General features: G+C 66.0%; 55 protein-coding genes and 6 pseudogenes (2 of these 61 only partly in view). 32 read left to right on the forward strand and 29 right to left on the reverse strand.

Annotation, left to right across the window (positions count from 1 at the left end; all coding sequences use genetic code 11):
- The 3 genes from GLP40_RS28910 to GLP40_RS28920 form a co-directional block, all read left to right on the forward strand.
- On the forward strand, nt 1-661 hold the final stretch of the coding sequence (locus GLP40_RS28910) for a flavin-containing monooxygenase (RefSeq protein ID WP_154791180.1). 869 nt of this gene lie to the left of the window's left edge; 661 of the gene's 1,530 nt are visible here — the last part of the coding sequence; its start codon lies off the left edge, out of view; its stop codon occupies nt 659-661.
- A gap of 34 nt (nt 662-695) precedes the next feature.
- Entirely contained in the window at nt 696-1,559 is an 864-nt protein-coding gene (locus GLP40_RS28915; RefSeq protein ID WP_154791181.1) for an SDR family oxidoreductase, read from the forward strand.
- Between the two features lie 141 nt (nt 1,560-1,700).
- Nucleotides 1,701-4,757, forward strand: coding sequence for an MMPL family transporter (locus tag GLP40_RS28920; RefSeq protein ID WP_230330034.1), 3,057 nt, complete (start codon nt 1,701-1,703; stop codon nt 4,755-4,757).
- A gap of 127 nt (nt 4,758-4,884) precedes the next feature.
- Here the strand turns inward: GLP40_RS28920 and GLP40_RS34155 are convergent.
- Nucleotides 4,885-5,862: pseudogene (locus GLP40_RS34155) on the reverse strand (hypothetical protein); the annotation flags it as partial.
- A gap of 81 nt (nt 5,863-5,943) precedes the next feature.
- Between GLP40_RS34155 and GLP40_RS28925 the strand changes: the two are divergent.
- Together GLP40_RS28925 and GLP40_RS28930 are read left to right on the forward strand one after the other, a co-directional pair.
- A pseudogene (locus GLP40_RS28925) lies at nt 5,944-6,237 on the forward strand (IS30 family transposase); the annotation flags it as partial.
- A 256-nt stretch (nt 6,238-6,493) separates the two neighbouring features.
- On the forward strand, nt 6,494-7,579 hold the full coding sequence (locus GLP40_RS28930; RefSeq protein WP_196054833.1) for an Rpn family recombination-promoting nuclease/putative transposase: 1,086 nt from the start codon (nt 6,494-6,496) through the stop codon (nt 7,577-7,579).
- A 90-nt stretch (nt 7,580-7,669) separates the two neighbouring features.
- On the opposite strand, the gene GLP40_RS35160 is transcribed toward GLP40_RS28930, so the two are convergent.
- The 5 genes and pseudogenes from GLP40_RS35160 to GLP40_RS28950 form a co-directional block, all read right to left on the reverse strand.
- Nucleotides 7,670-7,810 carry a hypothetical protein gene (locus GLP40_RS35160; protein WP_407671698.1) on the reverse strand — a complete coding sequence of 47 codons (141 nt, stop codon included), beginning with the start codon at nt 7,808-7,810 and terminating at the stop codon, nt 7,670-7,672.
- Nucleotides 7,811-7,822: 12 nt separating this feature from the next.
- The gene (locus tag GLP40_RS28935; RefSeq protein WP_407671711.1) at nt 7,823-8,440 is read right to left on the reverse strand and encodes an ABC transporter substrate-binding protein; all 618 of its coding nucleotides are present in this window, start codon (nt 8,438-8,440) and stop codon (nt 7,823-7,825) included.
- 131 nt (nt 8,441-8,571) lie between these two features.
- A pseudogene (locus tag GLP40_RS28940) lies at nt 8,572-8,811 on the reverse strand (LLM class flavin-dependent oxidoreductase); the annotation flags it as partial.
- A gap of 32 nt (nt 8,812-8,843) precedes the next feature.
- Nucleotides 8,844-9,062, reverse strand: coding sequence for an acyl-CoA dehydrogenase family protein (locus GLP40_RS34160; protein WP_230330036.1), 219 nt, complete (start codon nt 9,060-9,062; stop codon nt 8,844-8,846).
- A 178-nt stretch (nt 9,063-9,240) separates the two neighbouring features.
- Complete coding sequence (locus tag GLP40_RS28950; protein WP_230330037.1) at nt 9,241-9,657, reverse strand: winged helix-turn-helix transcriptional regulator; 417 nt, start codon at nt 9,655-9,657, stop codon at nt 9,241-9,243.
- A gap of 104 nt (nt 9,658-9,761) precedes the next feature.
- Between GLP40_RS28950 and GLP40_RS28955 the strand changes: the two genes are divergently transcribed.
- Entirely contained in the window at nt 9,762-10,511 is a 750-nt protein-coding gene (locus GLP40_RS28955; RefSeq protein ID WP_154791184.1) for an SDR family NAD(P)-dependent oxidoreductase, read from the forward strand.
- Nucleotides 10,512-10,856: 345 nt separating this feature from the next.
- A complete protein-coding gene (locus tag GLP40_RS28960; RefSeq protein ID WP_154791185.1) occupies nt 10,857-11,090 on the forward strand; it encodes a class I SAM-dependent methyltransferase in 234 nt (77 codons plus the stop codon).
- 18 nt (nt 11,091-11,108) lie between these two features.
- Here the strand turns inward: GLP40_RS28960 and GLP40_RS28965 are convergent, their stop codons facing one another.
- From GLP40_RS28965 to GLP40_RS28990, 6 genes are all read right to left on the reverse strand, one after another.
- Nucleotides 11,109-11,309 (reverse strand): DUF6186 family protein, encoded by a 201-nt coding sequence (locus GLP40_RS28965; protein ID WP_154791186.1) that lies wholly within the window; start codon nt 11,307-11,309, stop codon nt 11,109-11,111.
- On the reverse strand, nt 11,306-11,719 hold the full coding sequence (locus GLP40_RS28970) for a hypothetical protein (protein ID WP_154791187.1): 414 nt from the start codon (nt 11,717-11,719) through the stop codon (nt 11,306-11,308). Before GLP40_RS28970 ends, GLP40_RS28965 begins: the two co-directional genes overlap by 4 nt.
- 99 nt (nt 11,720-11,818) lie before the next feature.
- Nucleotides 11,819-12,154: a hypothetical protein gene (locus tag GLP40_RS28975; protein WP_154791188.1), complete on the reverse strand. Its 336-nt coding sequence runs from the start codon at nt 12,152-12,154 to the stop codon at nt 11,819-11,821.
- Between the two features lie 27 nt (nt 12,155-12,181).
- The gene (locus GLP40_RS28980) at nt 12,182-12,985 is read right to left on the reverse strand and encodes an alpha/beta fold hydrolase (RefSeq protein WP_154791189.1); all 804 of its coding nucleotides are present in this window, start codon (nt 12,983-12,985) and stop codon (nt 12,182-12,184) included.
- A 110-nt stretch (nt 12,986-13,095) separates the two neighbouring features.
- Nucleotides 13,096-13,209 (reverse strand): hypothetical protein, encoded by a 114-nt coding sequence (locus GLP40_RS35165; RefSeq protein ID WP_154791190.1) that lies wholly within the window; start codon nt 13,207-13,209, stop codon nt 13,096-13,098.
- Between the two features lie 326 nt (nt 13,210-13,535).
- Complete coding sequence (locus GLP40_RS28990) at nt 13,536-13,922, reverse strand: 1-acyl-sn-glycerol-3-phosphate acyltransferase (RefSeq protein WP_407671700.1); 387 nt, start codon at nt 13,920-13,922, stop codon at nt 13,536-13,538.
- Between the two features lie 439 nt (nt 13,923-14,361).
- On the opposite strand from GLP40_RS28990, the gene GLP40_RS28995 reads away from it, so the two are divergent.
- On the forward strand, nt 14,362-15,072 hold the full coding sequence (locus GLP40_RS28995; protein WP_230330049.1) for a succinate dehydrogenase iron-sulfur subunit: 711 nt from the start codon (nt 14,362-14,364) through the stop codon (nt 15,070-15,072).
- Between the two features lie 241 nt (nt 15,073-15,313).
- A complete protein-coding gene (locus tag GLP40_RS29000) occupies nt 15,314-16,135 on the forward strand; it encodes a class I SAM-dependent methyltransferase (protein ID WP_407671702.1) in 822 nt (273 codons plus the stop codon).
- Between the two features lie 333 nt (nt 16,136-16,468).
- Here the strand turns inward: GLP40_RS29000 and GLP40_RS29005 are convergent, their stop codons facing one another.
- Nucleotides 16,469-16,873 (reverse strand): tautomerase family protein, encoded by a 405-nt coding sequence (locus tag GLP40_RS29005; RefSeq protein WP_154791192.1) that lies wholly within the window; start codon nt 16,871-16,873, stop codon nt 16,469-16,471.
- 87 nt (nt 16,874-16,960) lie between these two features.
- On the opposite strand from GLP40_RS29005, the gene GLP40_RS29010 reads away from it, so the two are divergent.
- The 5 genes from GLP40_RS29010 (at nt 16,961) to GLP40_RS29030 (ending at nt 23,124) form a co-directional block, all read left to right on the forward strand.
- Entirely contained in the window at nt 16,961-17,503 is a 543-nt protein-coding gene (locus GLP40_RS29010; protein ID WP_196054834.1) for a CGNR zinc finger domain-containing protein, read from the forward strand.
- A 287-nt stretch (nt 17,504-17,790) separates the two neighbouring features.
- A complete protein-coding gene (locus GLP40_RS29015; RefSeq protein ID WP_154791194.1) occupies nt 17,791-19,032 on the forward strand; it encodes a cytochrome P450 family protein in 1,242 nt (413 codons plus the stop codon).
- An 870-nt stretch (nt 19,033-19,902) separates the two neighbouring features.
- Nucleotides 19,903-20,754 carry an alkaline phosphatase family protein gene (locus GLP40_RS29020; protein WP_328290790.1) on the forward strand — a complete coding sequence of 284 codons (852 nt, stop codon included), beginning with the start codon at nt 19,903-19,905 and terminating at the stop codon, nt 20,752-20,754.
- A gap of 106 nt (nt 20,755-20,860) precedes the next feature.
- Nucleotides 20,861-22,153, forward strand: coding sequence for an MFS transporter (locus GLP40_RS29025; RefSeq protein ID WP_328290791.1), 1,293 nt, complete (start codon nt 20,861-20,863; stop codon nt 22,151-22,153).
- A complete protein-coding gene (locus GLP40_RS29030) occupies nt 22,150-23,124 on the forward strand; it encodes a TolB family protein (RefSeq protein WP_154791196.1) in 975 nt (324 codons plus the stop codon). Before GLP40_RS29025 ends, GLP40_RS29030 begins: the two co-directional genes overlap by 4 nt.
- A gap of 585 nt (nt 23,125-23,709) precedes the next feature.
- Here GLP40_RS29030 and GLP40_RS29035 read toward each other — a convergent pair.
- A complete protein-coding gene (locus GLP40_RS29035; RefSeq protein ID WP_154791197.1) occupies nt 23,710-24,123 on the reverse strand; it encodes a hypothetical protein in 414 nt (137 codons plus the stop codon).
- Between the two features lie 350 nt (nt 24,124-24,473).
- Between GLP40_RS29035 and GLP40_RS29040 the strand changes: the two genes are divergently transcribed.
- A complete protein-coding gene (locus tag GLP40_RS29040) occupies nt 24,474-25,019 on the forward strand; it encodes a lysozyme family protein (protein ID WP_230330038.1) in 546 nt (181 codons plus the stop codon).
- Between the two features lie 218 nt (nt 25,020-25,237).
- Here GLP40_RS29040 and GLP40_RS29045 read toward each other — a convergent pair whose 3' ends face one another.
- Entirely contained in the window at nt 25,238-25,645 is a 408-nt protein-coding gene (locus GLP40_RS29045; RefSeq protein ID WP_154791199.1) for an STAS domain-containing protein, read from the reverse strand.
- Between the two features lie 332 nt (nt 25,646-25,977).
- Entirely contained in the window at nt 25,978-26,556 is a 579-nt protein-coding gene (locus GLP40_RS29050) for a hypothetical protein (protein ID WP_154791200.1), read from the reverse strand.
- A 440-nt stretch (nt 26,557-26,996) separates the two neighbouring features.
- On the opposite strand from GLP40_RS29050, the gene GLP40_RS34165 reads away from it, so the two are divergent.
- Together GLP40_RS34165 and GLP40_RS29055 are read left to right on the forward strand one after the other, a co-directional pair.
- Complete coding sequence (locus GLP40_RS34165) at nt 26,997-27,248, forward strand: hypothetical protein (protein ID WP_230330039.1); 252 nt, start codon at nt 26,997-26,999, stop codon at nt 27,246-27,248.
- Between the two features lie 353 nt (nt 27,249-27,601).
- Nucleotides 27,602-27,775, forward strand: a complete 174-nt coding sequence (locus GLP40_RS29055; RefSeq protein ID WP_154791201.1) for a hypothetical protein — start codon at nt 27,602-27,604, stop codon at nt 27,773-27,775.
- An 89-nt stretch (nt 27,776-27,864) separates the two neighbouring features.
- Here the strand turns inward: GLP40_RS29055 and GLP40_RS29060 are convergent, their stop codons facing one another.
- From GLP40_RS29060 to GLP40_RS29075, 4 genes are all read right to left on the reverse strand, one after another.
- A complete protein-coding gene (locus GLP40_RS29060; RefSeq protein WP_154791202.1) occupies nt 27,865-28,167 on the reverse strand; it encodes a hypothetical protein in 303 nt (100 codons plus the stop codon).
- A gap of 65 nt (nt 28,168-28,232) precedes the next feature.
- Nucleotides 28,233-29,429, reverse strand: coding sequence for an alcohol dehydrogenase catalytic domain-containing protein (locus tag GLP40_RS29065; RefSeq protein WP_154791203.1), 1,197 nt, complete (start codon nt 29,427-29,429; stop codon nt 28,233-28,235).
- 229 nt (nt 29,430-29,658) lie between these two features.
- Nucleotides 29,659-30,129: a nitroreductase family deazaflavin-dependent oxidoreductase gene (locus tag GLP40_RS29070; protein ID WP_154791204.1), complete on the reverse strand. Its 471-nt coding sequence runs from the start codon at nt 30,127-30,129 to the stop codon at nt 29,659-29,661.
- A gap of 24 nt (nt 30,130-30,153) precedes the next feature.
- Nucleotides 30,154-30,303: a hypothetical protein gene (locus GLP40_RS29075; protein ID WP_154791205.1), complete on the reverse strand. Its 150-nt coding sequence runs from the start codon at nt 30,301-30,303 to the stop codon at nt 30,154-30,156.
- A gap of 809 nt (nt 30,304-31,112) precedes the next feature.
- On the opposite strand from GLP40_RS29075, the gene GLP40_RS29080 reads away from it, so the two are divergent.
- The 3 genes from GLP40_RS29080 to GLP40_RS29090 all read left to right on the forward strand — a co-directional run bounded on the left by GLP40_RS29080 (nt 31,113) and on the right by GLP40_RS29090 (nt 36,448).
- The gene (locus GLP40_RS29080; protein WP_154791206.1) at nt 31,113-34,550 is read left to right on the forward strand and encodes a serine/threonine-protein kinase; all 3,438 of its coding nucleotides are present in this window, start codon (nt 31,113-31,115) and stop codon (nt 34,548-34,550) included.
- Between the two features lie 151 nt (nt 34,551-34,701).
- Nucleotides 34,702-35,637, forward strand: a complete 936-nt coding sequence (locus GLP40_RS29085) for an oxygenase MpaB family protein (RefSeq protein WP_196054835.1) — start codon at nt 34,702-34,704, stop codon at nt 35,635-35,637.
- Between the two features lie 178 nt (nt 35,638-35,815).
- A complete protein-coding gene (locus tag GLP40_RS29090; protein WP_196054836.1) occupies nt 35,816-36,448 on the forward strand; it encodes a TetR/AcrR family transcriptional regulator in 633 nt (210 codons plus the stop codon).
- Between the two features lie 234 nt (nt 36,449-36,682).
- Here the strand turns inward: GLP40_RS29090 and GLP40_RS29095 are convergent.
- A pseudogene (locus GLP40_RS29095) lies at nt 36,683-36,943 on the reverse strand (DoxX family protein); the annotation flags it as partial.
- A gap of 106 nt (nt 36,944-37,049) precedes the next feature.
- Between GLP40_RS29095 and GLP40_RS29100 the strand changes: the two are divergent.
- The 3 genes from GLP40_RS29100 (at nt 37,050) to GLP40_RS29110 (ending at nt 40,681) form a co-directional block, all read left to right on the forward strand.
- Entirely contained in the window at nt 37,050-37,697 is a 648-nt protein-coding gene (locus GLP40_RS29100) for a sulfocyanin-like copper-binding protein (protein ID WP_154791209.1), read from the forward strand.
- A gap of 233 nt (nt 37,698-37,930) precedes the next feature.
- The gene (locus GLP40_RS29105) at nt 37,931-38,779 is read left to right on the forward strand and encodes a slipin family protein (protein WP_407671714.1); all 849 of its coding nucleotides are present in this window, start codon (nt 37,931-37,933) and stop codon (nt 38,777-38,779) included.
- Nucleotides 38,780-39,256: 477 nt separating this feature from the next.
- Nucleotides 39,257-40,681 carry a wax ester/triacylglycerol synthase family O-acyltransferase gene (locus GLP40_RS29110; RefSeq protein ID WP_154791210.1) on the forward strand — a complete coding sequence of 475 codons (1,425 nt, stop codon included), beginning with the start codon at nt 39,257-39,259 and terminating at the stop codon, nt 40,679-40,681.
- Nucleotides 40,682-40,807: 126 nt separating this feature from the next.
- On the opposite strand, the gene GLP40_RS29115 is transcribed toward GLP40_RS29110, so the two are convergent.
- Both GLP40_RS29115 and GLP40_RS29120 read right to left on the reverse strand, forming a co-directional pair.
- Nucleotides 40,808-41,668 (reverse strand): alpha/beta fold hydrolase, encoded by an 861-nt coding sequence (locus GLP40_RS29115; RefSeq protein ID WP_154791211.1) that lies wholly within the window; start codon nt 41,666-41,668, stop codon nt 40,808-40,810.
- A 198-nt stretch (nt 41,669-41,866) separates the two neighbouring features.
- Nucleotides 41,867-42,187 (reverse strand): hypothetical protein, encoded by a 321-nt coding sequence (locus GLP40_RS29120; protein ID WP_154791212.1) that lies wholly within the window; start codon nt 42,185-42,187, stop codon nt 41,867-41,869.
- Between the two features lie 405 nt (nt 42,188-42,592).
- On the opposite strand from GLP40_RS29120, the gene GLP40_RS29125 reads away from it, so the two are divergent.
- Nucleotides 42,593-42,985, forward strand: a complete 393-nt coding sequence (locus tag GLP40_RS29125; protein WP_196054837.1) for a helix-turn-helix domain-containing protein — start codon at nt 42,593-42,595, stop codon at nt 42,983-42,985.
- Nucleotides 42,986-43,086: 101 nt separating this feature from the next.
- Here the strand turns inward: GLP40_RS29125 and GLP40_RS29130 are convergent, their stop codons facing one another.
- Complete coding sequence (locus GLP40_RS29130; RefSeq protein WP_154791214.1) at nt 43,087-43,869, reverse strand: SDR family NAD(P)-dependent oxidoreductase; 783 nt, start codon at nt 43,867-43,869, stop codon at nt 43,087-43,089.
- Nucleotides 43,870-43,972: 103 nt separating this feature from the next.
- On the opposite strand from GLP40_RS29130, the gene GLP40_RS29135 reads away from it, so the two are divergent.
- From GLP40_RS29135 to GLP40_RS29145, 3 genes are all read left to right on the forward strand, one after another.
- Nucleotides 43,973-44,596 carry a TetR family transcriptional regulator gene (locus GLP40_RS29135; RefSeq protein WP_154791215.1) on the forward strand — a complete coding sequence of 208 codons (624 nt, stop codon included), beginning with the start codon at nt 43,973-43,975 and terminating at the stop codon, nt 44,594-44,596.
- A gap of 174 nt (nt 44,597-44,770) precedes the next feature.
- Nucleotides 44,771-45,574 (forward strand): class I SAM-dependent methyltransferase, encoded by an 804-nt coding sequence (locus GLP40_RS29140; protein WP_328290792.1) that lies wholly within the window; start codon nt 44,771-44,773, stop codon nt 45,572-45,574.
- 87 nt (nt 45,575-45,661) lie between these two features.
- Nucleotides 45,662-45,859 carry a hypothetical protein gene (locus GLP40_RS29145; RefSeq protein WP_154791217.1) on the forward strand — a complete coding sequence of 66 codons (198 nt, stop codon included), beginning with the start codon at nt 45,662-45,664 and terminating at the stop codon, nt 45,857-45,859.
- On the opposite strand, the gene GLP40_RS29150 is transcribed toward GLP40_RS29145, so the two are convergent.
- Nucleotides 45,847-46,431: a TetR/AcrR family transcriptional regulator gene (locus tag GLP40_RS29150; RefSeq protein WP_154791218.1), complete on the reverse strand. Its 585-nt coding sequence runs from the start codon at nt 46,429-46,431 to the stop codon at nt 45,847-45,849. The two genes, GLP40_RS29145 and GLP40_RS29150, sit on opposite strands and share 13 nt — an antisense overlap.
- A 126-nt stretch (nt 46,432-46,557) precedes the next feature.
- Between GLP40_RS29150 and GLP40_RS29155 the strand changes: the two genes are divergently transcribed.
- From GLP40_RS29155 to ligA, 4 genes are all read left to right on the forward strand, one after another.
- Complete coding sequence (locus GLP40_RS29155) at nt 46,558-48,051, forward strand: MFS transporter (protein WP_230330040.1); 1,494 nt, start codon at nt 46,558-46,560, stop codon at nt 48,049-48,051.
- Between the two features lie 114 nt (nt 48,052-48,165).
- Nucleotides 48,166-48,579: a DUF1707 SHOCT-like domain-containing protein gene (locus GLP40_RS29160; RefSeq protein WP_196054838.1), complete on the forward strand. Its 414-nt coding sequence runs from the start codon at nt 48,166-48,168 to the stop codon at nt 48,577-48,579.
- Between the two features lie 268 nt (nt 48,580-48,847).
- On the forward strand, nt 48,848-49,000 hold the full coding sequence (locus GLP40_RS29165; protein ID WP_154791221.1) for a hypothetical protein: 153 nt from the start codon (nt 48,848-48,850) through the stop codon (nt 48,998-49,000).
- A 289-nt stretch (nt 49,001-49,289) separates the two neighbouring features.
- A complete protein-coding gene (gene ligA / locus GLP40_RS29170; RefSeq protein ID WP_328290793.1) occupies nt 49,290-51,281 on the forward strand; it encodes an NAD-dependent DNA ligase LigA in 1,992 nt (663 codons plus the stop codon).
- Between the two features lie 621 nt (nt 51,282-51,902).
- Here the strand turns inward: ligA and GLP40_RS29175 are convergent.
- Nucleotides 51,903-52,538, reverse strand: a complete 636-nt coding sequence (locus GLP40_RS29175) for a LysE family translocator (protein ID WP_154791222.1) — start codon at nt 52,536-52,538, stop codon at nt 51,903-51,905.
- 1,243 nt (nt 52,539-53,781) lie between these two features.
- On the opposite strand from GLP40_RS29175, the gene GLP40_RS29180 reads away from it, so the two are divergent.
- Nucleotides 53,782-54,534: an ArgP/LysG family DNA-binding transcriptional regulator gene (locus GLP40_RS29180; RefSeq protein WP_268867190.1), complete on the forward strand. Its 753-nt coding sequence runs from the start codon at nt 53,782-53,784 to the stop codon at nt 54,532-54,534.
- Nucleotides 54,535-54,674: 140 nt separating this feature from the next.
- Here GLP40_RS29180 and GLP40_RS34170 read toward each other — a convergent pair.
- The 3 genes and pseudogenes from GLP40_RS34170 to uppS form a co-directional block, all read right to left on the reverse strand.
- Nucleotides 54,675-55,891: pseudogene (locus tag GLP40_RS34170) on the reverse strand (ISL3 family transposase); the annotation flags it as partial.
- A gap of 69 nt (nt 55,892-55,960) precedes the next feature.
- Nucleotides 55,961-56,104, reverse strand: a pseudogene (locus GLP40_RS29195) (IS256 family transposase); the annotation flags it as partial.
- A gap of 652 nt (nt 56,105-56,756) precedes the next feature.
- Nucleotides 56,757-56,944 carry the 3' portion of a polyprenyl diphosphate synthase gene (gene uppS, locus GLP40_RS29200; protein ID WP_154791226.1) on the reverse strand. Its footprint extends 589 nt past the window's final position, so 188 of the gene's 777 nt are visible here — the last part of the coding sequence; its start codon lies beyond the right edge, outside the window; the stop codon is at nt 56,757-56,759.

Raw genomic sequence — 56,944 nt, forward strand, 5'->3', positions numbered from 1 at the left:
GTTGACACCGCGGTACCGGCTCGGCTGTAAGCGGCCGACCTTCTCCAACACCTACTACCCGGCCTTGGCCGCGGCGAACGCGGAGGTGGTCACCTCGGGCATAGAGCGCATCGACGCCACCGGGATCATCACCAAGGACGGTGAACACCATCCTGTCGATACGATCATCTACGGCACCGGATTCCGGATCAACGACCACCCGATCGCGGAGCGGCTCATCGGCCGCAACGGCGTGAGCATGGCGCAGCTGTGGGCCGAAGATCCCAAAGCTTATCTGGGCACGACGGTGAGCGGGTTGCCGAATATGTTCATCGTTCTCGGTCCCAACTCCGCTCCCTATACCTCGGCGGTGGTGACGATCGAGGCGCAACTGGCGTACATCATCGATGCACTGCGAACGGCCGAAAAAGCTGGTATCAGCAGCATCGACGTCCAGCCGGGGGTCCAGCGGGAATTCAATGATCGACTCGATCGACAATTGAGCAGATCGGTGTGGGCCACCGGCGGGTGCGACAGCTACTACATCGGTCAGGGCGGCCGCATCGTCGCGTTCTGGCCCGGCTTCGCAGCGCAGTTCGCGCACCGGACTCGAAAGCTGAATCTCGACGACTACCAAGTGGTTTCGCGCCCAGCGGCGATGACCACCGGGGCGTCGCAGTGAGCGCGTCCGCATCGACCAGTTCCCAGGAGCTCGCATGATCTCGTTCCCGCCTCGCTCGAATGGCTTCGCGCTGAGCGGAAAGTCGGCCCTCGTCACCGGTGCGGCGCAGGGCATCGGCCTGGAAGTGGCACGCCTGCTGCACCAACGCGGCGCATCGGTGGTGCTGGTGGACATCGACGCCGAGAAGACACGGGCGGCGGCCGAATCGGTCGGCTCCCGCGCACTGGGTGTGGCCGCAGACGTGCGTGATCGCGCGGCATTGCGCGCGGCGGTCGACCACGGGCTGGACCGATTCGGCGGATTGGATGTCGTGGTCGCGAACGCCGGTGTCGCTCCGGCCCCGGCGACCATCCGGACGATGGACGACGCGGATTTCGACCGCGTGCTCGGCATCAATCTGACCGGGGTCTACAACACCGTCCGCGCCGGCATCGCACCGATCGTCGCCAGCAAGGGGCACATCGTCGTGGTGTCGTCGGCCGCGGCCTTCTCGCCAGGAGCGGGCGGCTCTCCATACATGATCAGCAAGGCCGGTGTCGAACAGCTCGGGCGTGCGTTGCGCATCGAATTGGCGCTGCACGGCGCCACGGCGCAGATCGCCTACTTCGGTGTGGTGCAGACCGCCATGACGCACGACACCCTCGACGCTGACGAACTCGGACGCGGCCTGGACGCGAAACTGCCGTGGCCGCTCAACCGCCGGATCACTCCGCAAAAGGCCGCGCGCTCGCTCGTCGACGGCATCGTCTCCCGGGCTCCGGCGACGATCGCCCCCGCCGGCTGGCAGCAGTACGGATGGTTACGGGGAGCCGTCAACCCCCTTTTGGACTCACAGCTGTTGCGCGACCGGGGCCTACAGCGGCTGTTGCGTGACCTGGAGAAGCGCGGCGAACAGTAGGCCACGGCCGAAGTTACTGAACTGTGTGCGAAACAAGCTGTGCACATGACGCATTCATCTCAGCGGGGGTGACGGGTCGCTGCGTGCCACCTGAGCTTTCCGCTCACACTGACAATTCATCGAAAGGCGGAGGTGATCGGCTTGGGACAGAACACCACGGGTACCGCGGTGGCGCGACTCGCGCGGCGCCTTGCCGAATCGCGCGGTAAACGCCACGGCGAATACAGTCGGCGTCTCGCCGCATTGGGCCGATTCGCCATGCGACACCGACTGCTGGTGATCGGCGGGTGGCTCGGCGTCGCGGTGGTGCTCGCCGTCGTGTTCCCACAGCTGGAAACCGTTGTGCGGCAACAATCGGTACACCTGGTGCCCAGCGATGTGCCGTCGTTCCAGGCCTCCGATCAGATGGCGACGGCGTTCGACGAACAGGGCGCCAAGACCTCGATCGTTGTCGCCATGGAAGACGGGTCCGGGCTGACCCCTTCCGCGAGGCAACATTACGACGCGCTCGTCGCCGCGCTGCGCGCCGACAAGACTCACGTCTTGCTCGTGCAAGACCTGCTGGCCGACGCCGCGACGAGCGCGCAGACAGTCAGCCGGGACGGTAAGGCATGGTTCCTGCCGGTCGGAATCGTCGGCACGTTCGGCGATCCCACAGCGGCACAATCCGTCGATGCCGTTCGTGCGACCGTCGAGTCAGTGTTCGAGGGGTCGTCGACCACCGCCTATGTCACCGGTCCGACCGCGACCTACGCCGACGGTGTCGCCACCGGTGATCACGACCTGGTCCTCATCACGGTGGCGACCTCCGCACTCATCGGCATCATCTTGCTCCTGGTCTACCGATCGGTGTTCACCGCACTGCTGCCCGTGGTGGTCGTCGGCGTGAGTGTCGCGGTCGGCCGCGGCGTACTGTCAGCGCTGGGGGAGATCGGGCTGCCGGTCTCCCAGTTCACCATCGCGTTCATGACTGCCGTCCTCTTGGGTGCGGGCACGGACTACACGGTCTTCCTGGTCAGCCGGTATCACGAACAAAGGCGGCGGGGCGTCGCTCCGGAGCTGGCCATCGTGCATGCCACCGGCAGCATCGGACGCGTCATCCTCGCCTCGGCCGCCACGGTCGCCTTGGCCTTCGCGGCGATGGTGTTCGCTCGCCTCGTCACGTTCGCCGCGCTGGGGCCCGCCTGCGCCATCTCGGTGCTGATCGGATTCCTGGCCACCATCACACTGCTACCGCCGATTCTCGCGATGGCCGCCCGGCGCGGCATCGCCGAGCCCCGTGCCGATATGTCCCGCAAGCATTGGAACCGAGTCGCGGTGGCCGTGGTGCGACGACCGGTGCCATTGCTGGTCGCGAGCCTCGTTGTCCTGCTCGCTCTCGCCGGGGTCTCGGCCACCATGACGATCAGCTACGACGACCGCACGAGCCAACCCGCCGACACATCGAGCAACCAGGGTTATCAACTGCTGGATCGCCACTTTCCCAAGGACAGCGTTCTCGGCGAATTCCTGCTCATCCGATCCCGCACCGACATGCGCACCGCCCAAGGACTCGCGGACCTCGACGAAGCGGCGTCCCGCATCGCCCAGCTGCCCGGCGTCACAAGCGTTTCCGGTGTCACCCGTCCCTCCGGCAAGCGGCTCGATCAAGCCCAGCTGTCCTGGCAGAACGGGCAGGTCGGCGACAAAATGTCGGACGCTGTCGACCAAGGCCAGAGTCACGAAGCGGACCTCACCAGGCTCACGGAGGGGGCCGATCAACTGTCCGGTGCCCTCGGTCAGCTCGACGCCGACCTGCACGGCGCGCTCGCCCCGTTGATCGGCCTGCTGGATCGGGCACAAACCACGGGTCGGCAATTGCAGAATTCCCAGCCGCTGCTGCAACAGCTCGAAGACGCCGCCCCCACCGTGGACGAAATCCTGCGCTCCGATTCGGGACTGCGCCCCTTGGCGCAACAAGCCGCGACCGCCATCGCCGTCATATCGCCACTCACTGACGCGCTCACCAGCTCATCGTGGTGCGCCTCGACACCGCAGTGTGCTCAGTTGCGCGATGAGATCCAGGTGCTGGTCACGTTGCACAAGGGCGGCTTCTTCGACAAGATCGCCGATCTCGGCGATCAGGTCGGTCACGATGCCTCTTTGTCCGCGATGCTCGCCGCCATCCACAACGCGGCCACCAACATGCAGCAGGCGATCGGTGCGATCGGTGATCCCGCAGATCTCGTCGGGGACATCCAACGCCTGCAGGATGGCGTCCGCCGAATGGCCTCCGGTGCACAATCATTGGCCGCGGGCGTGCATGCTCTCGCCGACAGCAATCTCCAATTGCTCAGTGGCATGGGCCGAATCGCGGCCCAGCTGAAAGACTCCGCACGAGCCACCGCCGGATCCGACGCCGCCACCGGCTTCTTCCTGCCGCCCAGCGCATTCGACGATCGCCAATTCGGTGAGCTCGCACGGCGGTTCATCTCACCCGACGGACTCACCGCCCGGTTCGCCATCACAACCTCCTACGACCCCTATTCCGCTGACGCGCTGGCCCTCGACCGCATGATCATCGCGACGGCTGACGCCGCCCGGCCCAACACCTCGCTGGCCGATGCCACCATGTCCATCGTCGGCTTCTCGGCCGTTCAATCCGATCTGCAGCACCTGATGTCGGCCGACTTCACCCACCTGGCGATTGCCACATTCGCCATCGTCGGCATCATCCTGATCCTGATGTTGCGTGCCGTGGTCGCTCCGCTCTACCTGCTGGGCACCGTCGCGTTGAACTATTTCGCCGCGCTCGGTCTGGGAGTCCTGGTGTTCCAGTACGGATTCGGCGTCGGCATCGCGTGGGGAGGTCCACTCGTGGTCCTCATCATTCTGGTCGCAGTCGGAGCCGACTACAACATGCTGCTGGTATCACGATTGCGCGAGGAATCGACACGCAATAGTCGTGTCGGCGTCCTGCGGACCGTCGCCAGCACGGGCTCGGTCATCACCTCGGCCGGCATCGTGTTCGCCGCCAGCATGTTCGGCCTGATGGTCGGATCGCTCGCCTTGATGGTCCAAACCGGGTTCATCGCCGGATGCGGATTGCTGCTCGACACCTTCGTCGTCCGAACCCTGACCGTTCCCGCCATCGCGACTCTGCTGGGGCACAAGAGCTGGTGGCCGATGCCCCCGCCCAGCCGGCGCCGAATGATGTGAGGACGCGGAAGGTGGCTGAATCGCCCGAACACGTGGATGTACTGATAGTCGGAAACGGACGAGCCTCTCGATCCCGGTTTCCGCGGCCGTCCGCCGGAGGTATTCGAGCACGGATCAGGAGGCAACGCGCGTAGAGCAACTGTGCTCGGACCAGCGCGCGAGGATGGCGCTCGGTCTCGAGTTCAGTGACCAGTTTCTCCGCACGGACGAGGGCTAGCTCATGCGCGGCGGGAGAGCCCTCACCGAGCAGCAGGCGAATCGCCGAATCCTGCTCGAGTTCGGCGATCTGGCCGTCGATCTTGTTGTCCTGCTTGCGATATGGAGATAGTCCGAGCAGCTGCTCACGGAGGCTGTCCGCGATCGGGAGACCGAGACGGATCCGCTCGTTGGCGATCCGGGTCGCCAGCCGCGGGAGGGACCGCTGTTCGGCCAGTCGCTGGCCGCGGGCGAGCCGCTCCTCGGCGGCCGCGACATTACCGCGGAGAGCGAGTACCCGCGCCCACGTGCAGTAGGTTTCGAGCGCGAAGTCCATGGGGCCACCGTTGTGTGTCAGCCCGGCCGCGGCGTCGAGAAGTTCCTGGGCCTCGGCGAGGCGTCCCTGCTCGTAGCGCAGCCCGCCCAGCATCGAACCGGCCAATTTCGATGAGTACGTGGGCTTTCCGGAACGCTGCGCAACAGTGATCGCGGCGGTGAAGTACTCTTCGGCGCGGCCGATGTCGAGCCGGTCCCAGGCGGCCAATCCAGCGAGGCAATGGCTGAATGTGACCGTGAACGGGCCGTGATGACGGCTGTGGCTCGCGGCGACAGTGGACCACCGCTCGGCCGCGTCGAAATACGGTGCAGGGCGTCGATCATCGCCAAGTTGGTCCGGCCCATGGCGAACGATGTCGGCGCATTCTCTAAATGACCGGTCACCAGATCGGGTATTCCGGTGAAACGGTCGTCCAAATAGTCCTGGATGGCAGTGACCACAGCTGATTCGACCTGTAACTGTGTGGCGTCCGGCTCGGAGAGCCTCTCGGCTTCCACCGCGGTGGCGACTTTGAGCACGGCGGTATTCATCGCTTCCCGGCGCTGCAGTCCGACGTTCGCCCAGGCGACACACCGGTACCTGACGATCGTGCAGCTCGCCGACCGGCGCGCCGAGACCCTCGCCGCTGCCCTGACCCAGCGCTACACCTTCATGCCCGCCGCGATGAAACGCACCCTGACCTGAGACCGGGGCATGGAAATGGCCGAGCATCAGAAGTTCGCCACAGCGGTCGGCGTCGAGGTCTTTTTCGCCGCCCCGCGCAGTCCCTGGCAATGGGGAACGAACGAGAACACCAACAAGTTGTTACGCCAATACCTTCCCAAGAAGACTGATCTCGCGACCTTCACGCAGGCCGAGCTCGACGCCATCGCCGAGCGACTCAACAACCGCCCGCGCAAATGCCTCGGCTACCGCACCCCCGCCGAATGCGTTGCCTTGACCCGTTGAATCTAAGACCGATTTTCCCAAGAAGCGATTCTCCTCTTCCAGCTCCCGAACCCGCCGCTCCAATTCCTTCAATCGGGCACGTTCCGGCATCGACAAACCGGTATCCGCTGCAGAGTTCATTCGCTGGAACTGTTTGACCCAGTCGCCGCAGGTCATCGACCTGCGGCTCCTTTGCTGTCTGTGATCGGCCGTACGCGGTGGGGATGGGGGCGGCTTGTTCGAAATGCCGCTGAACGGGGTGCGCGGGTGCGGATCAGTGGCCGTAGTGATCTCGGGTATCGGCGACCTTAACCCATTGCGGGAGTGGCGAATCGGGCATAGTACGTGGGATCGATGGATCGGTCCTCGGCGAGGGATGCCGGTAGTAGATTGCTCGAATATGGCTGAGCAGCCGAAGAATCCACACGATGCCTACTTTCGGCATGTCATGTCGGAGGCGACCGCCGCGGCGGGTGAGTTGCGGACGGTGCTACCGGAAGCCGCTGCGGCGCATCTGGATTGGGATGGCATGGAGTTGCAGTCGTGCAGTTTCGTGCCGAAGGAGTTGCGGTCACGCTACACCGACGTGCTGTTTCGGACCCGCTGGGATGATCGTGATGCCCTCGTGTTCATGTTGATCGAGCATCAGAGCAGCATGGACGAGTTGATGGCGTTCCGGATGCTCGAATACATGGTGGCGATCTGGAACCGTTACCTGCGGCACAACCCACACGCGCGGCGGCTGCCGGTGGTGATTCCGGTAGTGGTGCACTGCGATCCACGCGGGCATCGCTGGAGCGCGCCCACCGAGCTGTCCGATCTGCTCGATATCGACCCGGCCATGCGGTTGGCCTTGGGTGAGTGTCTGCCGCGGCTCCGGTTCCTGCTCGACGACTTGAGCGCGGCTGACGTGGCGGCCCTGCGGGCGCGGAAGCTGAGCGTGATGGCGAAGGTGCTGTTCGTGTCGCTGAAGATCGGGCCCGGCAATTCCCGGCTGGGGCAGGATCTGTTGCCGCTCGAGGGTGAGTTGCGTGTGTTGATCGAGGATTACCCAGGCGAGTTCGACCAGGTGATGGCGTATCTTTGGAGTGTCGGTAAGACCGATGTCGCTGGCTTTGCACCGTTGATCGACCGGCTCGGTCCGCGAGCGAAGGAGATCATGATGACAACCGCTGAACAGTTCCGCACCGAAGGACGTACCGAAGGGCGGGCGGAGGCTTTGCTCGACCAGTTGGTGGTCAAGTTCGGGGCGGTGCCCGATCGAATCGTCGGTGCGGTGCGTGAGGCCGAGGCGGCGCGCTTACGGATATGGGGTGCGCGTGTACTCACCGCCGATACCCTCGACGAGGTATTCGCCGAGTAAGCGTCGCCGGTTCGATCCCAGCTAGAACCACTCCGAACGGCCGGTCCGCCGCAATGTGGCGGACCGGCCGTTTTCGGTTTCAGGGCGAGATTACTTTGGGGGCAAGGCTCGGACGATCTCGTCGATTTCGGGCACGATCGCGTCGGCGACCGGGATCTGCCGGTCGATGAGGCCGTTGGTGAAGAACAGGTCGGCGGCGTGCTGTTGCTCGGCGGTGAAATCGTCGTCCACGGGTAGCAGGCCTCAGGGGCGTGTCGCGAGAGCGTGTTCCCACTCCGCGATCGGGCGGCCGTCGTCGGCGGTGAACAGGGCGGCGGCCTCGGAGAGGTGGCAGCGAATCCAGGAGTCGGCGGCGTTCAGGGCGGTGAGGATCGCGGCGAGTTCGGTGGGGTGGTTGGTGGCGAAGGCGCGGCTGGTGAACCAGAGCGAGCGGTGGCTGAACAGGCCGTCGGTGGGGATCAGTTCGCGTAGTTCGGTTTGTTGTTCCATTGCGGTGAGGAAGGGGTAGGAGCCCACCCAGGCGTCGAATTCGCGGGCCAGAAAGCGGTCGGCGGCGTCGTTGTAGACGTCGACCGGGATGATGTCGCTCCAGGTCAGACCTGCTTTCTCGAGGGCCGGCAGCAACAGGGTGGTCTGCCAGGAACCGTGGCCGAGGCCAACCCGCTTGCCCTTCAGATCGGCGGGCTCGTGAATGCCGGAGTCGGCGTGCACGACCAGTCGGCCGTTCTCGACGCGGGGCCCGGAGGCCGCGAGGTAGACGATGTCGTGCCCCTTGGCCTGCGCTGTCACCGGCGGCGTCGAGCCGGTGCCGATGAAGTCGTAGCCGCCGTCGAACAGGTGATCGCCGTGCGCCGAGGGCAGTGTCCGACGCGGGGACTGGTGAGGGTGCGCAGATCAACCCACTCGACCTCGGGCAGCGACTGCTCGAGGATGCCGAGGTGGCGCCAGCACCCACAGGGTGTTGTTCTGTGGGAAGTATCCGACGCGAATGGTCATGCGGTGTAAGCCTTTCCGGAACGATCGTGCAGTAGTGGCAGGACGTGGCGGCCGACTCGGCGCGCCTCCTCGAGATGCGGGACGCCGGCCAGGATGAACGCGTCCACGCCGAGTTCGATCAATTCGTTGAGCCGGTCGGCGACCTGGCGATAGGACCTGACCAGCCCGAAGGGCGGCCCGGGGCGCAGCCGATGGAATCCACCCCACACGTTGGATTGCACCTCCAGCGCCCGGAAGTCGGCACCGCCGACCTGGGATGATCCAGCGGTCAGGGCAGCAGACCGAGGGCGAAGCGGCCGATGACGTCGAGGACCGCGTCGGTGTTGGGTGGATACAGCTGGCCGGTGCGCACATCGCGATAGAGGCGCTCGAGTTCGGTGCTGCGGCTCACCGCCGAGGCGCTCGCCACCTGCACGGCGGTGTCGACCACCGACTTGGCGGTCGCGGTGGTGAATTCCTTGGCCGCGAACAGGCGCGTACGGCCCAATTCCCGTGCTCGACAACGGCATCGGCGTCGCGGGCTTGGCGGCGTGGCCGTCCAGCCCCGGGTGTCGACTCCAATCGGGTTGGGCCGGAAGGGACAGTGGTGTCGGCATCTGGTCGGCAGCCGACCTGACCACCAGCATTATCGATGGTCTCGACGTCGATGTGACCGACACAGTGGGTCAGGTGTTCCTGCTGTGGGCTGATTCGGTTGTGCCGGTGCGGTTTCGGTGAATCTCCTCGTGATGGTTGGAAGCCCAGGCGATCAGGGTGGTGACGGGGTCGAGAAGTCCTCGTGACAGGGGTGTCAGGGCGTATTCGACGCGGGGTGGGACCTCCGGGTAAGAGGTTCTGGTGACCAGACCGTCGTGGGTGAGCTGGCGGAGGGTGACTGTCAGCATGCGCTGGGAGATTCCGGCGACCGCGTGTTGCAGGTCCGTGTAACGAAGAGGTCCGTCGTCGAGGACCGCTATCACCAGCAAGCTCCATTTGTCACCGATGCGGTCGAGGATCTGGCGGATGGAGGCCGTGTGCTCGGCCGGGATACCGGCGCATGGGCCGAAACCCGTGCTGGGCAGCGATTCCGGGTTGTCCTGCATAGCGCACATTTCCCTCCGGTACGGACATGGATGTGCCTTTTGTACGGCCTTCGATCTTGGCTGATCCTGGGGTTTCGCACAAACGGTAGGAAGTGGAGAAGCTCATGTCGAAGGTGATCGCGGTGTTCGGGGCAGGCACCGGACTGGGTGCGTCGGTCGCGCATCGTTTCGGGAGAGAAGGCTTCAGGGTCGCCCTGGTGGCGCGGCGCGAGAATCGGCTGAACGCGCTGGCCGAACAGTTGGCGGCGGCGGGAATCGAGGCGGCTGTTTTCGCCACTGATCTGTCCGAACCCGAACGGATGCCGGAGCTGATCACCGCGATCCGAAACCGTTTCGGCCGCATCGATATCGCCGAGTACGGACCCATAGGAGGTGATCAAACCTTCATTCCGGCAGCTGAACTCGATGCTGCCACCGTCGTCGGTCTGGTTCCGCTGTTGTTGCTCAGTCCCATCGAGATAGTCCGAGCGTTGCTTCCCGAGTGGACAGCGCGTGGTGATGGCGCTTTTCTGCTGTCTCTCGGCCAACTGGCCGTGCAACCACGCCCGTACGTCAGCGGAGTCGGGCCGATCATGGCTGCGGCGCGAAATTATGCGCACTCACTGCACGGTGAACTACGCGACTCCGGGATTTACATCGGCACCCTTGCCGTAGCCGCGTACATCGCGCGCAGCGAAATCGCTGAATCGGCCTCCGCCACCAATGAATCAGACCTACCGGTGGTCGACCCTGATGTACTGGCCGATCTCTATTGGACCATGTACACCACCCGCGACCGGGTCGAACGGATCCACCCCGAGAATCCGGGCCCGCATCCGCTTGCCCGGGGCGCCGATTTCGACATGGCACGATAATCGCCGATCCATGGTGCGAGGCGCCGTGCCGGGGACTCCGCGCGACGTAGCTGGGCCGTGCGCTAGTGGTTCTCGTTGAGTTGATGTTCATACAGTCCTGCCGGGTTTGCGCGTGCCGACCATATTGATCAGGAGCTTCGGCCCCTCCAATGTCGGGTGGTTCGGGTTGATCAGCGTTAGGACCACGGAACGGCAAACCCGCAGGTCATCGACCTGCGGGTTTGTTGCGTCCGTGTAGTTGCCCGAACCATTTCGGCCGCAGAGTCGGCCGATCGGACTGGGGCACCCTAGGTTCAGGCACTGGGTGCTGGTTGCCGTCGGCGGCGGCCCGAAACTCGAATCGGGGTGGGCAGTGGCCGGTTCGCCGCGGCGCTGGATATCTGGGTGGACCCCGCCCCTGGAATGTTGAATATCGCACGAGCGCACGGGATTACGGTTGTCCGCGGCGTCGGGGAGCGGCTGCCGTTCCCGTCGGAGGTCTTCGGCGCGGTGCTGACGGTGCTCACCTCGGTTTCGCCCGACGATCCGGCCGCCGGTTTCGTCGCCTGGCGGTGCGTGCCCGTGCCCAGCGCGCGTTGATGAGGCGGCGTGGCGGCTTCAGCGGGCGAGGAAATGCCAGCCCAGCCAGGCCCAGACGAGGATCGCGACGACCCGCAGGGTTCGTGAGGACAGCAGCAGGCGAAGGGTCTCTCCGAGCGGGGTGAGGCGGTCGCGATGGTATCGGGAGACCAACTCGGCCACGAGAGCGACCGTGGCGAGCACGGCATACCCGGCGATGATGAGTGCGCGGTCGGTCATCGCAGCCACCGCCAGGCGACGGCCAGCCACGCCAGCCAGCCCACGAAACGTCCCGGGCCGTGTTCGAGGACGGGGGAGAGCAGTGTGGAGATCGTGGGGTGGTTCGGATCGGGCACACTCCAGATCGCTTGGCGCGACAGGGCGAACAACTCCCAGCCCACGACGGCCAGCGCGCACGCCGACCACAACAGCACGCCGTTGCGCAGCCGCGCGCTCGCCGGGATCGGTTCGGAAGGGCGGCGCACCGCGCGCACGAGGACCGCAACGGTCAGCCCGGCCACCACGGCTGTCGAGGTCCAGCCGAACGGGTGGGTAGCGGTCCCGATAGCGGCAGCCCCGACCAGAGCGACCAGTCGAATGCCGCGCTGGAAGTGCGGGGTTCGGGCGATACGGACCGGCGCACCTGTCACATCCGTACCGTACCGGAGCCGGTGTCGGCGATCACCGGACCGTATGCCGTGTTTGTATCCGGTGATGTTCTGCCCTGGACGCGGCCGCGGGGTGAACACTCACCCTTGTCGATGCCGGATGGGGAATCTCCCATCGGGACAACGGATCCCTGAGAGGGCCACGAACACGAAACCGCTGTCGCCCTCGCCGCCTACTTCCTCGACACCGCCGAATGGGCCGTCGTGCGAGCGGGTCTGCTCGCGGCGGCGCGCGTGCGCGGCGAACAATCCGAAGCCGGGCCGACCGGCAAGGCGTGACGTAAGCCTTTCCCGCCTCGGGTCGAGCCGATCGGCCTCCTGCGGGTTCAGGCAGTCAGCGCGGAAGGTGTTGGGCGTGGCGACCTCGTTGTGGCACAACAGCTCTAGGGCTTTCTCGCCCTCGACCCACATCGTCACGCAGGTACATGAGTACCGTGCGCCTGCTCAGCCGAAGAAGTCGAGCAGCAACGGTTCGAGCAGTTCGGGCTGGTGGAGGATTTCGTGATCGGCGCCGGGCAGGACTACCCGGCGTGCGTTCGGGATGGCGGTGGCCAGGGCTTGGTTCGCGGTCTGGATCCACGGCCAGGTCTGATCGCCGTTGACGACCAGCGCCGGGATGGTGATCGTGGCGTAGCGGTCGGATTGCAGACGCATCTGGGAACCGGATACGGCGACGTCATAGGGCAGGCTGTTGGCCTGGGCGCATAGGAATTCCCACACCGGTGCGTGACGCATATCGGCAACTATCGACGCCGGAACCCCGACCTGCTCGGTGAGGAACAGTTCGGCCGCGCCGTCGTAGTCGCCGCAACCAAGGCGGGCGACGAGCCGATCGAAGACGTCGGTGGGCGGCTCGGCGCGGTTGCCGTCGACCACCGCGGGCATCTCGTACACGGCGACCTTGTCGATCGGCAGCCCGTGTAGCACGCCTTCCAAAGCCAGAGCGGCACCGGACGAATGACCGAACACGTGCGCAACGCCGCCTACATGCTCGATCACGGCTGCTAGATCGTCGATTTCGGATTGGACGGCATAGTCGCCACGGACATCGCTGCTACCGCCACGGCCGCGGCGGTCGTAGCTGACGGCGGTGACGTGCGGGGCCAGGGTCGAGGCGAGCGCGGCAACGGTCGAGCGGTCGTTGAATGCTCCGCCGATGAGGATCACCGGTGTGCCGGAGCCGATGGTTTCGACGGCGATCGTGCTGCCGTCGGGGGAGTGGACGGCGGTCAGGACGGGACTGGTCATGGAACTCGTGCCTTTCGATGGTTGCGGTCGCGGTCAGGCGGCGGTGGGGAACCAGCAGCCGAGGTGGGTGACTGCGGGTGAATCGAGGACGTGGAATCGGTCCAATTCGATCAGGGTGTCAGGCGGTTGCTCGAACAGCCGGGTGCCTGCCCGAGCAAGACCGGTGCAATGTGCACGTGCATCTCCTTGAATAGTCCCTCGGCGATGGCCTGCTGCATCATCATCGCGCCGCCGTATGTACATTCCGATCACCACAGGCGGCCTTCGCGCGCTTGATCGCGTCCGCCAGGCCGTCGGTGAGACTGTCATATCGGTGCGAACGTTGGGCATGTCATCTCCTCGATGTCTTCCGGGATGCCGCTCGAGTACTCCTCGAACGGGCTGCGCAGGTTTCGACATCGGGACTGACGCAGGCAGCGAATTGTGACTCAGCTCATACCGACTCGGTCCGCTGTCCGGGTCCTCGGCAGCTCGAGTACGAATTGTTCACGTTCGGGAAACGAGGCCCTGAGGAGCCCGCGGATCATTCACGGCCAGCGGCCTCGCGCCGCTATATCGGCTCCCCAGCTCGGTAGGTCGAAGACGAGTCAGCGGCCAGCAGGCGCAGCGCCCGCTGCTTGGGATGGCGATCGTGCACGGCCGGTTGCAGCATCAAACCGTCCACCGCCACCACGCCCGCATGGTTGGCCACGGTCAGCGCGGCGTCGGACTCCGGGAGATTCTCGATGCCGTGGACCTGCACCCGGAACCACAGCTGCGACAGCGGTCGCAGCGCCGGCAGCAGGACGAATTCGAGCAGGTGCTCGTCGAGGCCGAACTCGTCGAGCTGATAGTTCCCGGTGAGGCGGCGGCGCGCGAAACCGGCGGTGGCGCCGATACCGTCGGCGATAGTGCCGCGGACCAGATCGCCCAGGCTGCGCGGCCGGCGCGGGGTCACCTGCGCGGCTCGCTCGGTCAGGCGACGTCACCGGGCGTAGCGCCGGCCGGCTCGGCCAGGGCGCTGCCGCGCCTCGAAGTCGCTATCGTGCAGTGGAATCACCTCGGCCACATCGCTCGCTTCGTCTCCACCCAGTTGCCGACCATGCGGTGGTGGTGTGCCCGAGTCGATCGCCGGCCACGCCGTACATGCCGAGAGGCCGCGTAGGTCCTTGCCGTTGCTCTGCGACGGAGCGACGATGGGTGCGCACAGTCATCCGTGTGCACAGGAGCGCACCACCGGTACCGCCGCTGCACCTGCCTCAGCGCGGCCCCGCGAGTAGATGGGAGCGTGATTTCATCCGATGACCCAGCCCCCTGGCGAGCCTGACACGGTCGGTTCCCTCACCGCAGCGACTCGACCGCACACCAAGCCGGCGCCGGTGCCCGAGGGCGCGGTGATGGTGATCGTCAAGATCGCAAGGTTCAATCCCGACAACGACCGCGGCTCGTACTGGGAGAGCTTCCGGGTGCCGGCGCTGCCGACCGACCGGATGCTGAACCTGCTCATCTACATCAAGAGCTACCTCGACGGCACCCTGACGTTCCGTCGTTCCTGCGCGCACGGCATCTGCGGATCGGATGCGATGCAGATCAACGGCATCAACCGGCTGGCCTGCAAGATCCTGCTCAAGGATCTCCTACCGCGCGACGGGGCCCCGACCACGATCACGATCGCGCCACTGCGCAGCCTGCCCGTGGAGAAGGATCTGATTGTAAACATGGAGCCGTTCTTCAACCTGTACCGCGAGATCAAGCCCTATCTGATCACTTATGGCCCCGCGCCGGAACGTGAACGATTGCAGTCCCCGGCGGATCGGGCGCGTTTCGATGACACCACCAAGTGCATCTTGTGCGCGTGCTGCACCAGCAGTTGTCCGGTCTATTGGGCGGAGAAGACGTATTACGGGCCGGCCGCGTTCGTCAACGCGCACCGGTTCATCTTCGACAGCCGTGACCACGGTGCGGCCGAGCGCCTCGAGATACTCAACGATATCGATGGGGTGTGGCGCTGCCGCACCACCTTCAACTGCACCCAGGCATGTCCACGCGGCATTCAGGTGACCAAGGCGATCACCGAGGTCAAGCGGGCTCTCATGTTCACCCGCTGACCACTACGACGAACGACCGGCCAAATCCTGTGTGCCCGTGCGTCGTTGGTCATCTCGGAGGTTCCGCAGGAGGATACGACTACCGCACCACCGTCGCGCTGTAGTTTCGCGGACTGTTCGGCGGCAGCCCCGAGGTGAGCTCGATGGTCGGGGCGCCGGTCAGGGACCGCAGTCACTCGGGATGGTGAGCGTAGGCTACACATAGCTGCTGGATGGTATTGATCATCGGGAGGAGCGCGTGGTGTCCGATGCCGCAGGGTCGCCGTCGGAGTTGCCGCTTGCCCACCGGTCGACGGCTGATATGCCCGGTCACTGGCTCCTGGCCCGGCTGGGTAAACGGGTGCTGCGGCCCGGTGGCCGGGAGTTGACCGAGCATCTGTTGGATGACGCCGATCTCGCGGGCGCCGATGTGCTGGAGATCGCGCCGGGGTTGGGCCGGACCGCGGTGCGGATCCTCGAGCATGACCCGCGCAGCTACATCGGTATCGAATCCGACCCAGCGGCGGCGGCACTGACCGCGACAGCGATCGGTGCGCGGGGGCGGGTGGTCGCGGGCACGGCGGAGGATACCGGGCTGGCCGATGCGAGTGTGGAAGTCGTGATCGGTGAAGCGATGCTGACATTGCAGTCCGACCGGGCCAAGACGAACATCGTCGCCGAGGTGTCACGTCTGCTGGGTCCGGGCGGCCGGTACGCGATTCACGAATTGGCGCTGCAGCCGGACACCATGCCCGACGAGGACAAAGCCGAGATCCGCAAGGCATTGGCGCAGTCGATCCGGGTGAACGCGCGACCGCTCACCGCCTCGGAGTGGAAACATCTGGTCGAACAGGCGGGCTTCACCGTGCGGATGGTTCGTTTCGCGCCGATGACGCTGCTGCGGCTGCGTCGGCTGATCTCGGACGAGGGGTTGTGGCGCACGGTGCGGTTCGTCGGCAACGTGGCGCGAGATCGCGGTGCCCGGTCCCGGATCCTGTCCATGCGCTCGACATTCCGCAAGTACCGCGAGCACCTGGTCGCGATCGAACTGGTGGCAGTGAAAGGCGCCGGCGATCGTCCCTGAGCCAGTCCGGCGGGCAGTGCCTGGTCGTGCAGGGTTGGCGGGCGATGCCGTCGTGCGGTGGCTCGAGGGTCACAGGGTTTGGCGGTAAGACCGGCTACCGCAGATGATTTCCCGAGTCGGTACCGCCCATGCGGTGCATTCGCCCAGGTCGGCACTCGAGTTACCACAGATAAGGGGGCGCTTATCTGCGGTAACTCCTCGGAGCGACCTTTCGTGGAAGTGGGCATGCCCGTCACTAAATCCGTTTGAGCGCAATGTGTTTGGTGTTCACTGCCTGCTTGGAGTGACTTTCGGGCCGCGACCCTCGGGTGCCGAGGCGGGTCGCTCTGCGGCTCAGTCCTTTTCGGCCGGGTCGAGGCGGCGGCGGGCGAGCTGCGTGACCCCGTTGTAGCCGTAGCTTTCGCCGTCGAGTTCATAGAGAGCGACGTATGCGGCCGCCGGCATCGGACCGAGGCGACTTGACAGCAGATCGTAGGCGTGGCCGATGAAGGCCGCCTTTTCCTGGGCGGTGTTGGTGCCGGCGGTGATACTGACCTCCAAGTGCACGCCGGTGGCCTCCACCGGGTGGGCCGCAGCGACGAACCAGCGCTCCGCGGGGACCAGGTTGATCTGCACGACGGTGACCTCCGGTTCCTTCAGCAGATCCTGCTCGAGAAGTTCTGTGATATCGGCAGCGAGAGCGGTCTGTGTGTCCGCGGCACAGTCGAGATCGGCGATGGTCAGGCGAGCGAAAGGCATCGGTATCGATCCAATCCATAGCTGTAATGGTTCAAACCATTACTACTCCGGCACGGAGTAATGTGTCAAACCATTACAGGAGGTGTGATGCCGGGTTCGAAGATCGAGCGCATCAGTCTGGCGCTGGTGGCGACCATAGGAGGCCGCTTCACCGACACCCCGGTCGAGCGGCTACCCGACCCCGGGGCACTGCGGGATTGGCTGGCCAGGTATGGCCTGGATGTCGCCGGTTGCAGCGATGCGGATCTGTCTGCGGCACGGGAGCTTCGAGAAGCCGTATACGATCTGGTCGAGGCCGCCGCCACAGGACGCCCACCCCGGTCGGCTGCACTGGCCACGGTCGACACCGCCGCCAACCAGTGCGACATCCCTCGAAAGCTGGTCTGGGATGAGCGAACCGGCTTCCATCTCTCCCACGGCCGGTTCTCGACCGATCAGGCGCTGACATCCATCGCTCGCGATGCGGTCGATCTGGTGACCGGACCCGAGCGAGACCGGCTGCACCAATGTGAAGCCGAAACCTGCGGCACCGTATTCATCGCGCCGGCCGGCGGCCGTCCGCGTCGCTGGTGCTCCTCGACCACCTGCGGCAACCGCGAACGCGTACGAGCCTTCCGCACACGCCGGTGACCCCTTTTCTGCTATCTGTGCGATGGGGACTGGTTCTGCCCAGCGGCGGCGTGACGCCCGGGTCCTCGGTGACGAGGCCCGCGTGATGGTCGACTGGGCGACGGGTCGCGTTCGGCGTGACCGACGATCGTCGCCGCGCTGGCACCGTTGTGTTCGGGGCCGGAATTGGGGAAAGGAAGCGAGAGTCGCGCGGCGGAGCGCTCGGGTGGGTAGGGTGGTCCTTCTGCATCCGGGATGGGCGGTGCCCGGTGGCGGTGGAGTGTTGCGCACCGCATGAAGTGGATTCGATGTCGGAATCAGTGCAGTCCGCCCGTGGCCCGCAGGCCGGGCAGGTCGAAGCCGCCGGTCGGCGGGTGCCGATCTACACCCCGGAGTTCGCGGCCGACCCGCATCGGGTATATCGGGAGTTGCGAAAGAGATTCGGGGCGCTGGCTCCGGTGGAGTTGGCGCCGGGGGTGCCCGCCACGTTGGTGGTCGGATATCGTACGGCGGTAAGGATTCTCAACGATCCGGATCGTTTCCCGGCCGATCCGAGGGTGTGGCAGACCGGGGTGCGGGCCGACTGCCCGGTGCTGCCGATGATGCAGTGGCGGCCGAACGCTCTGCGGAGCGCGGGGATCGAGCATGCGCGGTATCGGCAGACCAATACCGCGGGACTGGCCGGGATCGATCGGTACGGTCTGCAGGGCACCGTGGAACGGGTCGCGGTGTCGCTGATCAATTCGTTCTGTGCGTCCGGAACAGCGGATCTGGTGCGCGACTACGCGTTTCCACTGGCCTTCCGGGTGCTCAACCAGCTGCTCGGCTGTCCGGTCGACATCGCGGGGCAGGCGGCGGAAGGGTTCCGCGCCATCTTCGAGGGCGTCGGCGCGGAACAGGGCAACAAACTGCTCTTGGACGCCCTGCTGCGGCTGACTCTGCACAAACGAGCGCAGCCCGGCGACGACGTCACCACCCGCATGCTTCATCACCCCGCCGGGCTGAGCGACACCGAGATGGTGCACCAACTGGCCACTCTCTACGGCGCGGGCATCGAACCGCAGCAGAATCTGATCGTCAATACGCTGCTGCTGCTCCTCGTGGACGACCGGTTCGGCAGCAGCGCGCTGGGCGGGAGCCTGTCCACCCGGGACGCTCTCGACGAGGTGCTCTTCGACGATCCCCCGATGGCCAACTTCTGCATCAGCTTTCCGCCCCGGGCGGTGCTCGTCGACGACTGTTGGCTGCCCGCGCACCAGCCGGTCGTCATCAGCATGGCGGCCTGCAATACCGATCCGGCGATCCGCGCCGGCGTGTTCACCGGTAACCGCTCGCATCTCGCCTGGGGCGTGGGCCCGCACGCCTGCCCGGCCAGTTCGCTGGCCTACCTCATCGCCCAGGAGGCCGTCGATCAATTGCTCGACGCCCTCCCGGAAGTCCGATTGGCGGTCCCGGCGCCGGAATTGTCTTGGCGGCCAGGGCCGTTTCATCGCGCCCTGACCGGGCTGCCGGTCGTCTTCACGCCCTCGCCGCCGCTGCCCGAGATGTGAGGTCTGCTCGGTCAGCGTCCCCGGCGAACTCGCAACCACCGGACACCGCGGGACAGGCCAGTGTTCTGGCACACCGGGGCGTCCAGGTCGGTGCACAGCGTGGCCGTTATTGGTGAAAGTCCCTCGCGCAGAATCTGTTTAGCGGCCATCGTGGTGTGACCGTATGACACGCCCTGTTTCTGATGGCCGTAGTCCCGGCCGCGGCGGTGAGTCGGTAACGACAAAGCGGCACGTGTGGACCCGGGCAGCAGATCCACTGCGAGCAGCCAGCGCTGCACAGGTGTCCATCCATCACCGGCCACAGCTGTTCGGCGTGACCGAAGGTGAACTCCCGCAACAGCGTTGCCACCGTCGAGCGCATACAACCATCGAACAACTCCTGACAGTCGGCCGCTAGGTAACAGGCCGACATCATGGGATCTGGTCGGCGAGCTGTCAGGAGACAGGGGATGGGATGTGGTCGTCGCGACCGGAGCGAGTGTGCTGTGGCGGGTGCGGTTCCGGATTGAAACCACTTGTGGTGCAAGAGGTTTCGAACGGAATGCTTCGGGCGCAAGGGATCTGGGCCGAGTCGGTACGCATGGACTGACGAACATCGGGAAGCCGCAAACAAATTCGCATGGAACGCAGATTGAATACTCGACCATCTATTTCGGATTATTTGTCCATCTATTATTTGAATATTTAACCAGTTGAACCTTTCCCATCGATTGGCCGAAAAAATACTTTCCAGAGAATGGCTTACGCCCTTCATTTGTTCACTTCGTGAACATCCACTGGCTTCGAAACATTGGGCTCGGCGCCACAGGTTTCCTCCAGGATTTCCCGAACCTGGCAGCGCCAGGGTTGGTTAATCCTTCAGGAGGATTCGTGTTCAGGAAGCGCATTGTGCCCGCACTCCTTGCGGCCGCAGCTTTCATCGGCGTGACGACGGCGGCCGTTGTCACCTCACCCACCGCGCAGGCGGCGTCGACGGTGCCGACGTTCGATCACATCGTGCTGGTGATGTTCGAGAACCATGCCTACTCGCAGATCAACGGCAGTTCCAGCGCCCCGTACTTCAATAGCCTGGCCGGTCAGGGTGCGAAATTCACCCAGTCCTTCGGGGTTACCCACCCGAGTGAGCCCAACTACCTGGCGATGTTCTCCGGCTCGACCCAGGGCATCACCGACGACAGCTGCCCGCACACCTTCAGCGGCAACAACATTGCCAACCAGCTGATCACCGCGGGGAAGACCTACACGAGCTACTCCGAGGCGATGCCCTCGGACGGTTACACCGGCTGCTCGAGCGGCACGTACGCGCGCAAGCACAATGCCGCGCCGAACTTCAGCAATGTGCCCGCGACCAGCAACCTGCGGTTCAGCCAGTTCCCGAGCTCGGCCAATTACGCGAGCCTGCCTGCTGTCTCGTATGTGGCGCCCGACCTGTGCAACGACATGCACGACTGTTCGATCACCACGGGTGACAACTGGCTGAAGAACAACATGGACGCGTACGCCCAGTGGGCGAAGACGCACAACAGCCTGCTCATCGTCACCTTCGACGAGGACAACGGCAGTTCGTCCAACCACATCTTCACCACGTTCGTGGGGGCGCACACCCAGGTCGGCAGCTTCTCCAACCAGATCAACCACTACAACGTCCTGAGCACCATCGAAAGCTCCAACGGATTGTCTCACCTGAACCCCGCCGCCGAGATCACCAATGTGTGGAACTGACCGCCTCGCGGACAACCGCAACTGATCGGTAGCTGGAAACCCGCTCGCGGACATGCCGGCAGCGTGTCCGCGAGCGTCTCGCGCAACTCACGAAGGTGGCACACCCGTGTACCTGTCCACGATCGACCATCCGCACGCCGGGGATGACACCCCGACACCGTCGCGAAGGAAGGCGCTCTTCCTGTTGACCGGCAATGTGTTCGCGCTCGGCGCGGTCAGCCTGGTCACCGACATCTCCTCGGAAATGATGACCGCGATACTACCGGTGTACCTGGTCGTCGGGTTGCATCTGAGTCCCGCCGTCTACGGGGTCGTCGACGGCACATACACGGGCGCGACAGCGCTGCTGCGGCTGGTCGGTGGATATATCGCCGACTCGACGCGCCGCCGCAAGTTGATCGCGGGGCTCGGTTACGGGTTGTCGGCGGTGGCCAAGCTCGGGCTGCTGGCCGCGGGCAGCGCCGTCGGCGCGATCGGCGCGGTTATCGCGATCGACCGCACAGGCAAGGGCCTGCGCACTGCGCCGCGTGACGCTCTGATCACCCTGTCCACCCCACAGCAGCTGTACGGCCGCGCGTTCGGCGTGCACCGGACAATGGACACGATCGGGGCGTTCACCGGGCCACTGGTCGCGCTCGGCATCCTCGCCGCAACTGCGCAATCCTACGACGCGGTGTTCGTCGCCAGTTTCTGCATCGCCGCGTTCGGTGTACTCATACTGGTGCTTTTCGTTCGGGACCACCACGACGAACAGCCACCCACGGGCACGATCTCGCCCTCGGCGCTGGGGGGTCTGATCGCGATGGCGCCGGTGCGGCGGCTGGTACTCGCCGCGTGCCTGGCCGGGATGGTGACCATCGGCGACGGCTTCGTCTACCTGCTGCTGCAACACCGGGAACACCTCAGCGTCAGCTGGTTCCCGTTGCTGGCCGTCGGGACGAACCTGTCCTATCTGCTGCTGGCCACGCCGCTGGGCATGCTCGCCGATAAGATCGGCCGACTGAAAGTGGTGCTCGTAGGCTACACCGCGCTGGTGCTGGTGTATCTGTTGCTGTTCGGGCCGTTCGGCGGCACTGCTCTCCTCCTGATGGTGCTCGCGCTCTACGGCCTGTTCTACGCGGCCACCGACGGCATACTCATGGCGCTGGCGGGCCCGGTCCTGCCCGAATCCCTGCGTACCACGGGAATTGCGCTGATCCAGACCGGACAGGCGCTGTCCTACCTGGTGTCCTCGGTGATGTTCGGGCTGGCCTGGACGGTGTGGGGGCCGGCCGACGCGAGCCGCGTCGCCGCGGTTCTGGTCGCGGTGGCCGTGCTCGTTATCGGCCTCCTGCTGCGCGGCATCCCGGCCACGAACACCGCCGGTTCCGCCGGGGACGTCGCCGAGGAGCACGCATGACTCGGCGAATGCTCCTCGCACTGCTCGGGTTCGTGCTGCTGACCGCCGTCGCGGTCGGTTACGGCATGTTCGTGGTGACCCGCGTGCCGCCCGCGGTATCCGCGTCCGACGCCCTGAGTCTCACGGGCGGGCGGATTCTGTTCCGCAGCACCGCACCCGACAGCAAGGGCCACCTGGCGATGGTGCCCGCGGAGAATCCGGGCGGGCCACGCTCGGTATCCGCGCTCGACTGCCTGCGGGTCCACGCGGCGGGCGGCACCGGCGTCTGTCTGCGACAGGATGGCGCTCTCTCCACCTTCCAGGCCGCCATCCTCGACAGCACACTCACTGTGAAGCGGGAGATCCCGCTGGTCGGCGTGCCGAACCGCGCCCGGGTATCCGGGGACGGGCGGCTGGTGGCCTGGACGGTTTTCGTGGCGGGCGACTCGTACAACAACGGACGGTTCTCCACCCGCGCGGGACTGATCGACATCGAAACCGGGGACATGATCGACTCACTGGAATTCCTCCCAGTGACCCTGGACGGCCGTCCCTACACCGCGGCCGACCTCAATTTCTGGGGTATCACGTTCGCCGCCGACGACAACACTTTCTACGCCACGATGTCCACCGACGGACGCCGGTTCCTCGTGCAAGGTGACATCGCGGCGAAGAGCATTCGCACCATCGCGCAGAACGTGGAGTGCCCATCGCTGTCCCCGGATGGCAGGCGTATCGCCTTCAAATCGGCGATCGACGGAGACCCCGGGAAGGGCTGGCGGCTGACCGTACTGGATCTGGCCTCGGGCGTGCGGACCCCCCTGGCCGAAACCCGCAGCGTGGACGACCAGCCGGCCTGGCTGGATTCGAACACCATCGGTTACGCCATTGCGCGGGGCACCGACTCGGATGTCTGGGCTGTCCCGGCGGACGGCTCGGGCGGTTCACGTCTGCTCATCCCGCACGCCGAATCCCCGGCGGCACTCGGCTGATTTGAATACGGAAATTCTGACAGGCAGAACTCGCTTCGGAGAAGAAAAATAATTCCTGATGCAATCATCGGCTAATAACGAACCCGGTCGAAAAAATTCCACCGAATTCCTCGACAGTCACCAGAAATCGCCGCGGCTCGCGGTCCGCGACCTGCCCCGTGCCGGGGCTGTCGCCGCGCTGATCGCACTCGTTATCGGAGGATCCGTGTTGGCAACCGATTCGCGGCGAACCGAAAAGGCGAGCAATGTTCTGGCATCGTCGGACGTTTCCGAGACGTCGAACGGGGCGGATTCGAGTACCGAGGTCGGGGCGATCAGCGACGTCGCCAGCATTTCGGAGACCCCGGATGATGGAACCGTTCCGGATGACACCACGGAGGCGGATACCCCGGGCGACGCGGACACCCCCGGTACCGACACGCCCACCAGCGAGTCGCCCGCGAACACCATGAGCGATTCGCCCACGACGAGCACCGATACCCTGACCCCCACCCCGTCCTCCGGTCCATCCTTCAGCGTGAGTGTGAGTGCGAGCATGGGCTTTTCGGTGCAGGTCGCCCCTCCATCGGACACGAGCCAGGCCGCTCAGGTCGGCGTCAGCACCAGCCCGGATCCGATCACCACAACCACTGTTCCGGTCACCAGCACCACTCTTCCGGCGAGCACCTCGCCGATCGAGACAACGACGACAACGACGACAACGACCAGCGTCCCGACAAGCTCGACGTCCGGCGGTACGACGACGCCGCCGACCGGGGTCCCGACGACAACATCGTCCGGGGTCCCGACGACGACACCGACTGTCATCCCGACAACGACACCGACTGTGACCTCGACAACGACACCGACCGGCAAGCCGACACCCACATCGCCCCGGCGCACTCCGTCGACCCCCACAACCACCAGGACAACCGACCGGAAGCCGGTACCGCCACCGTCCCGGCCGACGATCGCACACCCACCGACCACGACTCCACCACGGCCGGTGCCGCCGGCCACGCACAAGCCCACGAAGCCGAATCCCGCGACGTCCGCGCCCCTCCCGGCCAAGTAGCCCGGATGGGAAGACCTACTGCGACAATGTATTTCGAGGGCCGATGACGAAACCCTATTCACCCGGCCCGCGCGGTCGGCGTGTGCTGACAGCGCGCCCGGCGCTGTTGGTGGCCGCGGTTGCGGCCGTCCTCGCGGGATGCGGTGACGCGTCGGATCGAAGTCTCGATCCGGCGCCGCCTCATGCAGGTGAGCCGGTCCCGGCGATTCGCCTGGGCGCGGTCGAACAGCCGCTCGACCAGCTTCGTGAATGGGCTCGAGCGCGGTCCGCAGAAAACGGGGTGCCCGTGCGCGCGATGCAGGCTTACGCATACGCGACGGTGGCCATGTCGAAGGCACAGCCCGGATGCCATCTCGGGTGGGTCACCCTGGCCGGAATCGCCCGTGTGGAAAGCGATCACGCCCGATTCGGCGGTGCCACCATCGCCGCCGACGGTCTGGTGCGGCCACCGATCCGCGGAATCGCCTTGGACGGCACGGGCGGCAACGCGCGGATAGTCGACCCTGACGCCACGGCTCGAGCCGGGCACACGGTGTACGCCCGCGCGATGGGTCCGTTCCAGTTCATCCCCGACACCTGGAAACGCTGGGGTGTGCGCGCCGGCACCGACTACAACACTCTCGCCAACACCTTGGGGACCGGCAAACAAGCGGCCACCAGCGATCTTTCGGGGAGCCCGGACAATATCGACGATGCGGCCCTGGCCGCCGGCCGGTATCTGTGCGCGGCCGGCGGCGACCTGGCCACCGCTCACGGCTGGCGACAAGCGATCCTGGCCTACAACCACTCCGCCGCCTACGTGAACCAAGTGCGCAACGCCGCAATCGGATATCAGAAGTAGCGGGGCCGATGGCTGTGTCCGATGGGAATCCGCCAGACCGCCCTGGTCTTCCACGTGCTGATGATCCAGGACATTCTCGCCCGACCTGGCCGGTGGCCTGATGAGGATCGCGAACCAAGAGGCGGGTCTCGTTGCGGGTCGGCGCCCCCTCACCAGCGGTGGACGAGCACGTGCCGCGACACAAATCGTTCCCCGATCATCGCGAGGCGGATCGACGGTTATTGTTGGGCCGTTTCGGTGGGCCGAGGAGCGCAAAGGTCGAAATTGCCTGCCAGACCGAGTACTTCCAGTACCCGTATGACGCAGTAAGACCCCTCGATACACATCCCACAATGGCACCGGTCGGCGTAGTCCTGGACCGCGATCAGGGCCCGAACCCCGGCCACACCGAAGAACGTGACCTCTCTCAGATCGATGACGGTCGATTCGCCGATGCCGACGCAGTCGAACAGCGCCTTCTGGAACGTGGGAGCTGTCAGAGCGTCGATCTCGCCGCGGATGGTGCAGAGGTGTGTGTGGTCGGCCGTGGTCGAGGCCGTGATGCTCAGCAGGCCGGGAGAAGGGAGGTAACTCATTACGATCACCTGGTTTCGGGCGCGCAGACTTTTTCCCAGATCCCTGCACATAGCGTACCCCGCCGCGGACGCCGGCCAAGCCGACCGGGACAGTCCCGGGTTGCCTGTACCGAGCGCCGACCGCGGGGCTCTCTACACGGCAGAGCGGTCCCGTCGTCCACCCTCAGTTCTCCTGGGCCGGAGCCAGTTATGCGATACGTGCCAGGAACGGGTATCTCGTTCGGGCGCGTCCTTGTGTGGACGGATTCCCCCTCGCGATCTCACCCTCGATGGTGAGGACCGCACGCCACGCCACACCGGACTTGCCCGAATGTGCCCCCGCTCGGCGCGCGGCCGCCGCGAGCGCACCCTGAACGGGCTCTCGGATCTGGTATCTGTCGGTATCACACGGTCGGAATTCGGCCCACACGCTCAGCCAACCGAGTACGGGCGAGTGGGAAGGAGATCGGGGTCGGGTCTGCGGGTCGGTAGGCCTCGATGACGCGCAGATGAGTGGTGAGTCCGGACAGGCCGGTGAGGTGGGCTTGCCAGCGTGGGGCGCCGACCAGCAGGATTTCGACCTCGCAGGCTGCGACGGCGTCTGTCGCCAGCGAGCGATCCAGGACAACCAGGACCTTGGTGACCGGTTCGAGGCCTTGGTTCGAGTAGTCGAAGCCGACCTCGGAGGGCGCGTAGCGGAAGGTGAGCAGTTGAGGGCCGGAGCATTCCCTGATGAAACTCCAGCCGCGGGCGCGCATCAGGATATCCAACCCGGCGAAGACCCGCATGTCAGCGCCGGACACCGGATGGCCGCATTCGGTGCCCAATGCCTGCATGACGCTGGACGGCGGGTATCGGCGATGCCAGAGCTCGGCTTGTACCGGCGTGATGGACTCGTCCTCCTGGCCCTTGGTGCCGGGGCGGCTGTCGCGCGCGGTTTGCCAGACCCGCCAGAGCGTCTTCTTCTCCTTCGGCTTGGACATGACACCCATGCTCGCAGTCGCGGCGCAGACCCCGCGCTGACACGCCCGCCGGGCCCCGCACTGCCTGATCCGCGGTGAACTATCGCGCGTATGTCGCGAGGCTGCGCACCGACGTGGGGCCGGGCAGCTTCATCGGTACCGGTGCCGACGCGCCTCCAGCCGTCTCAAATGGTGCGGGCAGGGGCCACTGTCATCGGCGTGGGCCTCGAACAGTTCGACCGCGCGCCGACCGACCGCACCCGCCGGGTCGATGGGTCGAGGCGCCGGCCGACGATGAATTGGCCTGATGAGTCGGCGGACCACACGCCCACGTCATGTCCTGTCCGACGTGCTCGAGCACGGTCGGATCAATGCCGGTTTGGCCGCGGGCTCGGCGGGTATCGCGCCTATCGACCGGGCGAATGTTCCACTTCCCTGGCGTAGATAACGGGAGTCGAGCAATGATCTACCGAGATAGCAGGTTACGAGCAGGCGGCACCCGTCTGGGCGGTATCGTGGCGGTGCTTGTGGTGGTTTGGCTGATCGTCGGTGTTGTCGCCGCGGGGCAGCGTCACTACTTCGATAGCGCCCCCCGCAACTGTGCCAGTGGAGGGACCATCGCACTGACAATCATCGCCGGCCCACTCAATTACTCCGGTGCGAACCCCAGGGTGAACAACTGCGATGTCAAGCTGCCGCAGCCCAGCCAATAGAGCGGCGGTGCGACCAGGAGCCAGCCGCCGCTGTGTGGGAGCGCGTCCGGGAACTCCGATCCGCTGCTGTAACTCGGTGTACATTGCAGCGGCCCCTGCCGGTGGACGCAGCCCCTTGACGGCAGCCGGTCGTGGGGCTTCTTCCGCGCTGTCGCCTCGGTTCGGCGACTGTTGGCGCGGCAGCGCTGGCTGTCGGTAGCGTTGAGTTGACTCGTCTTGCGGCACAACCTGATTCGCGCGCATGTGCGCTGGCGATTATCCCGCTTGTGCGCGTTGGCGACCGTTTCTCGAACAGTGTCCGGCGCCGGGGTATAGCGATGGTCCAATCGCGAACCGTCGACGGAGGAGGAGATATGGGCAGCACGACAGGCGATCCGCGTGAGCGGGCGGATCTCGACGACGACGGCCGCGAGCCGGATTTCGCCAGCGAGCACGAGACAGTGACGACCGATCCGGACCCGAACGGAGAGACCGAATCGCCGCGGGGACTGGGCGGTATGGATCCCGAGAGCGGTGGCGTTGTCTGACGTCGCGCCGCGTCGGGTCGTCATGGGACTCGGTTCGGAGACCACGGTCGGTGAACTATCGCGGCGGCGAACGGCGTCACCACTGGTACTCAGCCGCGCGGGGGTCCTGTCGCGCCGGTGCGATATTCGGCGGTGATGAGGTCGCTCAGCCGTATCAGCGATTCCTTGTTACGCGGTTTCAGCAGTATGGCTTGCACCGCGTCGGGAAGGAGACGCCCGATTCCATGGGTAAAGGTCTCGAACATCCGGATTTCGGTGTGATCGGCATCAATGCTGGTGAGTTCCAGCCGGATCGGGCCCGACCGAACGGCCACATGCCGGCCTGCAACTCGAGCAGGCGCGGCGGATCCGCGGCGGTCACTGTCGTGGCGTCCTGCACCATCAGTGGCCATGCGCCCACGCTGTGCTCGATGCGTGCGCCGACTTGCGGCCAGTTGCCGTCCACATCCGTTCATGGTCACACCGGCTCCGCGGTGGGATCGAGCAGGATCTTCACCGCGCCGTCGGACTTGCGCTGGAACATCCGGTAGGCGTCGTCGGCGGCGGTCAGCGGAAGCCGATGTGTGGCAAAGCTTTCGACGCCGAGAGGATCGCCGTCATCGAGCAGCGGCAGCAGGTCGGGCACCCAGCGTTTGACGTTGGCCTGACCCATGCGCAACTGGATCTGTTTGTCGAACAAGATCCGCATCGGAATGGGATCGACCATGCCGCCGTACACGCCGGCCAAGGAGATCGTTCCTCCTCGCCGGACCACATCGATCGCGGTCTGCAACGCCGCCAGCCGATCGATGCCGGCGGTGTCACTCACCTTCCGCGCCAACGAATCCGGCAGGAGCGCCGCCGATCGCTGCGTCAGCGCCGCCAGCGGCGACCCGTGCGCCTCCATGCCGACCGCGTCGATCACCGAGTCGGTGCCGCGGCCGTCGGTGAGATCGCGGACGATCGCGCCCACGGACCGATCCGCGGTCGAGAGATCGACGCATTCGATGCCGCGCTCAGTGACCCGGCGCAACCGCTCGGGCACACGGTCGACGCCGATCACTCGATACCCCCGGTGCGCGGCGATGCGGCAAGCCATGTCACCGATGGGCCCCAGCCCCAGCACTGTGACCGAGCCGCCGTCGGGCACCGCGGCGTATTCCACCGCCTGCCACGCGGTCGGCAGCACATCGGACAGATACAGGTACCGAGAATCGTCGGGCCCATGTGGCACCGTGATGTGGGTGAACGCGGCGTGCGGCACCCGCAGATACTCGGCCTGTCCGCCGGGAACCCGGCCGTAGAGCTTCGAGTATCCGAACAGCGCCGCGCCGCACCCATATTCACGAACCTGCGTGGTCTCACACTGCGTGGACAAGCCTTGACCACACATGAAGCAGTGACCACAGCTGATCTGGAAAGGAACCACCACCCGGTCACCAGCGGCCAGATTCGTGACCGCCGGACCGACCTCCTCCACAATGCCGATCGACTCGTGCCCGAGAACGTCACCGGTGCTCATATAGCTGCCGAGCACCTCGTACAGGTGCAGATCCGACCCGCAAATACCAGTCGACGTCACCCGGATGACGGCATCGGTCGGTTCCTCGATGCGCGGATCGGGCACATTCTCGACCGACACCTTGCGAAATCCCTGCCATGTCACGGCCTTCATTCGTCCTCCTCGACCCGACGCCGCACATCACGCATGACGTCACCGGAACCGGCGCGGAACCCGCCGGCCTGACTTGGCCCGCATACCCGGTGTCCATCCGGCTATTCACATCACGACCGATCGAGGGCGGAAAAGCGATGGCAGACCGCGCGGGCGCACCTGTTCGCGATATCTCGGCCGTGGGGCCAGACCGGGGTCGCGCTGGTCGCCAGCGACGCCCGCGCGGGTTTCATGACGGACTCAATCGCAGCCGGACCATCGGCAGCGTGTCGACCGGCCTTCCCGTGGCTTGTTCGATGGTGGCGCGTAGTCGTTTCCACGCGACGGGGTGGTGGTCGATGTAGTGGCCGAGTGCGGTGGCCGACTCCTCGGTGCTCATCGGGGTCGCGGTGGCCGGGATTCGGCGCCGGGCCCCGATCCAGACGCGGACACGGGGGTCGGCCTCGATATTGCGGTACCACTGGGCGCGTGTGCCGAATCCTGAAACGATGACGATCTGGTCCGGGGCCGGGCGGTCGACGACCTCGAGTACGACGAATCGTTCTGCGCCACTGCGTCGTCCGGTGTGTTGCAGCATCAGCATGCGGGTGCCGAAGAGGAAGCCGAGGCCGGATCGGTAGAGCGCGATCGGCGCGCGTACGAGTCCGCGGGTGCGCAGGGCCCGAGCGCTGATCTTGGCGACGGTTCGGGTGAGGGGCATGTCGGATTCCGTTCCGTGGAGTGGCTATTGGGCACGTTCGCGCACCACGCGGGCGATGCGCTGGACCAGCCGGGCGGCTGGGAATCGAATCGCGGATGCGGCGCCTTGCGACATGCCGGCGATCATGTCGACCGGAGCGAGGATCAGGATCAGTGCCGGCACGGTGCCGGTCATGGTCGCCAGCGTGTGTCGCCGACCTCGTAACAAGGCGCGCAACGCCATTCGCGTTACCGTGGGCAGCCCCCTGCCGGTGCGCCTGCAGGCCGCCGGCCCAGCAGATCATTCCGTGAGCCGTGGAGCGCGAAGTCGTTGTCGACCCACAAGCCCAGGACCGCGACCGCCGTCGCTCGGCACGGGCCGACTATGAGCAGCCGCGTCAGCCATCGCACCGGACGCGCGCCGCGCACGGAATTCCAGGCCGGCAAGGTGAACAGTACCGCGCCAACGGCCGCCGCTATCGCGGTATAGAACAGATAGTCGCTGGTCAGGCTCATCGGATCGGTGAAATCGTGCCCGTGGTGCTCGAGGCGGGAACGTGTAACGGCACGAGTTCGGACGATACCGCATCAATGCTCAATGCAATAGTTGTCATATGCATGTGTGGGAGCCGTCCGTCCGCTCGCCACCGGCACTTCCATCAGCTCCACCGCGTGGGCAAGGCCGCCCTGGGTGAGCAGGCCGTGTCCTGCCACGCGGCCGTTACCTCGCATCCCGCGGACCGGTCGCGTCGAGCTGTCGGGATCAGATGCTGCGGAGTGGTCGGCCGGTCGTCGCAGGGTCCGGCGGCGAGGTCGGTGGTCGGTTTGCCGAGACTTCATCGGTAGTGCAATCCGATGGTTACGATCAGGGGTCGAGGCCGATTCTCATGTCGAGAGGTGAGGCGAATGGGTGGCTACGACGACCTTCGGTTGGCGGCGGGCACACCGCGATCTCGCCGTGTGGCAGGTGGTTTGTGTATCCCGCCGGGTGGGTGATCGAAAGTCATGGCCGAACGAGACGATGGCGGGACGCAGCCCGACCTGCGGATCGGTCTTGTCGCGGAGCTTGCCGCGGCGGGATTCGACGATGCCCAGGAGATCGGCCGTGGTGGATTCGGTGTCGTCTACCGCTGTGTCGAGCATTCCCTGGACCGCCTGGTCGCGGTCAAGGTCCTCGATACGCAATCGAGTGACGACGAGCGGGCGCGCTTCCTCCGGGAACAGCGGGCGCTGGCCCGGTTCGGTGGGCATCCCCACATCGTTCAGGTGCTGTCCGCCGATGTCACCGCCACGGGTCGGCCCTATCTGGTCATGCAGTTCTGCGCTCTCGGGTCACTGCAGGCGCGGATCCGCGAGCGCGGGGCGATGCCGTGGCAGGAGGTGTTGTCGGTCGGGGTGAAGATCGCGGGAGCGCTGGCGGCCGCGCATGCGCACGGCATCGTGCATCGCGATGTCAATCCCGCCAACATCCTGGTCTCGGACTACGGCGAGCCGCAGCTGAGCGATTTCGGAATCGCCCGCATCGGTGGGGCTTTGGAGTCCTCTGCCGGGCTCATCGCCGGGACCCCGGCGTTCACCGCACCCGAGGTCTTCCGCGGATCCCCGCCGACGCCGAGCGCCGACATCTACGGGTTGGGCGCGACACTGTTCTGCCTGCTCACCGGTCATGCCGCCTTCGAACGCCGGGACGGTGAGTCCCTGGCCGAGCAGTTCGCGCGGATCACCTCCGAACCGGTACCCGACCTGCGGTCCAGCGGTGTGCCGGGGCCGCTGTGCGCGGCGCTGGAATCGGCGATGGCGCAGGATCCCTCGGATCGGCCCGCCACCGCCCGGGAGTTCGGCGAGCGGCTGCGCACGATCCAGTTCTCCTGTGGGCTGGCCGTGGATTCGATGGCGCTACCGTCCGAGAGCGGGGTCCCGGAACTCGCGCCGCCGGCACCCGCCCCCGCGTTACGTCATGGCCGGGCGATGGCGCCGACACCGTCCACGCGGTACCGGCCGCCGAGCTCACCGCGTCAGCCGGTACGACGCGGTCGACTGCTCGACCGTCTGCGGGAAGGGCAGGCTCGGCGGCTGGTGCTGATTCACGGGCCCGTCGGGTTCGGGAAGAGCACGCTGGCCGCGGAGTGGGTGAATATCCTTGCCGCTGAAGGTGTTCGAGTCGCCTGGCTCAGCGTGGATGAGGATGACGACAATGTCGTCTGGTTCCTGTCGCATGTGATCGAGGCGATTCGCTACGCCCATCCCGGGGTGGCGGCGGACTTGGAGAGGCTGCTCGAGGAGCACGCCAGTGATGCCGCGCGGCATGTCATGACCAGTCTCATCGACGAGATTCACAATGGCGGCGAGACGGTGGCACTGGTGATCGACGATTGGCATCGGGTGACCAGCCCGGCGACCGTGGCGGCGATGGAGTTTCTGCTCGACCACGGCTGTCATCACCTGCGGTTGATCGTCACCAGCCGCAGCCGCACCGGACTTCCGCTGGGGCGCATGCGGGTTCGCGACGAGCTCATCGAGATCGACGAATCCGCACTACGATTCGACGACGAAGAGACCGCGACCTTCCTCTCGGATACGAGCGGGCTGACGCTGGCGGACGCGGAGGTCGAGCGGTTGCGCGAATCGACCGAAGGATGGGCGGCCGCGCTGCAACTGGCGTCGATGTCGCTGCGGGGGCGCGACGATCCGGGCGCGTACATCGATCAGATCACGGGGCGCCACTACGCCATCGGGGAGTACCTGATGGAGAACGTCGTCGACGCGCTCGAGCCCGAGTTGCTCGAATTCGTCATGCGGACTTCGGTTCCCGAGCGCGTCAACGATGAGCTCGCCGAAGCGTTGACCGGTGTGAGCCATGGGCAGGACATGCTGGAACAGGTGCGGCAGCGAGATCTGTTTCTGCGCAGTGTCGATGACGATCTGCGCTGGTTCCGCTATCACACGCTGTTCGCGGACTTCCTGCGCGACCGCCTGATCCGGCTGCACCCCGGACTTCTCGAAGAGCTGCACCTGACCGCCGCGCGGTGGTTCACCTCCCACGACATGCTCACCGAGGCAGTCGATCACATGCTCGCCGCCGGCGAACCCCAGCGCGCCCGCGAACTGGTGGCCGATCATGCCGAACAACTCATGGAACGCTCCCGCACCGCGACCCTGCTGGGTCTCGCGGCCAAGTTGCCCGGCTCGCTGACGGCGTCGGATCCTCGGCTGCAGCTGTACATCGCCTGGGCGAACCTTGCCGTGCAACGACCGGCCGCCGCGCTGGCCGCGTTGGAGGGGGCCGGCACGGCTCTCTCCGCGCTGCGGCAGGACGAAGGTCGTGAGGACCTCGAGTTCGAGCTGAAGCTCGCGCGTGCCGCCCTGGCATTGATCACCGATCAGCCACTGGTTCTGGCCCCGGAGCTGGCGCAGGGCCGGGATTCGGCCCGGCCCTTTCTGGCCCATGCGCTGGCGGTGGTGGCGATGGTGTCGGCGTTGTATCGCTTCGACTACGACGAAGTGCACCGGTGGCATCGGTGGGTCGAACCGTTCCGGGACAGGGCGCGCGGACCGTTCGGTCCGATGTACTGCGATTGCATCGCCGGCAGCGCCTCCTATGAGCAGCTCGAGATCGCCGCGGCCGAGACGCAATTCCGCACCGCCCTGAGCCAGGCCCTGCAGAGCGGCGGGCAATCGCAGGCCACCCGGTTCGCCAGCGCGTTGCTCGGCGAATTGCTCTATGAGAAAGGGCAGTTCATCGAGGCCGAGGAACTGATCGCGGCCGGACTGGGACTCGAGGCCGGGGCGGTCGAGTTCCTGGCGGCCGGCTACGGCACGGGCGCGCGCCTGGCCGCGGTGCGGGGCGACCTGGACACCATGAACCAGCGATTGGATGAGGGGGCGAAGGCGGCGGCGAATCTGGCGCTGCCGCGCCTGGCTGCGCGAATCGTCAACGAGCGCATTCGATTGGGCTTGCCGATCACCGATGCCGACAGGCGCGACCTCGAACAACTCGAGCCCTATTCCGCCCACCCCGACGCTCCGACGGCAATGATCGCCGAACTGTCCCACGATTCGGCGATCCGGCTGCTGCTGCGCGAGGAAACCCCGGCGGCGGCCGAGCGGGCGTGTCGGCGAGCGCGGCGGCTCGTGGACGTGATCGCCACACAGAACCGCCCTCGCGCGCTGTTGAATGCCGAACTCTTGTATGGGTGCTGCTTGGCGGCGGCCGACCGGACGGCCGAGGCCGCGAAGGTCCTGGAACCCGCGCTGACGCGCTGCGCCGAACAAGGTCTCGTGCGGCCGGTCGTCGATTCCGGCAGACAGCTGCAGCCGGTGCTCGAAACCATTTACGGCGCAACGACATCAGCTCAGCGTCTCGCCCGCGGGTTCCTTCGGCAGGTGCTCACGGAGTTCGAGTACATTCTGCCCAACCGGCGCGGGTTGCCCGAGAACTACTGACTGCCAACGATTCGCCTGTCGCGCGCCTCGACGTGACCGCATCGCCGCGGTGATGCCGAGGCGAGGGTGGCGTTCGGCCCCACGGGGTTCTCCTGGCGAAACGCGATTCCTATCTTTACACGGCCGTGGACAGATATCTATCGTTGTACGCATGTGGACAGATAGACTCGCGACGAAGCAAGGATCGATCTCCCGGGAGCTGGAGCGGCTTGACCCGGAGCGGGACAACGAGCGCATGACCCACCTGCTGGTGGAGGTGCGCTACGGCAATTCGATTTTCGCGGCCGTGGTCTACACGCTGGCGTTCATGCGGCAGATGTCCATTCCGTCGATCATGCGGCCCGTCTACCGTCGCGGGACAGGTGACATCGTGCGGGCCACGCGTCAGCGCAATGACGACACTCTGGTGTTTTTCGGCGAGATCATGCGGTCCGGTCACTCCTCGGGGCGTGGCGCTGAAGTGATCGATCGGATGAATGAGATCCACGCCCGGTACAAGATCGACAATCATCAGAATCTGTACACCCTGGCGTCGCTGATTCTCGAGGCGCAGCGCATCGGCGATGCGCTGGGTATGGAGGTGATGTCCAGCCGTGAGCGCGACGCGCTGTACTACTTCTGGCGTGGGGTCGGTGAACGCATGGGCATCACCGACTTCCCGGCCACGAAGGAGGAGTTCCTGGAGTGGGTGCTGCAGTACGAGCGGGACAACGCGGCATACAGCGAGGGCGGGGCGCTGATCGCGCGGCTGTTGCTCGACGATCTGGCGTTGCGGTTCCCGAAGCCGTTGCGCTGGGCGAGCACGCCGCTGGTGCTGGCGCTGTGCGACGAGGGGCTGCTGCGGGCGCATCGGTTGCCGCGCCCGCCGCGCTGGCAGCGGGCACTGGGCGTGGCGGCGATGCGGGGATTCCTCGTGGGTGTGCGGGTGCTGCCCGATCCGCCGGATCGTTCGTGGGTGGATCAGTTCGGCGCCGATACCGCGTACCCGGATTTCGCGCGGATCGGTCAGCAGCGGGTCGGACCTCGCCGCACCGCGGAGCCCGATCACGCGGAGCCCGATCACGCGGAGATCGAACAGGCGGTATGAGGCCATTCGGTGTTGTGCGGTCGTGCGCGCGAGCTCCGACGGCACCGCGCTCGTAGAGGTCGACCTGGGTGGACATGCAGAGTCACGGATCCGTCCGGTCTGAGCGCACGGCGACCAGGCCGATGGCATACCGATCAGGCTTCTCGCCGAGCGGAAGACCTCTGACACGATGAGAGGCGTGGTCGCAACTTCCGAGAACACGTCGGGTCGCCGCTACGGCGGCAGTTCCGCCGAGCAGCGCAAGCAGATCCGCTACGAGCAGCTGCTGACCGCGGCAATGGAATGCTTCGGCGAACAGGGACTCGCGGGTGTCGGCGTGCGACCGGTCAGCGCCAAGGCGGGCATCGCGCCCCGCTACTTCCGGGAGAGCTTCCCCGACCGTGACGCGCTGCTCGCGGCGCTCTACGACCGAGCGGCCGACCAGGTCCTCGCCGCCGCCCTCGAGATCCTCGACGCTGACGGCGACCCGGAGACACGGGTGCGAGCCTCCCTCGAATCGGTCATACACTCGCTCGATCAGGACCCCAGGCTGGGCCCGCTGCTGTTCGGCACGACCACCGAGCCGGTCCTGCGTGAACGTCGCGAACAGATGGTGCTCGACTACGCCGACGCGATCGCCGCCGGGGCGGCCTCGATGTTCCCGGACCGCATCGACGCCCGCAGCTACCGGACTACCGCGATCATCCTCGCCGGCGGGTACATCGAACTGACGACGTGGTGGCTGGCGGATCCCAGCCGGGTTTCGCGTGACGAACTGCTCGACCGTGCGGCCAGTATCTTCTTCGCCACCACCACCGCACCGATGCGTTGATCCGCTGTCCGTGCCAACGCACCTGCTGAGGAGTGTCGGCGTTGTCGACTCGTGTCTGCTCGCCCTCGGTGAAACGCGGTGGTGGTCCGGGGAATTGGCCGTTGTAGCACCGCTTTCCCCGCCGTGACGTCGAGATCGGCGCGCCCGATGCGCACGGTGTGATCGGCCTTGTCGTTGCCGGGGCGGCGTGCGCTGTTCGCGGTCTCGCCGCCCCGGTGTGGAAATGTGCGGCGGTCAAGCGGCACGAGGGTTCTCGCTGCCCGCGCTCGGGGCATTGGCGACCGGACGCGCATCCACCGACCAGCGGCCGGGCCCGACCCACAACAGGAAGATCAGGCCGAGGAACATCGACAGATCGGTACGGTCATCGTGGGCCATGCCCCAGAAGCCCTCGACTCCGGAGAATCCGCCCGGCCGCAGTCCCCGCAGCTTGGTGAGGACGATCGCGAGGCTGATGTCGATGAGCAGCGGCACCGCCGCCGGCCGGGTCAGCAGGGCATGGGAATATCGGCCCCACACCTGGTTAGGAAGGTCTCTGTCCTGACACTGGGCCGAAGTTCGACACTGAGTGCACGCGCTGTCGAGTCGAGGTGCCGCCCCTATGAATCGGAGATACGTTCTCACCGTCGCGCTGGCGGGCGCGATCGGGCTTGTTGTCGCGTTCACCGTTCTGGGCATCGGGTACCTCGTGTGGGGTCGATCGGACGGCATGATGAGCGACCGCGATTCTGGTACCGCGATGGGTGCGCGGCTGCGTGACGCACCCGGTCCGAGGGTGAGTCACAAGGACGCGGCGCGGCTCGGCGCTCAGACTCCGGCCGGCGCCACGGTGGATCCGGGACGCAACAGCATCGTCTTCACCGGTGCCGACGTTCGCCTGGTGGTACTGGCCAGCCCCGTGATGCCCGCGGAGGATTTCCGGATCGCCGGGCTGATCGATCCCACCGTCATCGTGCCCGCGGGTGCGCATGTGAGCATGCAGGTCATCAACGCCGATGACGATATGGCGCACGGTTTGGTGGTCACCCGTAATCCGTTCCCGATGACGATGATGACGTCTCCGGCGTTCCGCGGGGCCGAGGCGTTGGCGCTCGGTGACGCCAGCCCGGCCGGAATGCACACGCAGACAATCGATTTCACGGCCGACACGCCCGGCGGCTACCGGTACGTCTGCCCGATGCCGGGTCACGCGGAGAAGGGCATGTCGGGCGCGTTCATCGTCGCGCCGAAGGCATCTCCCGGCAGCTGAGGACGACCCGGCCGTATCTGTGTGAAGGGGCCGGGTCGGCATGTAGATCGACGAGGTTGGCATGTCGGAAGGGGCGGATGTGCAGGAGGGTGGCCGATCGTCGCCCATCCCGGTCGCTTGTCGACCAACGCCGCCGATGGACGGGACCAAAGACCGCATCGTCGGCCGAGCGGGCGGAGGACCGTGAATCCATGAACGCACTCACTGTTGTTGTCATCCTGGTCGTCGTCGTGATGCTCATTGTGGCGGCGCTGTCGATTCGGGTGGTGTTCCAGTATCAGAGGGGGGTGCTGTTCCGCCTCGGACGCGTCGTCGCGGTGCGGCAACCGGGGCTGAACTTCATCATCCCGGTCATCGACGAATTGAAGCGGGTCTCGATGCGCATCGTGACCATGCCGATCCAGTCGCAGGGCATCATCACCCGTGACAACGTCAGCGTGGACATTTCCGCGGTCGCCTATTTCCGCGTGATCGACGCGCAGAAGTCGGTGGTCGTGATCGAGAACGTCTATGCCGCCATTGATCAGATCGCCCAGACCACGCTGCGCAAAGTGGTCGGACAGCACACGCTCGATCAGACGCTGTCCGAGACCGACGCCATCAACGCCGACATCCGCACCATCCTCGATACCACCACGCTCGAGTGGGGCGTGGAAGTCACCCTCGTCGAGCTCAAGGACATCCAACTGCCGGACGGCATGAAACGCGCGATGGCCCGGCAGGCCGAGGCCGAGCGGGAGAAGCGCGCGAAAATCATTGCCGCCGAAGGCGAGTCCCTGGCTGCCGCTGCGCTCGGCGAGGCCTCCGACACCATGGTCGCCCACCCCCTCGCCCTGCAGCTGCGCAATCTGCAGACCTTGGTGGAGCTGGGCGTGGACAAGAACACCACCGTCGTCTTCCCGGCGCCGCTGATGAGCGCTATCAGTGATATCGGCGGCTTCTTCGCCCGCGAAACCGCCGCGGCCTCGACCACCGGGCAGGCGTCGGCGACCGGATCCACGCCGACCGTCGACGGGGCCGTCGACTCCTCGCATGAGTGGTCCATGAACCAATCCGCCGTCCCGACCAAGGTGACTGGTTGAGCGGTGCGCGAGGTGTGACATCGCCTTCAGGAAATCCACGTGCCCGCCCGAGCACGGATTCCGGAATCGCTCCGCTACACCGACGCGGCCCGTGCCGAACCACCGCACCGCGCTGGTTCCAGCCCGTGGAGGCGTAGCGGAGTTCTGTCCGTTGCGGACCACAGTGCCCAGTACGCGGTCCGGGGTCGGGTGCTCGGTCGACGGCGATGCGTGCCGAGTGATCGACGCGGTCGGATCGGCGGCAAGCCATGCTGTCAGTGTTCGCTCGAGTTGCGTTGGCGGACAGAGCCTTCCACCCGAAATCCGGTCGACGTTCGTCGTCAAGAAAGCCCATGGCCGGCGGTCATCGACGAATGGCCCACCGCGCGATGGCTTCGGCATCTTCCGCTCCGCGGGGTGAGAGCCGATGATGGTCATGGAACTAGATTTCATCGGCCGCCCGAGCCTTCGCGGCGGCTATCAGGGCAGGTGCTCGGGATGAGCCGAATGACGCCGCTGGACGCGGGATTCATGGCCATGGAAGACGCGGACCGGCATGTCAGCCTGGGACTGGGCACGGTCGCGATCATCGAAGGGCCGCCACCCTCAGGCGAGGAGATGCGCGCGTACGCGCACCGGGCACTGGAACGACATCGGCGGCTGCGGTTGCGGGTGCGCGGCATGGGCTTGGGATTGCATGTGCCGGTATGGGAAGAAGACCCGAATTTCTCCCTGGAACACCACATTCGGTGGGCCGCGCTGCCGGCGCCCGGTGACGAAGCGGCGCTGCGGGACCTGGTCGCGACCGAACTGACCGCACGGCTGGACCGCGATCACCCGCTGTGGCGGCTGGTGGTTGTGGAAAATCTCGCCGGTGGCCGTTGGGCGATGCTCCTGCTGGCCCATCACACGATGGTCGACGGAGTCTCCGAGATCACCGCGTTCGAGAGTCTCTGCGATCCGGTGGACGGCGAGGCGATCAGCGCGACCGGGCCACGCGAAAACCCGTCACGCTCCGGTCTTCCGGCGACGAGGGGTTTGCTCGGTTCGATGTGGTGGGCCCTGCGATTGCCCTACACCGTGCCGCGGACCGCCTTCGGCGCGATACGGGCGGCGGGACCGGTGCTGTACGCGGCGATCGCCCCGGCCGAGGCATCCTCGTTGAACGGTCCCATCGGACGCCAGCGCCGTTATGCCATCGCTCGGACGGACTTGCCGCAGGTGCGCGAGATCGGGGCGGCCTTCGGTGTGACCGTCAACGATATCGCGGTCGCCGCCATCGCCGCCGCCTACCGGCGGCTGTTGCTGAGCCGGGGCGAGCGGCCCGCGCCCGGCAAGCTGCGGATCGTCGTTCCGGTGTCAAGGCGCGGCGCGGACGCGAAAGCCGTTCTCGACAATCGGGTTTCGGCCATGATCCCGGATCTGCCGATCGAGATCGAGGATCCTGTCGAACGCTTGCTGGCCGTTCACGAACGGATCCGGGGACACAAATCCAGCGGCGAGGTCGAGGCTGAGCGAACGATTCTCACACCGGCCCAATGGCTGCCGTTCTGGTTGATAGCCACGGTGTTCCGCCTCGCGGCCTATTATCCCCAGCGCGGTGTGGCAGCGCTGGCGACCAACATAGCCGGTGCCCCACACGGGTTGGCCATAGGCGGTCGGCGAGTGCTGGAGATGTGGCCCTGCATCCCGATCGCCCTGCGGGTGCGGAGCACCATCGCGATTCTCAGCTATGTCGACCAGCTGACTTTCGGGATCACCGGTGACTACGACACCACACCCGATATCGACACGATCGCCTCGGGGATCAGGAGCGAGATCTCGGTGCTGTCGGCGCACGCGCGCGGTGTCGCGGCCGCTGCGGAGTTGCACCACCACACCGATACCGGCACCGGCGGTGAGCAGCCTGCCGACCGGTCATGAACTCGCCATCGGTCCTGGTGCGGGCTCGATGAACTCCTGTGGCAGCGACGCGCTGCCCAATGGCAGTCTGTGATCAGGGCATGCCGGGCATGGGTTCGACCCTGAAGTCCGGGTGCGGCGTCTTCGTCAGGCGGCGCCGGTGGCGGGCGAGAATGTCAGCACCTCGCTGATGACCTCGCCGAAGCGGGTCGGGTCGGCGAGCAGCCAGCAGTGTCTGCCCTCGACCGTGATCGTCCTGAACTCCTCGTGCGCGGAGCGGAGGGTGTGGGTCGCGGCCGCGGGGATCACGTTGTCGTCATTGCTCCAGACGATGGTCACAGGCAGCCCGCGACGACCGATTTCGGCGAGTTCTCTGGTCAGATCGGCCGTTCTGACCAGCTTCGCCGCGCGCCAGAAGGCTCGCGGATGGCTGACCGCCGCTGGTACGCCGTCACGCAGGATCACCGGCAGGACCCGCGTCAGTTCCTGCGCCGGGAGAACATCGGCCTGGAGATGCAGGCCCCAATCCCACAGCGGCCGTTGCGTCATCGCCACCAGCGTGCCCCGGCCGTTCACCCACGCCGAGCCGCCGACCGAATTGACCAGCACCAGCCGTCCCACCAAATCCGGCGAATCGTAGGCGGTCATGATGGCGACGCCGCCGCCGAACGAGTGGCCTATGAGCATCACCGGTTCGGTGATGTCCACAGCCCTGATGAACGCGGCGACCCATGCCGCGTAACCGCGTATGGTGAACTTGCTCCGGGGCAGTTCATCGGTGCCGCCGAAGCCGGGCATCGTCGGCGCGTAGACCCGGAAGCCACGCCGCGCCAGCTCTTCGAGCGCCGCTCGGTAGGTGCGGTTGGTCAGCCCGAATCCGTGTAGCAGGACGACGCTGGGACCGGTGCCGCCGACCAGGTAACGGCTGCGGACGCCATCGACCGTCGTGGCACGCCATCGCAGCTCGCTGCCGCCGGGTCGGTTGTCGGTCTGCTGAGTGGGTTCCATATCTCCACTGTTCGTCGTCGGACGGATGCTCGCCGAGAGTCCAAGGCCGTCCATCGACGGCGGAATGCTCCACGTCTGCCAGGACTTTCGACTCCCCCGGGCCCGTGCGAACGACCTGTCCGGCCGGGACCGCAAGTATGCCCGGTGGCCGCTGTCCTTGTCAGCGCGGCCACCGGGCGCCTCGTCCTCGGCCATGGTTCAGCGTTTGTCCCCTTCGGCCTTGTTCAGCACGTTGCCCGCGTCGCGCACGACGCTGCGCAGGAATTCGTACTGCGCCGTAATGAGCTTGTCGGACATTTCCAGGCCGGCGTCGATGAGCGTCTTGCGCAGCGCATGCAGAGCCGAGTCCTCTCGAATCGCATCCCGCCGTTCGCGGATCGCCTCGTCGACGGTGGTGATGAACTTGTGCACGGCCTCGCCGGCGGTCCGCTGCCCGGCCTTGGCCGACGCGAGCACCTCCTCGGACAGGCGCTCTGTCTGCTCGGTCTCCGCGGTCTGCTTCTGAGTGGGCGTTGTCATGGTCTGCTCCTGGAGTAGGAATGTGAAATGCTGCTGACTGGATAGGCAACGTGCCCAGCATGGTCCCGCGACGGTGGCGCTTCGTAGGGCCGATGGTCCCCATCCAGGCCGCCGATCCGCCTCAACCACTCGAACTGCATTCGGGGACAAGCTCATCCGTCGCCTACCGCTGCGGCGCCTGGATGTGGGCTCACATGGCCTCCCGCCCGGTCGGTGGTGGCCCGGTGGCCGTTCGCCGATCCGCTCCGGTGTGTGGCGCGCCGAGGCGTCGGGGTGACAGGGGATTCTCGCGAACTTATGGCAACCTTGCCGGGGTTTCAGTGAAGGCTGTGATTGCGGATCGAGGAGCGGTGTATGGCGAAGATGGGTAGGCGGAAGCGGTCTCGGCTCATCACCCTGGGGCTGATGACATCGGGGAAGGCGCCGCGCGCGCAGGTCGGAGAGCGGGCGAACACGGAGCCGGCCGTCACCGAGGTCTCCGAGCCGGTTGTCGCGGAGGTCGGGGACATGGCCCTGGCGCAGGCGTCGACGCCCGTTGCGGCGGCCGGCGTACCGGATATCAAGGCGCTCGCCGAACGGGTCAAGGCGCGGCGGCGGGAGAATGGCTGGACGCAGGCCGATGTGGCGCGACAGGGTGGTCCGTCCGCGGGATCGGTCAGTCAGATCGAGCGGTGTCTGATCGAGGCTCCGGTGCGGGACATGCTGAACAAGCTCGACGTGGGGCTCGGATGGCCGCCGGGCACGGCCGCGGACATTCTGCGGGGCGCGAGCTCGGAGCTGGTGGGCGCTGCACTCTGACGGCAACGGCGAGGCCTCGATCGAATCGTCGATCGGGGCCTCGCCGCCTTGTGCCCGCCGTCATGGTGATCGGGGCCGGGCGGCGCCAGGCTATGCGCTGGCTATGTGTGGGCGGCGCCGTCGATTCGGATTTCGGTGCCGCTGATGAAACGGCCGTCGTCGGAGACGAGCATGGCGATGACGCCGGCCACATTCTCCGGGCCGGCCAATTCGGCCGGATTGTCCTGCGGGAGAATGGCGATCAGGCGGCTGAACAGGGACCAGTCGGCATCCTGCGGGAGGTAGCCGGGGGTGGCGTCGGTGATGCCGGACTTGATGCCGCCGGGGGCCACGCTCACCGCGCGCAGGCCCTGCTTGCCGTATTCCAGGGCCAGCACATGGGTCAGGGTCTGGATGCCGCCCTTGCTGGCCGAGTACGCGGCCATATAGGGGTGCGCGAAGTTGGCGGAGGTGGAGCTGAAGTTCACCACCGTGCTGCGCGGGTTGGCGAGCAGGGCGGGCAGGGCTTCGCGGGTCACCAGGAAGGTGCCGGTGAGGTTGACGTTGATGATCTGGTTCCACAGGTCCAGCGACGTCTCGTGGGTGTGGGCGGCGCGCAGGATGCCGGCTGCGTTCACGAGCGCGTCGAGCCCGCCGAGGGATTCGACGGCGTGGCGCACGCCCTCGATCACCTCCGACTCCACGCCGATATTCATAACGAGGGTGGTCAGGCGGGCATCGGCGCCCGCTTCGGTGGCCTGCTTGCGGGTCAGTTCGAGTCCCTCGGTGTTGACGTCGGCGCCGACGACGACCGCGCCCTCGGACAGCAGGCGGAGGACGGTGGCCTGACCGATGCCGGATCCGGCGCCGGTCACCAGGATGCGGCGCTGCTCGAGACGGTTCATGGGTCACTTCCTGATCGGATCGGTGGTGGACTTATTTCTGACACGATATGCCTAAAATGGCACTCTATGCCATCAACGTTGTCGACCTCGGTACAGTTCCCCGGTGACCAGCGAGCGAAACCGCGCCGGGCGCCCGGCCCTCAGCGAGAGCCGCCGTGCGGCCACGCGCCGGGAAGTGGCCCTGGTGGCGGCACACCTTTTCATCGAGAACGGGTATGCCGCGACAACCGTCGACGACATTGCCGCGGCCGCGGGAATGGGGTTGCGGACGTTCTACCGGTACTTCGCCGGTAAGGAAGATGTCGTCGCGCCGTTGCTGGCCATCGGAACCCAGGCCTGGGCGGACGAACTCGCCGCGTGCCCGCCGGACCTGCCGTTGCGGGAGGCGCTGAGCCGCTCGTATCGCACGGCCACGGTGGGCACCCTCGCTGCGGAGGGCATCGCCGAGGCCCGCCTGCGCCCGCTGGTACACGCCGCGACCCAACTGCCCGCCCTGCGCGCGACCTGGCTACGCGTTCAATACGACTGCGAAACCCAGCTCGTTCCCATTATCGCCGCACGCACCGGCCGCCCCGCCGACGACCTCGACGTCGCGCTTGCCGCCGCCATGGCCAATACGGCCGTGCGCCTGGCGACCGAGCTCTGGGCGGCGGGGGAGGAGTCCGGCTCCGCCGCCGATGTCGTCGACACCTGCCTCGCGCGCCTGGCCACCAGCAGCTTGCTTTGACGTCCTCTATCGGCGCCCTCGCGGGCGCTCTCAGTGGGTTCCTGTTGCACAGCACCTGCTTTCGGGCCAGGCCGAAAGGCTTCCCGCGGAACTCGGTTGGACGCCACGCCGCACCGCCGAACCGGTATCGTCGCCGACGCCTGGCGGTTCCATCGCACCTTTTCAGGAGATGCCGTGACCACACCGTCCCTCGGATCCGAATACATAAGCCTTGACCCCCTGCGGGTCCGCATCGATACCCATCGGCGCTACTCCGAGATCGCCGATGACGTCAACAAGGTCGTCTCCGACACCCTGCGACTGAACGGTAATGAGAACCTTGTCGATATCGGTTGCGGCACAGGGGAATTCCTGAAACATCTGGTTGATCGCGGGCATCGCGGGCGGCTGGCCGGCATCGACGCCTCGCTCGCGGCCGTTGCCGCCGCGTCACGGGTGCCGGGTGTCGACGGCATCCGCGGCGCCGCCGAGGATCTCCCGCTGTTCGACAGCGTGTGCGACGTGCTCACCGCGCGGCACATGCTCTACCACCTCACCGATCCCGTTCGCGCACTCCAGGAATTCCGTCGCGTCACCAGGCTCGGCGGCACCGTCTGCGTCGTGGTCAACCACGCCCGAACCTGCCACCGAACCCGCGACCTGGTCACCGAAATCGCCGCACGGTTCGGGCTCTCCGCACCCGACGGGATGATCAACGAGGACGTCAACTCCGACACCATTGCGGACATGATGACCGAGGTGTTCGGCGACGTCGACGTCCATCGAATGGACAATGCCCTGGCATTCCCGAAGCCCGAACCGGCCGTCCGATTCGCCGAGTCGCTGTTCTCGTTCTGCGGCATCGCATCCGACCACCCGCAACGTGCGCGGATCCGAACCGAGGTCGAGACCGCGCTGCGTAATTGGTTCGAGGATCACCCCGGCCGGACGTGGCGAGATCCCAAGGGCTACACGGTAGCCACGGTCACCTGCTCGTAGCTCACCAACGCCCTTCTGCGAGACCGACGAAACATGATCGGCCCGCGGCAATTCGGTGCTCAGGAAAGCACGAGCGAGCCTGCGTGGATGCCCGCCGATTCAGATCGCGCTGGGCACCTACGAGGACCCCTCACCTACGGGTGGCCCGGCCCCGGTCGTCTGGTCATCAGTGCCGACGACTACTCCGGTCATCGCATCCCCGCCTATTTCACCCAGCTCGATCGGAAGTCGATCCCGCTGCTGGAGCGCGGCTTCGGCTGGGTGGAGGAGCCCTACGGCCGCTGACCGTCCAGCGTGGTGCGGAGCCCGTCGATGGTCACCGCGATCAGCCGTTCGGCCGCCTCGGGCTTGGTTTCGCAGGCGACGCCGATGCCGTGCCCGAACCTGATCAGGTCGACGGGTTCGACGTCGGTGCGGATCGCCCCCGCGTCCTGCGCCGCTTTCAGCAGCAGGGCCGCCGCGTCGGTGATGGACGTGCGGCACAGTCTGAAGGTCGGCGAGTCGTGGTCCATGCCGGCCTTCAGGGTGGTGGCGAGGACGCGGTTGGCCATTACCCACGCCACCTGTTCGCGCAGCCAGTACTCGAAAGCTGTCGCGGGCGTGTGGGTTTCGAGTAGTACCTGGGCGCGCTGACTCAGCTGCTCGATATTGGAGCGGTAGACGGCCTCGATGAGCACGTCGCGATTCGGGAAGTGCCGGTACAGCGTGCCGATGCCGACGCCCGCCCGGCGCGCGATCTCCTCCAGGGGCGCTTCCGGACCCAGTTCGGCGAAGGCTTGCTGGGCGGTGGTCACGATCCGCTCGTAGTTGCGCCGGGCATCGGCGCGCATCGGCTTTCCCGTCGACGGTGCTTCCATAGAACCCTCCACTAGAAACGGATGGAACCTCCGGTTAGACTTGCGAAACTGGAGGAACCCTCCATATGATAGCTCCATCGGAAACGGAGGACTCCTCCGTTTGAATCCCATTCGATGGAGCATTCTTTGTCGACCACCCTTTCTTCGAGCGATGCCGTCGCGGGCACCCGCGTCACCGCATCGCCTCGAGCCAGCCGACTTCGGTCGGGAATCGTGCTGGCGACCCTGCTGACCTGCCAATTGATGATCGTCCTGGATATCACGGTGATGAATGTGGCGCTGCCGCGCATTCAGAGCGATCTGCATTTCAGCGCCACCGGCCTGTCCTGGGTGATGAACTCCTACAGCCTGGTCTTCGGTGGACTGCTGTTGCTCGGCGGGCGCGCCGGCGACCTGTTCGGTCGCCGCAACCTGTTCATCGCCGGCGCGACGCTGTTCACGCTGGCCTCTCTCGCGGGCGGGCTCGCGCCCACCGCCGGTTGGCTACTCGCCGCCCGGGTCGTGCAGGGCATCGGCGGGGCCATGGCCGGCCCCAACACCCTTGCCCTATTGACCACTACGTTCAGCGACCCCAAAGCCCGGATGCGCGTGCTGGCCCTGTTCTCCGGAATGTCCAGTGCGGGTTTCGCTATCGGCCTGATCGTCGGCGGCCTGCTGACCGAATGGTTGAGCTGGCGCTCGGTGCTGTTCATCAATGTGCCGTTCGGGCTGGCGGTCGTGGTGCTGGCGCTGCTGTATCTGCCCACCGCCCAACGGCAATCGGCGCACCTCGACCTGCCCGGCGCGTTCACCGCCACCACCGGTGTGGCCGCTCTGGTCTACGGCTTCATCAGCGCCGCGTCGGACGGCTGGGGGAGTGCGACCACCGATATCTTCCTGGCGGCCGGTGCGGCCCTGATCATCGCGTTCCTCGCCATCGAATCGCGCACGGCCCAACCGCTGCTGCCGTTGCGTCTGTTCGCCGACCGCAATCGCGCCGCCGCCTACGCCAATATGTTCCTGACCCCCATGGCGGGCATGTCGATGTTCTTCTTCCTCACCCAGTTCCTGCAGGACGTCCTCGGATTGAGCGCCCTGGCAACGGGTTTCGCCTTCCTGCCGACGGCCGCGCTCATGTTCACCATGATCCGGTTGATTCCACGCCTACTGCCCCGGTTCGGCCCGAAGCCGGTCACCCTGGTCGGCGCCGGATCGATGGTCACCGGACTCATCCTGCTCACCCAATTGACCACCGACAGCGGCTACTTCCCGCTGCTGTTCATCGCCATGATCCTCATAGGATGCGGTCTCGGCCTGGCGGTTTCGCCCCTGAACGTCATCATCATGTCCAACGTCGAACCTCACGAAGCCGGCGCGGCGGGCGGCGCACTGCAAACCCTGCAGCAAACCGGCGCCTCCCTCGGCCTGGCCATCCTGGTCACCGTCTTCGGCACCGCAACCCGCAGCGCGGGCGGCTCCATCCAACACGCCCTGGTCAGCGGCATGACCACCGCCTTCGCCGCCGCCGCGGGCATCGCCACCCTGACCTTCGTGGTCGCCCTCACCTTCCGAGCCGTCAGGCCCACGACCGCGGGCGCTCGCCGCGGGCAGACCCCTGTGACCGAGTCCAGCTCTGGGTAGTTCGGTGATGTGAAATCGAACGGTCGGCCCACCACGAACTGTGGTGGGCTGCTCGCCGACCGTGATCAATTCACTCACCAGCGCCGCCCACCGTGTGGTGGCAGGATCGGAACGGTGAGTGAACCTGTGCACCCCAACGACATTCGGATCTCTGATGTCGAACGCAAAGCTGCCGAGGCGACACTGCGAAGTGCCGTGGATGCCGGCGTGCTCGACCTGAACGAGTTCGACAGTCGGGTGCAGTCGATTTGGCAGGCGCGTACCCGCGGCGAGCTTGCCGCGGTGTCGGCCGATCTGCCCGAGGCCGAGCGACCTGGCCCGTCCGGGGGACGCATCGCCATGACGGTGCTGACCATCGTCTGGCTCTCCCTGAGCGGCCTGAACCTGATTGTCTGGCTGTTGCTCGGCGTCACGCTGGAATGGTTCTATCCCTGGTGGGTGTGGGTGCTGGTGCCGCCGGGGGCGGTGCTGGGGACCCTGTGGGCGTGCGGAATCGGGCGGAAACGGCCGCTGCCCCCGCGGGATTGATCCACCGGTTATCCCGCCGCGGTCGTGTTCATACGTATGGATGGGCCCGGGATACCATGCGCCGATGGGACATCGCGAGGATCTTCTCATGGGTGCGAAGAAGTGCCTCCGAGAAGACCGACATGGTGGTCGCCATCGCACCGCCGGAGCAGACCGGCTCGGTATCCGCCCTGGCCAAGACCTTCCAGGAGTTCGGCGGTGCCCTGGGACTGGCGGCATTCGGCATCATCGCCGCCACCGTTTACCGGCATGAGCTCGACGCCGCCCGGTGGGCTCGGCACCGGCCGAGGTCGAGAAGGTGGCTCGGGAGAACATCGGCTCGGCGTCCGGTATGGCGGCGACGCTGCCCGGAGAAGCCGCCGACTCGCTGATGACCGCCGCCCGCGCCGCTTTCGCGCACTCGGTGAGCGTCGCCGCGTAGCTCGGCGTGGCCGTGGCGCCGGCGTCGGCGCTACTGCTGGTGACCCGCCTGCGTCACGTCGCCTACGGGAAGGAAGACCACGCGGTTGTCGTGCCGACGCGATAGATATCTCGCCCGAAATCGCCGCGACCGCGGCCAGCGACTGCGTCGGCAGTTCTGTGGCGCGGAACTCGAATGGCGCGGGATCATGTGGTCGTGCCGCGCCGCAGCGGTTCTCGCCGGACGGCGTGGTCGCGGTCGGGCGGCAGGTCCACCGGAGTGTCGGTAGGTATCGGTAGCGTCTGGTGCTGTGCAGACTGGGGAACGTATCCAAGAGCTGGCGGACCGCATTGTGGCGCTGCGCGACGCCTATTACCAGGGCTCGCCGCTTGTCGCGGACGCCGAGTACGACGCGATCGAGGACGATCTGCGTGGTCTGATCGAGGCGAATCCGGACCTCGCACCGGACCCGAATCCGCTCGAGCAGATCGGCGCGCCCGCGGTGCTGCACGCCCCGATCCGGCACTCACGTCCGATGCTGTCACTCGAGAAGGCGACCAAGCCGGAGCAGGTCGCGGCGTTCTTCGACCGCTTTCCAGGCCAGCCGGTCGTGGTGATGCCCAAGCTGGACGGCTTGTCCCTGGCCCTTGTCTTCGAGGACGGGAGGCTGGTACGCGCCGTGACCCGGGGTGATGGCACCACCGGTGACGACGTGACCATGCTGGTCCGCGCGTTGGTCGATGGCGTTCCTGAGCGGATAGAGCTGCCGGGTCGGGTGGAGGTGCGTGGTGAAGCGGTGATGCTGCGTTCGACCTTCGCCGCCTATAACACCGCGCATCCGGACAGGCCGCTGATCAATCCGCGCAATGCCGCGGCGGGCACGCTGCGTGCGAAGGACCCGGCCACGGTGTCCGAGCGTCGCCTGCGGTTCTTCGGTTTCGATTTGGATACCACTACCGGCGGCGCGGCGGTCGATCTGGAGGAGGGCCTGCGGGCGGCGGGGATCGTGGGCGCGGCGATGCGGCACTGTTCCAACGCCGCGCAGGCGCAGGCGGCGATCGCCGCGATCGAGGAAGGCCGCAACGAACTGGACTACGACCTCGACGGCGCGGTGCTGCGTCTGGCCGATCGCGACGCCTACGCCGCGGCCGGGACTCGATCGAATTCCCCGCGTGGTGCGTTGGCCTTCAAGTTCGCCGCCGAGGAGAAGACCACACTGCTGGCCGACGTGGTCTGGGACGTCGGCAAGACCGGAAAGATCGTCCCGGTCGCGTGGCTGGAGCCGGTATTCGTGGGCGGCACGACGGTCACCAAGGCCACCCTGGCCAACCAAGAGGTCATCCGTGCCCGAGACATCAAAGTCGGGGATACGGTGCTGGTGCGTCGCGCGGGGGACGTGATCCCGTTCGTGGCGGGAGTACTCGACGCCTCCAAACGCACCGGCGAAGAGCGCGAGATCGTGCCGCCCACCGCCTGTCCGTCGTGCGGGCAGGCGGTGACCGAGCAAGGCAACAGCCGAGAGCTGTTCTGCACGAATGTTTCCTGTCCTGCGCAGACGGTTCGGAGGCTGATCCACTGGGCGTCGCGGGCGGCGGCGGACATCGACGCCATCGGGCCGGTGTGGATCGAACGCCTGGCCGAGGCGGGCATCCTGGAGCACCCGTCTGACTTCTACCGGCTGACGAAGGAACGCCTGCTCGAATTCGATCGAGTCGGCGAGGTCTCGGCTGCCCGCATGATCGACTCGATCGATGCCAGCCGTCGGGTCGGCCTGCGCCGAGCACTGATCGGCCTGGCGATCCCCATGGCTTCCGACGGCACCGCCGCCCGTCTGGCCCGAGCCGGATTCACGTCCTTGGAGGAGGTCGCCAACGCGGGCGAGGAACGGCTCGTGGCGGTGGAGGATATCGGACCGAAAGTCGCTGCCTCCCTGGCCGCGCACCTCACACGCCTGCGTCCGGAATTGGAGCGGTTGCGAGAAGCGGGCGTGTCCTTGGATGTGCGCGAGGAGGATCTTCCCCCGGTCGTGGCGGCCGGCGCACCCCTGGAAGGCAAGACGGTGGTGATCACCGGCGCTATCAGCGACCCACGCTCCGGCGAAAAGGTCGCCCGCCCAACGTTCCAACGCCTGTGTGAGAAGGCGGGAGCGACAGCAGCGTCCTCGGTCTCCGCGAACACCGACCTGCTCATCACCGGTGCGGGAGTCGGTGAGAGCAAGCTGACCAAGGCCGAGAAACTCGGCGTCGAGGTGGTCGACCAAGGCGAGATCTGGAACCTGCTGATCGCCGCCAAGGTCATCTGACCGCAGTCGGTCGGCTGTCCGAAATAGCCTCCGCCCGTTGATCTTCCATTGAATCGCACTCGCCGGTTCCGTCGACGCGGTCAGTGGAATAACTGTGTGCGGTCATGCGCGGACGCGCAACTGATCTCGACTCGTTCCGAGACAGCCCTCGTCATGGCGCACTGACCGCTCCCAGCGAGCCTGGGGCGATGACGCATCGCTGGTCCCTTTCAGAACCGGGCGGGGCGACATCCGGATATCCGGCTCGAACAGCCGTCGGGCTCGCGGGATCGCAAGTGCCTGCATGACTTTCGCGGTTGGCGAGTAGCCGCCCGCACCGCCGCGCGCATGCGGTACTGACCTGCTGATGGTGCCTACCGCCGAGCCGGGACGAGGCCGCTTCCCATCTCCAAGGATTCCGGTCCGGAATTCCCTCTCGCACCCACTGACATGCACCGAGTCGCACTCTGACATCGGCGACCACCCTGGAATCGGCATGTGCACGCACTGCGTGCGGGTTTACGCCGCTCTGCCCGTTGATCTTTCGACGCTCCGCGCCGGCCGGTACGGTCAGCGCCGTATGCGGCTACTCGAGAGCGGATGTCTGGCTCTTGCCCAGCGGCGGCTGGTTCGTTGGCCCCGTTAGTTGGTGCCGGTCAGCGCCATACCGGCGCCCACTCCAATGATCATCAGCCCGCCAGTGCCGCCGACGGTTTCGAGGCGACGTGGAGAACGAACGAACCATGACCGTGCTGTTGCCGCCAACAATGCCCAACTGCTGTCCGAAAGCGCCTGGATCGCAAGGAAAATGACACCTAGGATCAGCAACTGCGCGGGCATGGCCCCTCGGGTCGGTATCGCGAACTGTGGAAGGACGGCACCGAAGAACACGATCGTCTTGGGGTTGGTAGCACCGACGATGAATCCCTGTGTGAACACACGCCCGCTGCCGACGCTCGGGACTTTCGACTGCAAGGCCGCCGCCAGCTTCTTCCGCTGTCTGATCGTCGAGACGCCCAAGTAGATCAGATATGCGGCCCCGACAACCTTCATGATCAGGAACAACATCGCCGAGGCCATCAATACCGCGCCCAGGCCGAACGACACCGCGACCAGCGGTACGAACGATCCGGTGACGCCTCCTGCGACCGACAGGACCGCGGACCGGCGCCCCAGAGCCAGTGCTCGGCCGATGGCGAACAGTACGTTCGGGCCTGGAATGACGATGAGGATCAAGGCGGCGACGGCGAAGGCCGCGGCATGTGAAAGCGGGACCATCTCCCGGAGCGTAGCCCCTGACGATCGCACTATGCGGCGGAAATCTCGTGTGGTCGATAGTGTTGTCGGAGCGAATAATCAGCCCCAGGTTGCATATTCACCTGGTTGCGAGGTCTGTTGTGGGTGACGCCCAAGCGCCCGCAAGTCGGCGGTTAGCGGATGTTCTGCACCGCATCGGGTTCCGGCCGTCGGCGCTTCGCGCTGGCCGGTTCGGTCAGCGCGATATGCGGCATTTCCGGATGGTTGGCGTCCGATCGGTTCCCGATCGAGGTTCGGCACATTGACACCGTGGTCGAGTCTGCTCCGTACACGACGGATTGCATCGAATGCGGAGTGCCAGCCGACGCGACCGTGGTCGAGGTACCAGCGGGCGGGAAACACGAGTGAGAACTACACGGAACCTGCCGGAACTGTGGAAGTGAGTGGTACGAGTGCAGTTTCGAGCTGCCACCGACGAGTAGTTCGGCGATCCTGGCGCGAACGGCCCGAGTGTGCTCGAGCTTGACACCGGGAGTGCAACACCAGCAGCGGTGATGCGTGTCGTTCGCCAAGTTCGCTCGCTTTCGCTGTCGCAAGCCCGGGAGACGGCCGACAAACTTCTGCGTGTTGGACTCCAAGGCACTCTAGTGGAGATGGAATCGCTTGCGCAGCCGCTTCGCTCGGCTGGCGCCGTCGTCAGCGTTCGGCCGAGCAGTGCAAGTTCCTCTGATTACTCGCCTCGTCGGTGATACCGCCGACTGCGGGGTGTCTGGTCCGAACCGACCGGGTCGCGGCATGAGAGTGCGTCGACTACAGCGCGGGTCGCACGACCGTCCGCCAGGCTGGCACGTTATCGGAGTACGTCCATCGCGACCTCGCAGAAGGCACGATCGACCGCATCCTCGCAGAGGAGCCGATCGGCTTCGGTGACCAACGCGATTGCCTGATCCCAGACGTTGTCACCGAGATACCAATCCAACTCGTGCACCGCCATGCTTTCCCACGACAGTTCCTCGGCACCCAACGTAGATTGAGGTTCCCCCCGAATGGTGGACAGCAGGGATATGGGGTTCAGGCGGCAGGCGCTCGGAGTGAGCGTTCGTAGCTGTCGGGACTTTGCATCCCAATCGCGGAGTGCCGCCGCACAGTGTTGTAGAACTGCATCCAATTACCAACTGCAGCAACGAGTTCGGTCTTCGCAGCATAGACGTGCCGATAGCGGTCAGTCAGCGAATCACTGCTCTCGAGCGGGCCTGCGGGCACATTGTGGTCCAGCGGACCCGCCCGGCCCACCCAAGCCGGGCAGGTGCTGTCGCGGCTGGCGCAGCAGCTCGTCCTTCTCACCGCCGATGCCAATGCAGCGTTGCGAGAAGGTACCGGGGCCATCGACCGCGGCACGACCATGGTGCGAGTGTCGTTGGCTATCAACGCCGACTCGGTGTCGACATGGTTCCAGCCCGTCATCAGCCAGCTCGCACGAGAAAGGAGCGTCCTGCTCGATCTGCACATCGAAGACCAGGACCACACCGAGACGTTGCTGCGCCGGGGCGATGTGATGGCAGCCGTTACGACCTCGAATACTCCGGCGTCAGGATGCAGCATCGAACCACTCGGCGCGATGACCTACTCGGTAGTGTGCGCACCATCCCTGCTGCACGGTCTGCCCCCTGGCCAAGTGGATGTGAGCAAGCTACCGATGGTTCGATTCGACCTGAAAGATGACCTGCAGCACGCCTACCTGCGCATGATCGGAGCGGTTCGTGAACCACCGATACATTACATCCCCTCGAACAGGGAGTTTCTCTCCGCGGTACAGCTCGGGTTGGGTTGGGGCGCATTGCCCGACGGCCAGATCTCCCAAGATCTCGCTGACGGCCGACTGGTAAGCCTGGACCCGGACAACACCGTACAGACACCACTGTTCTTGCACCGGTGGCGATTTCCCTCGGCCACCCTTGACCGCGTCACCGAGATCGTGCGCTGCGCCGCGCGTGCGGCACTCCCCGCCGCGAAATGACCCCGCCGAGCTTGCGGGCGGCATCCGATGGTATCGACGGCATGGCATTTGCCTGAGGCGAACTGGGCGCGGCCTGCGGTATGACCACCGGGCGGCTGGGTCGCACCGACGCGTGCCTGGACAACCGTGACAACATCGAGTGGACACGCGCGGCATCGACGCCCTGCTTGGAGTGCCGGTAAGAAACGTGTCATGAGCGAGGTGAGCCGCCGTGGCGAGGGCATGAGCCGGTCGCCTTCGGCGCGGCCCTGGTTGAGGTATTTGTGCAGCAGATTGAGGCCGCCGGTGTAGCTGAGAGCTTTGATCTCGCCGAACAGATGCGGCACCGGGACGCCGGGCTCGGCTTCGCGGCGCCCGTGCAGGTGGTCTCGGTAGGGGTCGACCAGGCAGGCACGATATTGCGGCGGGCGGCGCAACTGATCAGGTGAGGCGGCGCGGGCGTAGCGTTTGACGGTGTTGAGTGCCCTGCCCAGTCGCCGGGCGCAGTCCAGCAATCCGACACCGTTGTCGAGGAGGTTGTGAATCGCGTGCCAGCGTTGAAGAGTTGTTGTCTCGCGGGTCAGCGTCTGCCTTTTCGGTCCGGCCGCCGCCCAGCATCGAGCGTGCGCGGCGACGGCGGTTTCGACCGCCCCGGCCAGTCCGTGCCATAAAGTGCGAGATCGCTGGCTTGTACGGCGCTGGGCAACGCTCGTCGGATCGCTTCGGCGTAGGCGGCCGAACCGTCACGGACAACGATCTCGACACCGGTGTGTTCGCGGCAGCCATGCCTCGAGTGTTTCGGACCGACGATCGGGCAGCACATCGACCCTTTGATGGGTGATGGCGTCGATAAGCACTGTCCCATAACGGTTTCCGCGGCGAATCGCGAAATCGTCCACGCTCACGACTCGGGAACCGGCCGTTGTGGTGCGGGGATGCGCAGCAGCACCCGCACCGCGGTGTCGCGGGACATGCCAACCGGCAGGGCTGCCAGCACGCGGATCGCGGCTCGCCCGGCCAGCTCCCGCACGACCGCCCGCACCTGGCCGGTCAGCCGGGCGGTGCGGCGCTGGTAGCGTTCGAGCACACCCGGAACCTGCTCGCGAAATGTCTTGCAGCACTGCGGTGTCGAGCACATCAGCCGCCGGACACGCACCCGCACGAACACCAGCCGACCATCCAAAGGCAGGTCCGCAACCGTCCGGTCGTGATAGCTGTGAACCCGCACCGACTCGGCACCACACCGCGAACACACCGCCGGGAGCGACGCCGTCCTGGCCCGCACCACAACCCGCTCACCCTCGACCGCCACACCCTCCATCACCAATGGCAACAGACCCGAAAAGACAAGCCCTACAATGTTGTCCACCTCATCCACCGAGGCATCATGCCGTCAAGCTGCCCCGGTCACCACCGCAAACGCGCCAGAGCCGTTATCCCCGACACTCCCGGCGCCGCAGGCGGCGTCGGCCTCGGCGCTCATCAGGGTCTGGATGAACGTCGAAAGCATCGTGCGGAGCAGGTCCGGGCTGGCAGCGGCCAGTTGGTCGGACAGCAGCTGGCCTGGATCGATAGGCTGGATAGCGGTCATCGCGTGAAATCTCCTACGAGAGACTGTGGAAGGTCCTTCGAGGATCACGCGGTGACCACCCTCATGTCCGGGATTCGACACTCATCCGATTGATCGGCGAGCTGCTACACCACTCTGGCGGACGCAACCGCTTAGTGCTGCGTTCCTCAAAGGTGATGAATAAGACGGCGGCGTAAGGGTCCGGGGTTTCGGAGCGGGTCGGCCCCAGATCCACGGTCGTGCGCGGGCGTTGAGGGCGGCGGTGGCCTGGCGGGTGGCTTGGTCGATCTCTGTGTGGTCGGCGAAGGTCTGGCCGGCGAGCGCTTCTCGCCGGAAGATCCGCCACCACGGCTCTTGCAGGTTGAGCCAGCACGCCCCGACGGGGATGAACGCGTGTTTGATCCTCGGATGGTCCTCGCACATTCGCGGGTGGATTTGCTGTTGTGACTGGAAAGGTTGTCGGTGACGACGTAGATGTCACCGAGCGGGTTGGCTTGTTAGATCAGCTCCAGGAACCGCTGGCCGCGCAAATGTTGGTCAACGATAAATGTTGGTCAACGATATCGCCCTCGCCCCGCACCTGCGCCAGGACCACTCGATCGACCGCGCACTCATCAAGGTCGGTGCTGCCCTGCTCTCGATCACCGGCTGATTTCCGGTAGCCGGTCGGACTTTACGCACCGTACCTACGTTGGCGTGTTGCGAAGTTGCGCAGTGCCCGCAGGAAGTCGACCTCACGGACCGCTGGCCAATACGCGTCGCAGAAATACAGCTCGGCATATGCGCTCTGCCAAAGTAAGAAGTTCGACAGACGTTGCTCACCGCTTGTGCGGATTACCAGGTCGGGTTCCGGTTGACCAG

Source organism: Nocardia aurantiaca (assembly GCF_009708175.1).
In the GTDB taxonomy this organism is placed as follows: Bacteria; Actinomycetota; Actinomycetes; order Mycobacteriales; family Mycobacteriaceae; genus Nocardia; species Nocardia aurantiaca.

Bases quoted from the DNA above. Each gene is read 5' to 3' on its own strand.
- GLP40_RS28915 (WP_154791181.1), top strand. From the start codon at position 696: ATGATCTCGTTCCCGCCTCGCTCGAATGGCTTCGCGCTGAGCGGAAAG.
- GLP40_RS28950 (WP_230330037.1), bottom strand. From the start codon at position 9,657: ATGCAGGACAACCCGGAATCGCTGCCCAGCACGGGTTTCGGCCCATGC.
- GLP40_RS28955 (WP_154791184.1), top strand. From the start codon at position 9,762: ATGTCGAAGGTGATCGCGGTGTTCGGGGCAGGCACCGGACTGGGTGCG.
- GLP40_RS28965 (WP_154791186.1), bottom strand. From the start codon at position 11,309: ATGACCGACCGCGCACTCATCATCGCCGGGTATGCCGTGCTCGCCACG.
- GLP40_RS28980 (WP_154791189.1), bottom strand. From the start codon at position 12,985: ATGACCAGTCCCGTCCTGACCGCCGTCCACTCCCCCGACGGCAGCACG.
- GLP40_RS35165 (WP_154791190.1), bottom strand. From the start codon at position 13,209: ATGATGATGCAGCAGGCCATCGCCGAGGGACTATTCAAGGAGATGCAC.
- GLP40_RS28995 (WP_230330049.1), top strand. From the start codon at position 14,362: ATGGTGATCGTCAAGATCGCAAGGTTCAATCCCGACAACGACCGCGGC.
- GLP40_RS29005 (WP_154791192.1), bottom strand. From the start codon at position 16,873: ATGCCTTTCGCTCGCCTGACCATCGCCGATCTCGACTGTGCCGCGGAC.
- GLP40_RS29010 (WP_196054834.1), top strand. From the start codon at position 16,961: ATGCCGGGTTCGAAGATCGAGCGCATCAGTCTGGCGCTGGTGGCGACC.
- GLP40_RS29015 (WP_154791194.1), top strand. From the start codon at position 17,791: ATGTCGGAATCAGTGCAGTCCGCCCGTGGCCCGCAGGCCGGGCAGGTC.
- GLP40_RS29030 (WP_154791196.1), top strand. From the start codon at position 22,150: ATGACTCGGCGAATGCTCCTCGCACTGCTCGGGTTCGTGCTGCTGACC.
- GLP40_RS29040 (WP_230330038.1), top strand. From the start codon at position 24,474: ATGCAGGCTTACGCATACGCGACGGTGGCCATGTCGAAGGCACAGCCC.
- GLP40_RS29045 (WP_154791199.1), bottom strand. From the start codon at position 25,645: ATGTGCAGGGATCTGGGAAAAAGTCTGCGCGCCCGAAACCAGGTGATC.
- GLP40_RS29050 (WP_154791200.1), bottom strand. From the start codon at position 26,556: ATGTCCAAGCCGAAGGAGAAGAAGACGCTCTGGCGGGTCTGGCAAACC.
- GLP40_RS34165 (WP_230330039.1), top strand. From the start codon at position 26,997: ATGATCTACCGAGATAGCAGGTTACGAGCAGGCGGCACCCGTCTGGGC.
- GLP40_RS29055 (WP_154791201.1), top strand. From the start codon at position 27,602: ATGGGCAGCACGACAGGCGATCCGCGTGAGCGGGCGGATCTCGACGAC.
- GLP40_RS29060 (WP_154791202.1), bottom strand. From the start codon at position 28,167: ATGGCCACTGATGGTGCAGGACGCCACGACAGTGACCGCCGCGGATCC.
- GLP40_RS29065 (WP_154791203.1), bottom strand. From the start codon at position 29,429: ATGAAGGCCGTGACATGGCAGGGATTTCGCAAGGTGTCGGTCGAGAAT.
- GLP40_RS29070 (WP_154791204.1), bottom strand. From the start codon at position 30,129: ATGCCCCTCACCCGAACCGTCGCCAAGATCAGCGCTCGGGCCCTGCGC.
- GLP40_RS29075 (WP_154791205.1), bottom strand. From the start codon at position 30,303: ATGACCGGCACCGTGCCGGCACTGATCCTGATCCTCGCTCCGGTCGAC.
- GLP40_RS29080 (WP_154791206.1), top strand. From the start codon at position 31,113: ATGGCCGAACGAGACGATGGCGGGACGCAGCCCGACCTGCGGATCGGT.
- GLP40_RS29085 (WP_196054835.1), top strand. From the start codon at position 34,702: ATGTGGACAGATAGACTCGCGACGAAGCAAGGATCGATCTCCCGGGAG.
- GLP40_RS29100 (WP_154791209.1), top strand. From the start codon at position 37,050: ATGAATCGGAGATACGTTCTCACCGTCGCGCTGGCGGGCGCGATCGGG.
- GLP40_RS29105 (WP_407671714.1), top strand. From the start codon at position 37,931: ATGCTCATTGTGGCGGCGCTGTCGATTCGGGTGGTGTTCCAGTATCAG.
- GLP40_RS29110 (WP_154791210.1), top strand. From the start codon at position 39,257: ATGAGCCGAATGACGCCGCTGGACGCGGGATTCATGGCCATGGAAGAC.
- GLP40_RS29115 (WP_154791211.1), bottom strand. From the start codon at position 41,668: ATGGAACCCACTCAGCAGACCGACAACCGACCCGGCGGCAGCGAGCTG.
- GLP40_RS29120 (WP_154791212.1), bottom strand. From the start codon at position 42,187: ATGACAACGCCCACTCAGAAGCAGACCGCGGAGACCGAGCAGACAGAG.
- GLP40_RS29125 (WP_196054837.1), top strand. From the start codon at position 42,593: ATGACATCGGGGAAGGCGCCGCGCGCGCAGGTCGGAGAGCGGGCGAAC.
- GLP40_RS29130 (WP_154791214.1), bottom strand. From the start codon at position 43,869: ATGAACCGTCTCGAGCAGCGCCGCATCCTGGTGACCGGCGCCGGATCC.
- GLP40_RS29145 (WP_154791217.1), top strand. From the start codon at position 45,662: ATGCCCGCCGATTCAGATCGCGCTGGGCACCTACGAGGACCCCTCACC.
- GLP40_RS29150 (WP_154791218.1), bottom strand. From the start codon at position 46,431: ATGGAAGCACCGTCGACGGGAAAGCCGATGCGCGCCGATGCCCGGCGC.
- GLP40_RS29175 (WP_154791222.1), bottom strand. From the start codon at position 52,538: ATGGTCCCGCTTTCACATGCCGCGGCCTTCGCCGTCGCCGCCTTGATC.